The organism is Pseudomonas sp. FSL R10-0399 (assembly GCF_009600165.1).
GTDB classification, from domain to species: domain Bacteria; phylum Pseudomonadota; class Gammaproteobacteria; order Pseudomonadales; family Pseudomonadaceae; genus Aquipseudomonas; species Aquipseudomonas helleri.
In genome coordinates this window covers 1-56,669 of record NZ_WIWK01000029.1, presented here as the reverse complement: position 1 = coordinate 56,669, position 56,669 = coordinate 1, and the positions used below count along the sequence as shown (strand labels likewise).

Below are 56,669 nucleotides of genomic sequence, written 5' to 3'. Positions count from 1 at the left end.
GCGTCGCCGATCAGCACCAGCACGTGATGCGTGTCCGCAGGCAGCCCGGCAGGCAAAACCGCGCCCTCGGCGCTGCTCACAGGCACGGCTGGGGGCACCTCTTCTGGCAATTGCACGGCGTGGTCTACCGCGAAAAAGGCCAGCGGTTTGGCCTGGTGAGCCTCGACAACGTGCGCCAGTGACACGCGCTGTACCCCCAGACTCAGCGGGCCACGGTTGTTCACGTCGTACGCTTCGCTGTCCGGGCCACGAAACACCGGCGCGCCACGGTTTTCTGGGCCATCGACGCCGATGCCGTAGATGTGCAGGTGAACGGCCAGCTCATCGCCGTCGACCTGAATGGTGTGGTAATCGCCTGCGGGCATGTACAGCACATCGCCCGCCACGATCGAGTGCTCGCCGCGCTTGCGCAGTTTGCCTTTGCCCGGCTCCGAGCCATCGTCGATGCGCTCAAACAGCACGTTGTGTTCGTTGCCGGAGACCCCGGCAATCAGCGCCCACGACGGGTGCCGATGCGGTGCATTGCTGGCGCGTGCTTTGCCCACCAGCACGTACAAGGCGTTGCGCCGGTCGGCGTCTTCGCCCAAGCGGTAGAAGCCGCTGGCCAGCTCGCTGCGAAACGGATACTGCTCAGTCGGGAACAATTCGGGCTGTGCGGCGAGATTGCGCAACGCCTCGCGGGCGGCGTCGATCTGCTCAGCGGCGTTGTGCTCGGCGCCCAGGCCTGCGGCCCTTACAGCGTCGAGGGTGTGGCGAACGGCGGTGGCACGTTGATGAATCAAAGACATTACTCAGGCTCCATGCATCACCGTCCGATCTGCTCGGACGGCGCATTGAAAAGGGGGCGTCAGAACTTCACGTTGAGGTTGGCGTAGTAATAAGCGCCTTCGTATCCGCCGGGTGACAGCAGCGAGTAGACGGTCCGGCTGTTGGTGTTCAGCCGCTGTTTGTTGACCTTGTCCGGGAAGCTGTCAAAGATGTTGTTGCCGCCCACATCCACCCGTACGTTCTTGGTCACCTGGTAGCTGACGCTGGCGTCGGTCACCCATTGGGCGCCGAACGTCTGGTCGTATCCGGGGCGTGGCGGCTTCTGCGAATCGGCCGATTTGAACTCGCCAAAACGTGTTTCCGAGATACGCAGGCCCCAGTCGCCGTAGCTGTAATGCGCGGTCAGGTTGAGCTTGGAGCTGGGCGCGGCGTCGGTGATCAAGTACTCCGTCTCGCGGTTGACCAACACCGCGTTGGGGTTGATGGCCAGCAACTGCGAAGGCGTTTGCGGCAGCTTGAGAATCTCGGTGTCGTTCCAGTTGTAACCGCCGCTGAAGGCCAACCGGCCGTATTGCTTGAGGTCGAACACGTAGTTACCCACCACGTCGACGCCCTTGGTCTTGGTGTCCAGGCCGTTGGTGTAGAAGCTCGCCGCGCTCACGTCATAGCCCAGTGGGTTGAGGAAACCGCCCAGGTTGGTCTGGTTCTCGGACAGGGTGACGCGGTCACGCAACTTGATCTGGTAAACATCCACAGTCAGCGATGCATTGGGCAACGGGGTGAACACCGCACCCAAGGAGAAGTTGGTCGACTTCTCGGGCTTGAGGTCCTGGGCGCCAAGCAGACGCGCAACCGGGTGGTCGACCGGGAAGGTACGGCTGTCGTACATCACGCTACCGTTCCAGGTGCTCTGGGTGTAGGAGTGGCCGATCTGCCCAAGGCTGGGGGCACGGAAACCCGTGTTGGCGGTGGCGCGCAACGCAAACATCGGGTTGAACTCATAGCGCGCCGACACCTTGCCGGTGCGGGTCGAACCGAAGTCGGAATATTTTTCGTAGCGCGCCGCTACGCCCATTTGCAGCTTTTCGGTCAGGTTGTTTTCCAGGCTGACATATAGCGCCTTGACGTTGCGGTCGTAGCTGCCGGCATCCCCGGGCTGGTAGCCGGGGAAGCTCTGCGAGCCGACACCCGCCCGCACGTCATAACCCGGCGCCGCAGGGCCAAAGCCTGCATTGGGGTTAGGCCCCGGGTCTACACCAGGACCACGGCGCGGCACGTCGGTGAACTCGTAAGGCCCACGGGCCCACGACTGATACTCACCGGCGTTAACGTCATAGTTTTCCTTGCGCCAGGCCGCCCCCGCAGCGAGGGTCACGGGGAAGTCCGTGAGTGACCATTGCAGATCCTTGACGTAGTCGAGGGTCAGGCTGGTCTGGTCGGAGGTATACCCGCCAGCGTGAAAACGGCGCTGGCTGTCGGGGCCAAATGAAGGGTTGATGGAGTTGTTGAGGATGTATTCGATGTCGCTGCGCCCGTAGCTGGCGGCCAAATCGAACTTGCCGATGTCGTCGTCGCCAAAGCGCGAACCGAAGGTGGCCTCGTAGTCTTCGCTTTTGAGGTCCAGCCACGGCTGGAAGCCTTCCGGGTACACCGACAGCCAGTTACGGCCTTGCTGGTCATACGGGTAGCGATAGGCGTTTTGCGAATGGCTGATGCGGTGCCCGTAAGTGGCGAAGCCATAGAGCTGCACCTGGTCGGTCACACTGCTTTCGGCGTTGAGCGCCAAATTGTAATCATCCAGCGCGGGCGAGCCGGTGGCGTATTCGCGGTTGGCCGTGGCTTCGCGCGGGTCGTTGGCATTCCAGAAGTACACGCTGTCATCGGTCTTGCCGCTGGGGTAGGTGCGCTTCTTGTTGCTCCAGTCGCCGCTCAAGGTGAGGAAACCATCGCCCGGCAAGGTGAAGCCTTTCCAGGTCTCGACGTTTTTGCTGAAGCCATCGCCTTTGGTGAACTTGCCCATCGTCGTGTTGACTTCGCCGCCGCTGTCGCGCTCCTTGAGCACGACGTTGATCACCCCCGCAATCGCGTCCGAACCGTATTGCGCCGACGCACCGTCACGCAGTACTTCGACGCGCTCGATGGCGCTGATCGGGATGGTGTTGAGGTCGGCGGCGTTCGAGCCGCGACCAAAAAACGGTTTGTTGTTCACGAAGGCCGAGACGTGCCGGCGCTTGCCGTTGATCAGCACCAGCGTCTGGTCAGGCGACAACCCGCGCAAGGCGGCAGCCCGGAAGCTCGACAGACCATCCACACCGTTGACCAGCGGGTAGTTGAACGACGGCACCAGCGCTTGCAGGGCTTGGCTCAAGTTGGTGAAGCCGGTCTCCTGAATCGCATTGGCGCTGATGGTGTCGACTGGCGAAGAACTTTGCAGCGCGGTCAGGTCAGTGCGTCGGGTCCCCACCACCACGACCTGATCCAGCTGCGGTGGCACCTGCGCTGCCGAAGGCGCCAGGGCATAAATCACAAAGCTGCCTTGGGCGGTCTGGCGTGCGGCCAGGCCCGAGCCTTCGAGTAACTTGTTCAGCGCTTGCTCCACCGACAGGCTACCCCGCACCGAACGGCCCTGCTTGCCCGCCACCAATGCCTGGGGCGCCAGCACGTTGGTGCCGGTTTGTTCCGCCAGTTGGTTGAGTGCTTGTTGCAGAGGTTGTGCGGGCAGGTCGATGCTCTGCGCCACGGTGACAGCATCACCGGCTTGCGGCGCGGCGTAGGTGACGCTCCCGAACAGAAGACCACCAGACAGAATCGCAGTACTTAACAGCGTTAATTGAGGTTGAAACATTTATGAGCTCCCTGGCCATCATTTGTGGTCCTCGAAACAAATGACGTCCAGGTTTCAAACAGCCTCAGGTTATAAAACAACAATCGATAAGATCATTTTGATCTTTATATATGCCCGTGGTCAGGGCGCTTGCCAACCGCGACGGGCCAACTCGGCAGCGCCTGCGGGCAATGCCTGGGCGCCACCCAGTTGTTCGGCGAGCAGTGCCAGGTGGGCGGCATCTTCCAGGGCGACCAGCAAACGCGCAGCCCCCAACACGCCCTTTTCACTCCAGGCGAACGGGCCGTGGTTGGCGAGCAATACCGCTGGCGCGGAGGTGTCGTCGCGCAGCAAATCGATCACCGGCTGAGAGGCATAACGCGGGCCCCACTCGCTCACCGGGATCTGCTGGTCTTCACGCAGCAGGCCCAACAGACCGGAGCTGTACGGGCGCAACGGGCGGCGGGCAATCGCATGGGCGGTGAGGTACAGCGAGTGGGTGTGGATAACTGACGTGGCCTGTGGACGCTCGCGCAAGATCGCCACGTGCAGCGCTGCGACTTCCTGAAGGTTGGCGGACAACGTGCCTTGGTGCGTGCGCAAATCGAAATCCAGCAGGACCGCCGTGCCCGCGTCAGGGCCAGCCAGAGAAGCAATCAACAGCTTCTCTTGATCCCCCACACGCAAGCTGATATTGCCCGCATGGGTCGGCGAAAGGGTTTGCGTATCGATCAGCAATTGGCGCGCTTGGGCGAAGGCTTGCTCAAATTGTTGCAACGCCAGCAAAGGGTCAGAGACAGGCCGGGATTCTTGAAGGGTCATAGCGGTTCCTGAAGGTTCAGGGGGGTGAAATTACCCCCCTTGATTCAGGGACGTTTAATCAGCGGATTGCCTCAGGTCGGCTGCGCAAACTCTAATCAAACACAAAATAAGCGATTGATTCCTAAACACTGTAGGAGCGAGCTTGTCTCGCGATCTTTTGATCTGGCTTTTGACCTAAGAGCCCCTCTCCCGAAGGAGAGGGAACCGATTGGGGAATGCTGAAGATACTCGCTGGCCTGTTTGCTGCGCGACAGCGCGGCGTCGAAGACGGGCCAGAGCTGTTAACGGGCGCGGATATCCACACTCTGGTCTGGATTGATAACCAGATTCAGCGCAAACAACTCCGGCAGCAAATGCAGCAGCTCATCGGGCTTGGCCAGTGAGAAAGACCCACTAATGCGCAACGCCCCCAGCTTGCTGTCATGAATACGGATACGCCCGCTGCGGTAGCGTTGCAGTTCGGCCACCGCTTCGGCCAGGGTCTCGCCAGAAAACACCAGACGCCCGTCACGCCAGCTCACCGCCTGGGTGGCGTCTACATCGCGGATGCCATCGACAAACAACCCATGCCGCGTGCGCAACTGCTGGCCACGGGTGATTTGCAACGCATCGGCTTCGTGGTCCGGCGTCACCTGAACCCGCCCTTCAAGCACAGTGACCTGGTTACCCTCCTGCCACTGACGCACGTTGAACACCGTGCCGAGCACCCGCACCCGCGTGTCCAAAGACGTGACTTCGAAGGGAATGTTGGCCTGGTGAGTGACTTCGAACAGCGCCTCACCCTGGACCAGTTGCACCTCTCGCGAGCGCAGCCTGCGCACGAAATCCAGATGGGTATTGGTATTGAGCTGCACCCGGCTGCCGTCGCTGAGAGACACCTCACGGTGCTCGCCCAAACCGGTCACGTATTCGCCCTGGGACAACACCGGGTTGACCCACCACAAGGTCAGGCCAACCCCGAGCAGCAGCACCAGCGCACTGCTCCATGTGGGCCAGGCCCAGCCACGACGGGGGTTGCGAACGGCCGGGGCCTGCGCAGCAGACGCCGGGGCCAGGTGGCGCGGGTAGCGCTGGCGCAAACTGTCGAGTGAGGCATCCAGCGCGATAACGGTTTGTCGCTGGGCTTCATAGCAGCGCCGATTGTCGTCACTCACGGCCACCCACTGCTCTAATTCCAGGCGAGCGTCCGCTTCGCGTTGTGGGTCGCCGCAACGGCTGCGCGCCAATAAGCGATTAACGTAATCCGAGTCATTTAAAGGCAAGTTCATCGCCTGATTAGAGTGCTAGCAAAGCAGCAATGAAAGACAAGTAACCCACCTCGGTACGCGCATTAATCCATAAACTCCCGGCAAATTTTTAAACCCAACGCCACATGCTTCTCTACCATGCTGGGCGAAATGCCCATGCTGGCGCCAACCTCGTTATGCGCCAGACCGTGGATGCGCGAGAGGATAAACGCCTCGCGGCAGCGCGCCGGCATGCTATCAATGGCTTTGGACAATAGCTCCACCCGCTCCTGCCCCAAGGCAATGCGCTCCGGGTCGATGTCGTGGGACAGCGCCGGCAACGACTCGGCATCCACCCGCGACTCCAAAGATTCCATAGGCAGGCGCCGACGATGCCGCGCAAGGTCGATTTTCAAATTACGGGCGATTTGCCGAAGCAACCCCGCAGGTGATCGAACCTCTTGCTCAGCGGGCAGCTTAAGCAACCGCTCAACACTGGCCTGCGCAATATCCCCGGCATCCTGGCGAGAGCTGCTGTCACGGTCCATGGATTTATAAAAGTCGGTGTAAATCGGATTTATATTTTTTAAGAGTTTATTGCTCATTAATCACGGCATCGTCAGTGCGATGCGGCTCCTGCTGGAGCAGGCAGAACCGGCCATCGGAAAATGAAAAGTACATATCCGGCGGCCCGGTTTTTATAGCCTAACGAGCATTTTTTTAGATATGAAATAACTGTTTGGCCTAGACGTGTTGATTTAGCTCATAACGCTTCAAGCATGCAGCTCCACGTAGCTCGACTCCCCGCCCCCGGTCGCACCCGATAACCAGCCCCAGACAAATTCCAGTGTGGTGCGCCCGGCGTGATCCACACCGACCGTGCCCCGCGACCAACCGGCCAGCAACTCGCCCTCTGCGGTCAGGCATTGGTACAGCAACTCGATAGTGTCGGGGCCGGTGGCGCGACCGACCAAATGCCCCGTGCGGATATGCCCGCCCTGGTAAGTCCCGGTGATCGCATTGCCATCGACGTGGTAGTGGAACACCGTGCTGGCGTCGGATAACCCGCTGGCGTTACTCGCCACGGCAAACCGGCGATTGTTCATGCGTTGGCTGATGTTTTTAAAGGTGCTGTCCATCGATTTTCGAGCTCCTGATTGCCTGCGATCTGCATAAAGTGGGTCGAAGGGTTTGAACGTAGAGAGTTGGGTAAAACAACCAAAAAACCGTAGCCATCCCTCGAAAAGCGGCTTTGGATTCGGCTTTACAGGCGTCATGCCATAAAATGGCCGGTTGCCGAAGAACCGTCATGACTCTGGCCATGAAGGGCTTCCATCCTTAACAAATAAGTGTGGTCAAGATGAACAAGCCTTTCATTTCGCTGTGCCCTGAAATTACTCGGGCGCACGCGCTGACGTTGATGGATTGGTTGGAGGATGAACGTGTCACCTGCTACCTGAGCGATTCTCGTCATGTTTCGCGCTCCATTGGGCACGCCATTGATCGGACACAACTGCCGATCCTGACTCATCTATTCAACCAGGGCGGCCGGTTCTTCATGGCCTTTGACAGGCATGACGCCCCGGTCGGCTTTGTCCGTCTGATCAAAACCGGCCCGGATTGCGAGATAGTCCTGGTCATCGGAGACAGCGACAAATGGGGCCGCAACCTTGGCGCCCGCACGATCCAGGAAGGCATGAAACTGGCCTTCCTCGACATGCGGGCCAAGAAGCTCATCGCCAAGATCCATCCGGACAACACGCGCTCGCTCAAAGCCTTTGTGCGCAGCGGCTTTGTGCTTGAGAGCGAAACGCCGACATTGAAGTCATTTTCCATGGCGGCGGGACGCTATCTCCAGCTCTTGCGCGAAGGGGCCGTGAGTAACGCCACCAAAATCTTCATTACTGAAATCGACAAGGCCAGGCTCGAACAACTGATCGCACTCGAGACAGGCCCCGCCGTCGTTGAGCTCGAACATGAGCTTGAGCGTGCCATTGTCGTCAAGCCGCAGCAGGTGCCATCCAATGTCGTCACGATGAACTCCAGAGCCTTGCTGCAGTTGGACGACGAAGAGATCGAAGTGGCCTTGGTCTACCCCGAAGACGCCGACAGCAACAGCGGAAAACATTCCGTTTATTCCGACATCGGTGCCGCCATCCTGGGTTATCAGGAAGGGGACGCCATTGACTGGCGAATATCAGACAAGACCCGCCGGATAGAAATCAGGAAAGTGCTTTACCAGCCGGAGGCTGCGGGTCACTTCCACCTTTAATTGGGGCTTTTACTGCGTGTTGATCCATCAGGCGCGAAGGCTTTCGCACGCTTCGTGTCTGGCAGGTTTGTGGAAGTTTCACTGCTCAACATTCAACCCGCTGGGAGCGGGTTGAATGTGTTCACCCAATGCCGTGGAAATACTTATTCCACAGTCACCGATTTAGCCAAGTTGCGCGGCTGGTCCACGTCGGTGCCTTTGAGCACGGCCACGTAGTAAGACAGCAGTTGCAGCGGGATGGTGTAGAGGATCGGCGCCAGCACGTCGTGGATGTGCGGCATGTTGATCACGTGGGTGCCTTCGCCGTTGCTCATGCCGGCTTGTTCGTCGGCAAACACCACCAACTCACCACCACGTGCGCGAACTTCTTGCAGGTTGGATTTCAGTTTTTCCAACAGTTCGTTGTTCGGCGCAACGGTGACCACCGGCATGTCGTTGTCCACCAGTGCCAACGGGCCATGTTTCAGTTCGCCCGCCGGGTACGCTTCAGCGTGGATGTACGAGATTTCTTTGAGCTTGAGCGCGCCTTCCATCGCCACCGGGTACTGCGCCCCACGGCCCAGGAACAGGGTGTGGTGTTTGTCGGCGAACAGTTCAGCGACTTTCTCAACGGTAGCGTCCATCGCCAGGGCTTCACCCAGACGTGTCGGCAGGCGGCGCAGTTCTTCAACCAGTTGCGCTTCAACACCGGCTTCGAGGGTGCCGCGCACTTGGCCCAGGGACAAGGTGAGCAGCAGCAGGCCGACCAATTGAGTGGTAAAGGCTTTGGTCGAGGCCACGCCAATTTCACGACCGGCTTGGGTCAGCAGGGTCAGGTCAGACTCACGAACCAGCGAGCTGATGCCGACGTTGCAAATCGCCAGGCTGCCGAGGAAGCCCAGTTCTTTGGCGTTGCGCAGCGCTGCCAGGGTGTCAGCGGTTTCGCCCGATTGTGAGATCGACACGAACAGGGTGTCTGGCTGTACCACCACTTTGCGGTAGCGGAACTCGCTGGCCACTTCGACCTGGCACGGGATGCCCGCCAGGCTTTCCAGCCAGTAACGGGCAACCATACCGGCGTGGTAGCTGGTACCGCAGGCCACGATCTGGACGTTGCGCACTTTGGCGAACAGTTCTTTGGCGTTTTGGCCAAAGGCCTGAACCAGAACGTGGTCCTGACCCAGACGGTTTTCCAGGGTGCGCTGGACAACGCTTGGCTGCTCGTGAATTTCTTTGAGCATGTAGTGACGGAACTCGCCCTTATCGGCCGCTTCGGCACCGTCGCGGTATTGCACGGTTTCGCGCTGAACGGTCTGGCCGTCCACATCCCAGATTTGCACGCTGTCACGACGGATTTCAGCGATGTCGCCTTCTTCCAGGTACATAAAGCGGTCAGTCACTTGGCGCAGGGCCAATTGGTCGGACGCAAGGAAGTTTTCGCCCAGGCCCAGACCAATCACCAGCGGGCTACCACTGCGGGCAGCCACCAGGCGATCAGGTTGTTTGGCGCTGATAACGGCCAGGCCGTATGCACCGTGCAGCTCTTTAACCGTGGCCTTCAGGGCTTCGGTCAGGTCGGTTTGTTCTTTGAGTTTGTGCTGCAACAGGTGGGCAATGACTTCGGTGTCGGTGTCCGAGGTGAACACGTAACCCAGGCCTTTGAGCTGTTCGCGCAGGGCTTCGTGGTTTTCGATAATGCCGTTGTGCACAACGGCCAGATCCGAGCCCGAAAAATGCGGATGCGCATTGCGCTCGCACGGCGCACCGTGGGTGGCCCAACGGGTGTGAGCGATGCCCAGACGGCCCACCAGCGGTTCACCGGCCAGGGCTTGTTCCAGTTCAGACACCTTACCGTTACGGCGCGTGCGCTCCAGCGTACCGTTGTTGGTAAACACGGCAACACCGGCGCTGTCATAGCCACGGTACTCAAGACGCTTCAGGCCTTCGAGCAGAATGGCCGTGATATTACGTTCGGCGACTGCGCCAACGATTCCACACATAAATTTCTCCTAATCGAGGGCGGCGCATAACAGTGTTATGCCCCGGGCCTGAATCTGTTCGCGTGCCTCTTTTGGCAGGCGATCATCTGTAATAAGGGTATGGACGCTGCCCCAAGGCAGTTCCAGATTGGGTATTTTGCGGCCGATCTTGTCCGACTCGACCATCACAATCACTTCACGCGCGACATCGGCCATGACCCGGCTCAGACCCAACAACTCGTTAAAAGTTGTCGTGCCACGCTGCAAGTCGATCCCGTCAGCACCGATAAACAATTGGTCGAAGTCGTAAGAGCGCAACACCTGCTCCGCCACCTGTCCCTGAAAGGACTCGGAGTGCGGATCCCACGTGCCACCAGTCATCAACAGCACAGGTTCGTGCTCCAGTTCACTGAGCGCGTTGGCCACGTGCAAGGAGTTGGTCATCACCACCAGGCCCGGTTGCAGGCCCAGCTGCGGAATCATCGACGCCGTGGTGCTGCCGCTGTCGATGATGATCCGCGCGTGTTCTTTAATCAGGCCGACGGCCACACGGGCGATGGCTTGCTTATAGAGGGAGACAGGCTGAGGGACGTCATTCACCAGTTCTTGCGGCATGGTGATGGCGCCGCCATAACGACGCAGTAACAAGCCATTACTTTCGAGCGCCGCCAGATCCTTGCGAATCGTGACCTCGGAGGTTTCGAAGCGCTTGGCCAATTCATCCACACTGACTTCGCCCTGCTCGGTGAGCAAGGCCATGATGTTGTGTCTGCGTTGGGGCGTGTTGCGCTTGGACATGTGGGCTCTAAGTTTCGATTCGAAAGATAACGAAAGCAATGAAACCCGATCTCGAAATTCACGTCAAGAATTTGTTGCAGATTATTTTGTGAATAACTCACTTTCGCCCCCACCAGGCGGGGGTTTGGCGGGCAATAAAGAGCAGATAAAACAAAGCCTTATCCACAGGTGATGGATAAGGCTTTGTGTAAGTTATTGATTTAAAACAGTTATACGATGACTTAAATGTGTAACAAAACAACCATTTCGAGCTGTGGATAACTGTTCTGTAGGAGGGGCCGAAGGCTGCGATCTTTCGATTGTTCAAAAGATCGCGAAGCAAGCTCGTTCCTTCAGTGGGAAGTTAACTTACGGCTTCGGTTGTTTCACCGGGCGTTTCCAGCCATCGATATTGCGCTGGCGGGCACGGCCCACAGCCAATTGCTCGGCTTCAACGTTTTGATTGATGGTCGAACCGGCCGCAGTGGTGGCTCCATCAGAGATATCCACAGGCGCTACCAATGAGTTATTGGAACCGATGAACACATCCGCACCCAACACGGTTTTCCACTTGTTGGCACCGTCGTAGTTGCAGGTGATGGTGCCCGCACCGATGTTGGTGCGCGGGCCCACTTCGGCATCGCCCAAATAGGTCAGGTGACCGCACTTGGCTTCTTCACCCAGGTGGGTGTTTTTCAATTCAACAAAGTTACCCACATGGGCGCGGGCATCGAGCACGCTGCCCGGACGCAAGCGTGCGAAAGGACCGGCATCGCTGCCCTCGCCCAGTACCGCGCCATCAAGGTGGCTGTTGGCTTTGACCACCGCACCTTTGCGCAAGGTGCTGTCTTTGATCACGCAGTTCGGACCAATCACCACGTCATCTTCGATCACCACGCGACCTTCAAGAATCACGTTAATGTCGATCAGCACGTCGCGACCGACGGTCACTTCACCGCGCACATCAAAACGGGCCGGGTCACGCAGGGTCACGCCCAATGCCATCAGTCGACGGCCTTCACGCAACTGGTAATGACGTTCCAGCTCGCTGAGCTGTTTACGGTCATTGGCGCCCTGCACTTCCATCGGGTCATGGGCGTGTTCAGTGGCCACGACCAAACCATCGTTAACCGCCATGGCGATCACGTCAGTCAGGTAATACTCGCCCTGGGCATTGTTGTTTGACAAACGGCTCATCCAGTCAGCCAGGCGTGCGGTCGGCAAAGCCAGAATACCGGTGTTGCCTTCGGTGATGGCACGTTGCTCATCGGTGGCATCTTTATGCTCAACGATGGCGCAGACCTTGCCGGTGGTATCACGCACGATACGGCCATAGCCAGTCGGGTCCGCCAGGTTCACGGTCAGCAGGCCCAATTGCTCCGGGTTCACTTGCTTGAGCAGGCGCTGCAAGGTGTCGACTTCGATCAACGGTACATCGCCGTACAGCACCAGCACATTTTCGGCGGTCAAAAATGGCAAGGCTTGCGCCACGGCGTGGCCGGTACCCAGTTGCTTGTCTTGCAGCACAAAGTTCAGGTCATCAGCAGCCAGACGCTCGCGGACCAATTCGGCACCATGGCCGATAACCACGTGAATACCGGTCGGCTTAAGTTGGCGGGCGCTGTGGATAACATGCCCAAGCATGGAGTTGCCGGCCACAGGGTGAAGGACCTTGGGCAGGGACGAACGCATGCGGGTGCCCTGGCCTGCGGCGAGAATAACGATATCGAGAGACATGACTGGCTACCAATCCTGGGTGGTCAGCGAATGCGACCAAAAGTAGTTCGCGGAAATGAAAAAAGGGTAGCCGAGGCTACCCTTTTTAATCAATCACACAATCAGTAACGGCTTAATTGCCGAACTTCTTGCGGATTTGCTGGACGGTGCGCAGCTGAGCTGCAGCCTCGGCCAGACGTGCGGCAGCAGATCCGTAATCGAAATCTGCGCCTTTTTCGTTCAGGGCCTTCTCAGCAGCCTTAACAGCTTCCTGAGCAGAGGCTTCATCCAGGTCGGCAGCACGTTGCACGGTGTCGGCAAGCACCTTGACCATGTTCGGCTGAACCTCGAGGAAACCACCAGAGATGTAAAACACCTCGGCTTCGCCACCCTGTTTGATCAGGCGGATCGGACCTGGGTTCAGACTGGTGATCAGCGGAGCGTGACCCAGAGCGATACCAAGATCACCCAGTGCACCGTGCGCAATCACCATCTCAACCAGACCGGAAAAGATTTCTCCTTCCGCGCTGACGATATCGCAATGGACTGTCATATTAGCCATCTGATTGCCTCAACCTGATTAGCGCCCGTTTCCGGGCGCCCGAATTACAGTTTCTTGGCTTTCTCGATCGCTTCTTCGATGCCGCCAACCATGTAGAACGCTTGTTCTGGCAGGTGGTCGTAGTCACCGTTGAGGATGCCTTTGAAGCCAGCAATGGTGTCTTTCAGGGAAACGTATTTACCCGAAGCACCGGTGAAGACTTCAGCCACGAAGAACGGCTGCGACAAGAAGCGCTGGATCTTACGAGCACGGTTTACCAACTGCTTGTCGGCTTCCGACAGCTCGTCCATACCCAGGATCGCAATGATGTCCTTCAGTTCTTTGTAACGCTGCAGCACGTACTGAACGCCGCGAGCGGTGTCGTAGTGCTCCTGGCCGATCACGTTCGGGTCCAGCTGGCGCGAAGTCGAGTCGAGTGGATCGACCGCTGGGTAGATACCCAGGGAAGCGATGTCACGGGACAGTACGACGGTGGCGTCCAAGTGGGCGAAGGTGGTCGCTGGCGACGGGTCGGTCAAGTCATCCGCAGGTACGTATACCGCTTGGATCGAAGTGATCGAACCTTCCTTGGTCGAAGTGATACGTTCTTGCAGAACGCCCATCTCTTCAGCCAGGGTCGGCTGGTAACCTACTGCCGAAGGCATACGGCCCAGCAGTGCGGATACTTCAGTACCGGCCAGTGTGTAACGGTAGATGTTGTCGACGAACAACAGAACGTCGTTACCTTCGTCACGGAACTTCTCAGCCATGGTCAGGCCAGTCAGTGCTACGCGCAGACGGTTACCCGGCGGCTCGTTCATCTGACCGTAAACCAGCGCTACTTTGTCCAGTACGTTGGAATCCTTCATCTCGTGGTAGAAGTCGTTACCCTCACGAGTACGCTCACCCACACCGGCGAACACGGAATAACCGCTGTGCTCGATGGCGATGTTACGGATCAGTTCCATCATGTTTACGGTTTTGCCTACACCGGCACCACCGAACAGACCTACTTTACCGCCTTTGGCGAACGGGCAAACCAGGTCGATAACCTTGATGCCTGTTTCCAGCAGATCGTTGCCGCCAGCTTGTTCGGCGAACGAAGGTGCTGGACGGTGAATGCCCCAACGCTCTTCGGTGTCGATCGGGCCAGCTTCGTCAATCGGGTTACCCAGTACGTCCATGATCCGGCCCAGGGTCGCTTTACCGACCGGTACGGAGATGGCTGCGCCAGTGTCGACTACGTCCAGACCGCGCTTCAAGCCTTCGGTGGAACCCATCGCAATGGTACGAACTACGCCGTCGCCCAGCTGCTGCTGAACTTCCAGAGTAGTTTCCGCGCCTTGTACTTTCAGCGCGTTGTAGATGCTCGGTACGCTGTCGCGTGGAAATTCCACGTCGATAACGGCGCCGATGATTTGAACGATACGTCCGCTACTCATAGCTGGATCCTCTGAATATTTGAACCGTTAAACCGCGGCAGCGCCGCCGACGATTTCCGAGATCTCTTGGGTGATCGCAGCCTGACGCGCCTTGTTGTAGACCAGCTGCAAATCGCTGATCAGATCACCGGCGTTATCGGTAGCGTTTTTCATCGCGATCATCCGCGCCGCTTGTTCAGCTGCGTTGTTCTCGACCACCGCCTGGTACACCTGCGACTCCACGTAACGCACCATCAAGCCGTCAAGCAGCTCTTTGGCGTCTGGTTCGTAGAGGTAGTCCCAGTGGTGCTTGAGTTCCTGATCCGGGGTCGCCACCAGTGGAATCAATTGCTCCACGGTTGGCTGCTGGGTCATGGTGTTGATGAACTTGTTGGATACCACGGACAGGCGGTCAATCCGGCCTTCCAGGTACGCATCCAGCATCACCTTCACACTGCCGATCAGATCATTGATCGACGGCTCTTCACCCAGGTGGCTGATAGCTGCAACGACGTTACCGCCGAAGTTACGGAAAAAGGCCGCACCCTTGCTACCAACAACACACAGATCAATCTCGACGCCGTTATCGCGGTTTACCGCCATGTCCTTGACCAGGGCCTTGAACAGGTTGGTATTCAAACCACCGCACAAACCACGGTCACTGCTCACAACCACATAACCCACACGCTTAACTGCGCGGTCGATCATGAACGGGTGGCGGTATTCCGGGTTGGCGTTGGCCAAATGCCCAATAACCTGGCGGATGCGCTCCGCATAAGGACGGCTAGCAGCCATGCGCATTTGTGCCTTGCGCATTTTGCTGACCGCCACTTTTTCCATGGCGCTGGTAATTTTTTGCGTGCTTTTGATGCTCGCAATCTTACTGCGAATCTCTTTTGCGCCTGCCATGTAACACCTATCAGGTTAGCAAGCGGGAGCCTTGCGGCTCCCGCTGCGGCTTACCAGGTTTGGGTGGCCTTGAACTTCTCGATACCGGCTTTCAGGCCAGCGTCGATTTCGTCATTGAAGTCACCCTTCACGTTGATCTTGGCCAACAAGTCGGCATGATCGCGGTTGAAGTAAGCAATCAGCGCTTGTTCAAAGCTGCCGACCTTGGCGATTTCGACGTCAGTCAGGAACCCACGCTCAGCGGCATACAGCGACAACGCCATGTCAGCGATCGACATTGGGGCGTATTGCTTCTGCTTCATCAGCTCGGTAACGCGCTGACCATGCTCAAGTTGCTTACGGGTCGCTTCGTCCAGGTCAGAAGCGAACTGGGCGAATGCTGCCAGTTCACGGTACTGAGCCAGAGCGGTACGGATACCACCGGAGAGCTTCTTGATGATCTTGGTCTGAGCGGCACCACCCACACGGGATACCGAAACACCGGCGTTCACTGCAGGGCGGATGCCCGAGTTGAACATGGCCGATTCCAGGAAGATCTGACCGTCGGTGATGGAAATCACGTTGGTCGGAACGAACGCGGAAACGTCGCCAGCTTGAGTTTCGATGATCGGCAATGCGGTCAGGGAACCGGTTTTGCCGGTCACTGCGCCATTGGTGAACTTCTCTACGTAATCTTCCGAAACGCGGGATGCGCGCTCCAGCAGACGGGAGTGGAGATAGAACACGTCGCCTGGGTAAGCTTCACGGCCTGGTGGACGGCGCAGCAGCAGGGAAATCTGGCGGTAAGCCACTGCTTGCTTGGACAGATCGTCATAAACGATCAGCGCGTCTTCACCGCGGTCGCGGAAGAACTCACCCATGGTGCAACCGGCGTAAGGAGCCAGGTATTGCAGCGCAGGCGATTCAGAAGCACTGGCAGCCACGATGATCGTGTTTTTCAGTGCGCCGTTTTCTTCCAGCTTGCGAACCACGTTAGCGATGGTCGATTGCTTCTGACCGATAGCTACGTAGACGCAGAAAATGCCGCTGTCTTTCTGGTTGATGATCGCGTCGATCGCCAGAGCGGTTTTACCGATCTGACGGTCACCGATGATCAGCTCACGCTGGCCACGGCCGACAGGGATCATGGCATCGACAGCCTTGTAGCCAGTCTGTACAGGCTGGTCTACCGACTTACGCCAGATCACGCCTGGAGCAACTTTCTCGACCGCGTCGGTCTCGGTGTTGCCCAGAGGACCTTTGCCGTCAACTGGGTTACCCAGTGCGTCGACTACGCGACCCAGCAGTTCCTTACCAACAGGAACTTCCAGGATGCGGCCGGTGCACTTGGCGCTCATGCCTTCAGCCAGAGACTGGTAAGCGCCCAAAATTACGGCACCTACGGAGTCTTGCTCCAGGTTGAGGGCCATACCGAAGACGCCGCCCGGAAACTCGATCATCTCGCCGGACATTACGTCGGCCAGACCGTGAATCCGCACGATACCGTCAGATACGCTGACGACAGTGCCTTCGTTACGGGCTTGGGAGGTCACATCGAGCTTGTCGATGCGGCCCTTGATAATTTCACTTATTTCGGAAGGATTGAGTTGCTGCATTGCTCTGCTGCCCCTTCAAACTCAAGATTTCAATGCTTCGGCAAGATTCGCGAGTTTGCCGCGAATCGAGCCATCGATAACCAGGTCGCCGGCGCGAATGACAATGCCCCCAATGAGGGACTTGTCTTCCGCAACTTGCAGGCGCACTTCCCGGTCGAGTCGTGCACTGAGAACCTTGGCGAGTTTGTCTTGCTGTTCTTGGTTCAATGCGAAAGCACTGGTCACTTCAACATCTACCGACTTCTCTTGCTCGGCCTTGTACAGGTCAAACAGAGCGGCGATCTCCGGCAAAAGCAGGAGACGGTCGTTTTCTGCAACGACGTGGATGAAGTTCTGCACTTTCACATCAAACTTGTCGCCGCACACGTCAATAAACGTGGCGGCCTTTTCTGCGCTCGTCAGTCGCGGGGCCTTGAGCACGCGCTGCATCGTGTCGTCTTGCGACACCGCTGCAGCCAGGCCGAGCATGGCTGACCAAGAGGCCAGTTGCTGGTGGGCCTGGGCGTGCTCGAAGGCTGCCTTAGCGTAAGGTCGGGCCAACGTGGTCAATTCTGCCATGATCGCCCTCGCTTAAATTTCAGCAGCCAGTTTATTAACCAGCTCCGCGTGCGCGTTTTGATCGATTGTGGCACCCAGGATCTTCTCTGCGCCTTCAACAGCCAAGCCACCCAATTGGGCGCGCAGGGCGTCTTTGACGCTGTTCAGTTCCTGTTCGATCTCGGCCTGAGCCTGAGCCTTCACACGGTCAGCTTCAACGCGAGCCTGTTCACGGGCTTCGTCTACGATCTGAGTACCGCGTTTCTTGGCTTGCTCAATGATTTCAGCTGCTTGAGCCTTAGCTTCGCGCAGTTGTTGACCCGCTTTATCTTGGGCCAACTCCAGGTCACGAGCTGCTCGGTTAGCAGCGTCCAGTCCAGCCGCAATCTTCTTCTGACGTTCTTGCAATGCCGCGATGACCGGAGGCCACACGAACTTCATGCAAAACAGTACAAAAATGAAGAACGCAACGGACTGGCCAATCAGGGTTGCATTAATGTTCACGCCAACACCTCGCTCGTTCGTTGTCCATCACTCTAATCAACTCGAAAATTCGAGTGATTAGCCAGCGAGTTGACCAACGAAAGGGTTCGCGAAAGTGAAGAACAGTGCGATACCAACACCGATCATGGTTACGGCGTCGAGCAGACCGGCAACGATGAACATTTTAACTTGCAGCATTGGAACCATTTCTGGTTGACGCGCAGCGCCTTCCAGGAACTTGCCGCCCAACAGGCCGAAACCAATTGCGGTACCCAGTGCACCCAGGCCGATCAACAGTGCAACAGCGATAGCGGTTAGACCAACTACAGTTTCCATCTTTCCTCCCGACTTTTACGTCGTATGGTTTAGGTTTTTAGATTAAAGCGGTAAAACAAAATCAATTTGCTACACCCTCCCGCCGGAACGGGAGGGGCACCAGACTCGCCGAAACGGGTCTTAGTGGTTCTCTTCGTGCGCCATCGACAAGTAAACGATGGTCAACATCATGAAGATGAACGCTTGCAAGGTGATGATCAGGATGTGGAATACAGCCCACGCCCATTGCAGCACCACGCCCAGACCGCTAAGCCAAAGCAGGCCGCTGCCGAACATTACGGCGATCAGGATAAATACCAGTTCGCCAGCGTACATGTTGCCGAACAGACGCAGTGCCAGCGAGATTGGCTTGGCAACCAGCGTCACGAATTCGAGCAGGAAGTTCACCGGAATCAGCAGCGCTTGAACCAGGATGTTCTTGCTGCCGAACGGGTGCAGGGTCAGTTCGCCGATAAAACCGCCGATGCCCTTGATTTTGATGCTGTAGAAGATGATCAACGCGAATACCGACAGGGCCATGCCCAGGGTAGCGTTAGGATCGGTCGTCGGTACGGCACGGAACGGGAAGTGCTCATCGCCAGTGATCAGGATGGCCAACTGAGGAATCCAGTCAACCGGGATCAGGTCGATGACGTTCATCAGGAATACCCAGACGAAAATGGTCAGCGCCAGCGGAGCAATCACGGCGCTACGGCCATGGAAGCTGTCTTTTACGCTGCCATCAACGAATTCCACCAGCACTTCAACGAAGTTCTGCAGTGCGCCTGGTTGACCGGAAGTTGCCTTCTTGGCCGCCATGCGGAAAATGAAGATAAACAGCAAGCCTACGAATACAGACCAGCCGAGGGTATCGACGTGGAATGACCAAAAGCCCATTGCTTTAGCTTCTGCAACGGTGTGAGCAAAGCCCCAGCCGCCATCAGGTAGCTGCCCGAAGGTCAGGTTCTGTAAGTGGTGCTGGATATAGCCCGAAGCGGTTGTTTCTGCCATGGTTGCCTCAAACGCCCTAAGGTCTCGAAAGTGTTGTTCTCATTAGCAGGGGAGCGAACCAGCTGACCAATTGGGTCAACACGAAGACGCCGAATACAGCTAGCGGCGCCAATGGCTTCACACCTGCAAACGTCAGCGCGAACAGCACTGCCGTCAAAATTAATTTGCCCGCCTCGCCAGCGTAAAACGACCGGACGATGGCTTGCGCTGCTCGAGCGCCGGTAAACCGGAAAGCTCTGTGAGCAAAGTACACATTGGGTAGCAAAGCGATCAGGCCTCCGCAGAGTCCTGAGTATCCGGCTACAACTCCATGCCATTGCCAGAGCCCCAGAGCAGCCAGCAATAAAACGACAAATTGAGCCAGCAAAACCGGGAAAACCGCCAAGCGATGGAATGGCAAGCGGTTTGGCGTGCGTGTCTCCATCACAACTGCTCCTCAATGGTCGGCTGCCAAAAGCTAAAACTTGGCATAATTTGTGCCGACAAAATGCGCGCAGAGTATAGGGGCGCTGAAGCCCCTATTCAACTGTCAGGTAGTGATTTCCGACTGCGCGCTACAAAGGAAATGTTTCAGCGGATGTGAGCAAGCACTCCCTGAAGCTCATCAAGGGAGTTGTAACCAATCACTAATTGGCCTTTTCCCTTCTTTCCGTGGCGGATCTGCACCGCAGAGCCTAGGCGCTCGGCCAGACGCTGCTCGAGGCGAGTGATATCGGGATCGGCTTTAACCGGTTCAGCAGGCTCTTGTTTACCGCTCAACCACTGACGAACCAAGGCTTCGGTCTGGCGTACGGTCAGACCACGTGCGACAACGTGTCGCGCCCCCTCAACCTGCTTGTTGTCCGGCAAACCGAGCAATGCCCGTGCGTGCCCCATTTCTAGGTCACCGTGGGACAGCATGGTTTTGATCACTTCGGGCAATGAAATCAACCGCAACAAGTTAGCCACAGACACGCGGGACTTACCCACAGCGTCGGCCACTTGTTGTTGAGTCAGCTGAAACTCTTGCTGTAAGCGTTGCAAGGCAATCGCTTCTTCGATCGGATTAAGGTCTTCACGCTGAATGTTTTCAATCAGCGCCATCGCGATAGCGGTTTCATCCGGCACATCACGCACCATCGCCGGAATGGTGTCTTTACCGGCCTGTTGGCTGGCGCGCCAGCGACGTTCACCGGCAATGATCTCAAAACGGTCACCGGCGATCGGACGCACCACGATCGGCTGCATCACGCCCTGGGTCTTGATGGAGTTCGCCAGTTCTTCGAGCGCTTGCGGGTCCATGTCGCGACGAGGCTGATATTTGCCGCGCTGGATCAGGTCCAGGGGCAAATGCTGCAGTTCGCTTTGATCGACCTTGACGGCCTGCTCTTCCAGCGAGCTGACCGTAGGACCACTCAGGAGTGCATCCAGTCCACGTCCTAGACCTCGTTTCTTGACGGCCATGGAATATCCTTAAGTTGGCTGAGCAGTGCGGGAGGTGCGACGTTGACGACGAACCAGCTCGCCGGCCAGGGCAAGGTAAGCAATCGCGCCACGGGAGTTTTTATCATAGGCCAATGCAGGCATGCCGTAACTCGGCGCCTCGGCAAGACGAATGTTTCGCGGAATCACCGTGTCGTACAGCTGCTCGCCAAAGTGTTCCTTGAGCTGGGCCGACACATCGTTCATCAGGCTCAGGCGCGGGTCGTACATAGTCCGCAGCAGGCCTTCGATTTTCAGGTTCGGATTGAGCAATTCGGCGATACGCTTGATGTTATCCACAAGGTCGCTCAAGCCTTCGAGGGCGAAGTACTCGCACTGCATGGGGATAATTACCCCGTCGGCAGCCACCAGGGCGTTCAAGGTCAGCATCGACAACGACGGCGGGCAGTCGATCAGGATGTAATCGTAGCTTTCACGCACCGGCGCCAGCGCTGTACGCAGACGGCTTTCTTTCATCTGCATTTCGAGCAGTACGACTTCGGCTGCCGTCAGGTCACGGTTGGCCGGCAACAGCTGGTAACCACCGTGTTCGGAGATGTGCATGGCCTGGGCCAGGTCGCATTCACCGATCAACAGGTCGTAGACCGAATTCTCAAGACCATGTTTATCCACACCGCTGCCCATGGTGGCGTTGCCTTGTGGATCTAGATCGATCAACAGGACGCGCCGCTTGGTCGCGACCAGCGATGCTGCGAGGTTGATACAGGTGGTGGTTTTACCCACACCACCTTTTTGGTTCGCTATTGCGAATACCTTAGCCATTCTTGCTTGCGTTCCCAATCATGCCGTTCGGCGCAGTATCAGCAGATGGCGTTGGCCTTGGCAACCCGGTACGGTCAAGGCGTGTTCGCTATCTAGACGAAAATCAGACGGCAATGCTACCAGCTCATCGGCCGGATGAACGCCCTTCATTGCCAACCAGCGTGTTTCGCTGTTGCCCAGGTGCCGCGTCCAGTTGGTGAAGTTCTCCATGCTGCTGAAAGCCCTGGAAACAATTCCATTGAACGCCTGCTCAGGCCGGAACTCTTCAACACGGCTGTGGATAACTTGCAGGTTGTCCAGCTTGAGCTCCAGTTTGACCTGGGTCAGAAAGCGGGTTTTCTTGCCGTTGCTGTCCAGGCAAGTCACTTGCGACTCAGGAAACAGGATCGCTAACGGGATACCCGGCATCCCGCCGCCGCTGCCCACGTCCAGCCAACGGCCGTTTTCGATAAACGGCATCACGCTCAGGCTGTCGAGCAAATGACGCGAAACCATCTCGTCCGGGTTACGCACAGCCGTGAGGTTGTAGGCCTTGTTCCATTTTATCAACAGGGCCAGATAGCCCAGCAGCAGGTCATGCTGGGTTTGGGTCAAAGCGACGCCCAGTTGGCGTGCACCTGTTGATAACTCTTCAGCGTGTTGTGCGGTCACCAGCGAACTCAAGCGTTTTGCTCCAACTTGCGGCCAGCGCCGCGTTTTTTCAGGTGAATCATCAACAGGGAAATCGCCGCCGGCGTCACACCGGGTACCCGCGATGCCTGGCCCAGCGTCTCGGGGCGTGTTGCACCGAGCTTGCTCTGGATCTCTTTGGACAACCCGGAAATGGTCGTGTAATCGATATCCACAGGCAGTTTGATATTTTCACTGGCGCGAAGACGCGCAATCTCGTCATGTTGACGGTCGATGTAGCCCGCGTACTTGGTTTTGATCTCAACCTGTTCAGCGACCAGCGGGTCGCTTGCCCCTTCACCGGTCACTTCGACCAGACCGGCGTAGTCGATTTCCGGACGAGTCAGCAAACTGAGCAAATTGTATTCATGGGTCAACGGTGTGCCAAATTTGGCCGCAATCGCTTCACCTTGCTCAGTCCCCGGGCGTACCCAGGTGCTTTTCAGTCGTTGTTCTTCCAGGGCAATGCTTTCGCGCTTGGTGCAGAACGCCGCCCAACGGGCGTCATCGACCAAACCGAGCTCGCGACCTTTTTCGGTCAGGCGCATATCGGCGTTGTCTTCACGCAGGATGAGGCGGTATTCGGCGCGGGAAGTAAACATTCGGTACGGTTCTTGAGTCCCCAGGGTAATCAGGTCATCAACCAATACACCGATGTAGGCTTCATCGCGACGCGGGCACCAGGTCTCTTTGCCCTGTGCGAGCAAGGCTGCGTTGGTTCCGGCGAGCAAACCTTGTGCCCCCGCTTCTTCGTAACCGGTGGTGCCGTTGATTTGCCCGGCAAAGAACAAACCGCCGATCACCTTGGTTTCGAGGCTGTATTTCAGGTCGCGCGGGTCGAAATAATCATATTCGATGGCATAGCCAGGTCGCACGATGTGGGCATTTTCCATACCGCGGATGGACTGCACGAGTTGCAACTGAACATCAAAAGGCAACGAGGTCGAAATACCGTTCGGATACAGCTCATGGGTGTTCAAACCTTCCGGTTCGATAAACACCTGATGGCTTTCCTTGTCAGCAAAACGATGAATCTTGTCTTCAATCGACGGGCAGTAACGCGGGCCAATCCCTTCAATCACACCTGAGTACATCGGCGAACGATCGAGGTTAGACGCAATGATTTCGTGGGTACGTGCATTGGTATGGGTGATCCAGCAGCTGACTTGAGTCGGGTGCTGTTCTTTGTTGCCCATGAACGACATGACCGGGATCGGCGTATCACCCGGTTGTTCCGTCATCACCGAGAAATCAACCGAACGGCCATCAATGCGTGGCGGGGTGCCGGTTTTCAGGCGACCGACACGCAAAGGCAGTTCACGCAGACGGTGTGCCAGGGCAATCGAAGGTGGATCACCGGCGCGTCCGCCCGAGTAATTCTGCAAACCGATGTGGATAAGTCCACCCAGGAACGTACCGGTGGTCAAAACCACCGAGTCAGCCAGAAAACGCAGGCCCATCTGGGTAACAACACCGCGTACCTGATCGTTTTCAACAATCAGGTCATCCGCCGCTTGTTGAAATATCCACAGGTTCGGTTGGTTTTCCAGAATTTCGCGTACCACCGACTTGTAAATAGCGCGGTCGGCCTGTGCGCGGGTTGCCCGCACGGCCGGGCCTTTACGGCCATTGAGTACGCGGAACTGGATACCGCTTTTATCCGTTGCGGTCGCCATCGCGCCGCCGAGGGCATCGATTTCTTTAACCAGATGGCTTTTACCAATCCCGCCGATCGCAGGGTTGCAGCTCATATGCCCGAGGGTTTCCACGTTGTGGGTCAACAGCAGGGTTTTTACACCCATGCGTGCTGAAGCAAGTGCAGCCTCGGTTCCGGCGTGACCGCCACCGATGACGATCACTGCAAAACGGGAAGGGAAATTCACCACGCACCTCGTGCCTGTTACTAGGGGTTTTTTGGATAGACCGCGAAGTATAGGGACTTCGCCTTCCTTAAAGAACCCTTTGCACAAAATTTAACCAGCTTGTGGATAAGGCAAGATAGAAAAATAAATAAAGAAGAAATTTATTAAAGCTTTGTTTTTATGTTTATTTCTATAGCGGCACCTTTCTGTGGATAGATTGCTAATAGCCTTATTTTACGTACTGTACAGAGATTCAAAAGTCTGTGGTCATGTGGCCATGAGGGGCGTGAATAAGTGCGTTAAGCCTGTGGGTAAATGATAACGTTATCCACAGGGGGGTTTATCTTCAGTTTTCGAGCCCACTTACCCACTGAGCTAAGGGCCAGTTATACACAGAGCTTATCCGACGAAATTCCCCCTTCAAGGCCAACAAAAAGGCGGCCGAAAGCCGTCTGGATGAACACGTCATCCAGCGGCCAGCAGATTCAACAGGGATAAAGGTGATGAACGGCGGCTTATCGGCTATTCAAACAGGGGTGCTCAACCAGCCGTTGGCACTCGCGATGAGCCTGTGGGTTATTCCAATAGCGTCGAGAAACCTTTGGTCGTGTGAGGTCACAACCAACGTGCCGGTGTACTGATTGAGCATGCTTTCCAGCACCAGCAAGGACACCAGATCGAGGTGATTGGCGGGCTCATCGAGCAACAACAGCTGCGCAGGTTGCTCGGCATAGAACACACAGGCCATTGCCGCCTTCAGCCGTTCACCCCCACTGAGTTGTCCACAAGGGCGATTCACCTGCTCGGCGCCGACCCCTAATTGCGCCAGCCGGGTACGCAATTCACTCTCTGTGAGTTGCCGATTGAGTGCCTGCAATTGCTCCAGCACCGAACATTCAAGGTTAAGCAACGCCAGGTGTTGATCAAGATAAGCTGTTTTCACATGGACATCCGCCTGCCCAGCCAGAGTCTGCACTTGGCCAGCCAACACCTTAAGTACCGTTGATTTACCGCAGCCATTGGGGCCGAGCAAGGCCACCCGCTGGCCCCGACTGAGCGTAAGGCTGAGTGTGCGCAACGGTTCGAAGCCATACGGCAAGCGTGCATCGACCAGCTCGGCGATGTGGGCAGCGCTGTGCTGGCTTGTTGTGGGGGCATAGACAAACACGGCCTGCTGCTTTTCAACCTGGCTGGCAGTTTGACTGACGCGCACCGACAACGCCTCGCGCGCGGTTTGCTGATGTTGCTGGAATTTGCCGCTGCTGTTTTGGCTGCGCTCCTTTTGGCGGCCCAGCAAAATCTTCGCCTGATTACGGGTGCTGGCAGACTTGTTACCCCGCGCCTGCCTGCGTTCAAGCTGTTCAGCCTGCTCGCGCAACCGTTGTTCTTGTCTGTTTCGTTCCAGTTTGGCGTGGGCCAGTTGCTGTTCGGCGGCCGATTGCTGCTGGGCTTTGGCCTGTGCATAAAACGAATAACCCCCGCCGTAGCTGGCCAGCCCCAGGGCTGAGAGTTCGAGGATGCGCGTCATCGTCTCCAGCAACTCGCGGTCATGGCTGATCACCAGCAACGCCTTGGGCCAATGGCTGAGTTGCGCCTGCAGTGCCCAACGTTGCTCACGGTCCAGATGATTGGTCGGCTCATCCAGAATCAGCAGCTCGGCTTCTGACATAAACGCCCCCATCAGCGCGGCACGCATGGCTTCGCCGCCACTGAGCCGTGAGGTCGGGGTTGAAGGCGTGAGGTGCTCGAGGTTGTTGTGGGCCAGTTGGTCGAGTAACTGCTGGCGAATGTTCCACTGCTCGCCCACCGCGTCAAAGTCGGCTGGTGCGGTACTGCCCTGCTCGATGCGTTCCAGCGCGTTGATGATGAGTTGCACACCGGCCAGATCAGCGACCGTCTGCCCGGGGGCATGGGTGATGTGCTGCGCCAGGTAATACACCTTCCTGGTGCGCAGACAGCGCCCAGCGGTAGGAGCAATATCCCCGGCAATCAGACGGGCCAATACACTTTTACCCACACCATTACGCCCCACCAGGCCGGTGTGGCGTTGATCGAGATGCAGGTTGAGATCAGAAAACAGCGGGCTGCCATCGGGCAGCTGATAAGAAACGCCTTCCAGCGTTACACAGGTCGCGTGGGTCATACGCACTCCAGAGATGCACAGATCTACCCCCTGTTGCAGGGGAATCAAGAACTGGCCGCACTATTCGCGGCGGCATCAATGGCGCATTGGACTAATACCTCGGAGGGAATGCGACTAACTGTAGCAAAATGATTGATCTGTGTAGCCGCTGACGAGGTACGAGGCTGCGATGGGTTGCGAAGCAGCCCCGGCAATCTAAAGGCCCTTCGGTCCTTTTCGCAGCCTCGCTACGCTCCTCAGCGGCTACAGAGCTAAATTATTTCCCGATACAGAAGCTGGAGAAGATCCGCCCCAGCAGATCATCCGAGCTGAATGCCCCGGTAATCTCGCCCAGCGATTGCTGCGCCATGCGCAAATCTTCGGCCAGCAATTCACCGGCGCCCGCCAGCGTCAGCTGTGCCCGGCCATGCTCAAGGGCATCGCTGGCGTGCTGCAACGCCTCCAGGTGACGACGACGTGCGCTGAAGCTGCTTTCAGAGGTTTGCTCGTAGCCCATGCAGGCCTTGAGGTGCTCACGCAGCAAATCCAGACCGTCCGTCGATCGGGCGCTGAGGCTGATCGTGACATGGCCATCGGCGCTCACTTCAAGGCTCACCGCTTCACCGCTGATGTCCGCCTTGTTACGAATCAAGGTGACTTTGGCCGGGTCCGGGCGCTGCTCCAAAAACTCGGGCCACAACGCGAAGGGGTCATCCGCTTCCGGTGCCGTCGCATCCACCACCAGCAACACGCGATCCGCCTCACCAATGGCTTTGAGGGCCCGCTGCACGCCGATTTTCTCGACCTGATCTTCGGTATCCCGCAGCCCTGCTGTATCCACCACATGCAGGGGCATGCCGTCGATGTGGATATGTTCACGCAGCACGTCGCGGGTGGTGCCGGCGATCTCTGTCACAATGGCTGCTTCACGGCCGGCCAGCGCGTTGAGCAAACTGGACTTGCCCGCATTGGGTCGACCGGCAATCACCACCGTCATGCCATCGCGCAGCAAGGCGCCCTGGCCGGCTTCGCGCTTAACGGTGGATAACTCTTCGCGGACTTTATCGAGCATGCGCAATACGTGGCCATCGGCCAGAAAGTCGATTTCTTCCTCCGGGAAGTCAATCGCTGCCTCGACGTAGATGCGCAAACTGATGAGCTGCTCAGTCAAGTTATGCACACGGTGTGAGAAAGCACCCTGCAAAGACCGTAATGCGTTGCGCGCAGCCTGTGCAGAACTTGCTTCAATGAGGTCGGCTATGGCCTCGGCCTGAGCCAGATCGAGCTTGTCGTTTAAAAACGCGCGCTCACTGAATTCGCCTGGTCGTGCCAAACGGCAGCCCAGCTCGATGCAGCGTTGCAGCAGCATATCGAGCACGATCGGTCCGCCGTGACCTTGCAACTCCAGCACATCTTCGCCGGTGAACGAGTTCGGGCCCGGGAAATACAGCGCAATGCCTTCATCCAAAACTTCACCGTTTTCACCATAAAACGGTCCGTAATGGGCGTAGCGCGGTTTCAGTTCGCGCTCAGTGAACGCTTGCGCCGCCGCCCGGGCGAGTGGCCCGGAAACACGCACGATCCCCACACCACCTCGGCCTTGGGCGGTTGCCACAGCAGCAATGGTTTGTGCCGGAACACTCATAAAAACAGGCCTCAAAAACAAAAGTGACAGATAGCAAAACGCCCCACTAGGGGGCGTTTTGAGTGGTGATCAACAGAGTAAGTTAAGCAGCTGCTTTTTTGGTAGCGGCTTCGATCTTACGTGTGATGTACCACTGTTGAGCGATGGACAGGCAGTTGTTCACAACCCAGTACAGCACCAGACCAGCCGGGAACCACAGGAAGAAGAAGGTGAAGATGATTGGCATCAGCTTCATCACCTTGGCCTGCATCGGATCCGGAGGTGTCGGGTTCAGACGCTGCTGGATGAACATGGTTGCGCCCATGATGATCGGCAGAATGAAGAACGGGTCTTTAATCGACAAGTCGGTAATCCAGAGCATGAAAGGCGCTTGACGCATTTCAACACTTTCCAGAAGTACCCAGTACAAGGACAGGAACACCGGCATCTGCACCAGAATCGGCAAGCAGCCGCCCAGTGGATTGATCTTCTCTTTCTTGTACAGCTCCATCATTGCTTGCGACATTTTCTGGCGATCATCACCGAACTGCTCTTTCAGAGCGGCCAGTTTTGGTGCCACAGCGCGCATGCGAGCCATCGATTTGTAGCTGGCGGCCGACAGCGGGAAGAAGATCCCTTTGATCAGCATGGTCAGGAAGATAATCGACCAACCCCAGTTACCCACCAGGCTGTGGATATGTTGCAGCAACCAGAAGATTGGCTGGGCAATGAACCACAGAATGCCGTAGTCGACAGTCAGCTCCAGGCCTGGGGACAACTCTTTGAGTACACCCTGGCTCTTTGGACCTGCGTACAAGGTAGCGCTGGTTTCACCTGTTTTACCCGGCTCAACCGTCAAGGTAGGGCCAGTGAAACCGATGATGTAGTTGCCTTGATTGTCTTTGCGGGTCTGAACGACGTTGTTATCGCCTTTCTGCGGGATCCACGCGGTTACAAAGTAGTGCTGCAGCCATGCAACCCAGCCACCTTGAACGGTTTCTTTCAGCGAACCCTTGTCGATATCTTTCATCGACACTTTTTTGTACGGTTCTGCACTTGTCCACAGGGCAGCGCCCAGGTAAGTGGCAGTACCGGTGGCGGTGCTGGAAGAAGGATCAGAGCTGGCGTCGCGTTTCAATTGCGCGAACAGGTTGCCGGTCCACGGCTTGCCACTCTCGTTATCAATCAAATAACTGACTTGAACATCGTACAGGCCACGTTTGAACGTGAAACGCTTGATGTAGTTAACGCCGTCTTCGCTGAATTTCAGGTCAACAACCAATTGATCCTGGCCAGGAGCCAGTTCATAGGTCTTTTTATCCACACTGAAAACCGGACGACCGGCGGCACGTGCATCCGGGCCGTCAACGCCAGTCAGGCCACTTTGTGCCAGATAAGTACGCTCACCGCCGTTATCGAACAGCTGGAAAGGCACATCCGGGTGGTCCTGGCGACGTGGATAAAGCGGCAGACGCAGTTGGGCAACGTCACCACCCTGTGGATCAATTGCAATATCCAGTACGTCGGTTTTGACGTGAATCAGGTCTTTGCTTGCAGCCACCGGCGTTTCTGTTGGTGTGCTGGTGTCGGCATTGGCACTGGGTACATCGGCACTGTTCGAAGCGTTGTTACCTGGCACCGAGTCAGGCAAACCCTGCGCGGTATTACTGCTGGCGGCAACATTCTGAGTCGGCAGGGCAGCTTGGCCGTAATCCTGGTTCCATTTCAGAACCATAACGTAGGACACGACTGCGAGAGCGACGATCAGGATCGTGCGTTTAATATCCATGATTACTCGGCCATCAAGAAGAACGGGAGGTAGGGATAGGTGGAACCGGGTCGTAACCACCGGGATTCCACGGGTGACAGCGACCTAAACGACGAAAGGTCAGCCAGCCGCCGCGAAGAACGCCATGAGTTTCGATGGCTTCCAACGCGTAGCAGGAACAACTGGGGTAGAAACGGCAGTGATTTGCCATCAAAGGACTAATGGCATAACGGTAAAACTGGATCGGAACGAGCGCCAGTTTACGCATCAGGACTGCCTACCCCTACAGTTTCGGTTTTAACAGATGGAGCTGGCGTGTTACGGGCCAGACGTTTCCACAGTTTGCCGAAATGCTGAATCAATTCGGGGTTCTCTACGTCACCCAAACCTTTGCGCGCGACGATAACGATATCCCAACCAACCAGTAGATCCTGGTGGAGACGAAACGATTCACGCATCAAACGCTTAAGGCGATTGCGCTGAACGGAGAGCTTTACGCTCTTTTTCCCGATCACTAACCCCAAACGGGGGTGATCAAGATCGTTGCTGCGCGCAAGGAGCAGGAGATTTTTCCCCGGAACCTTGCCGGTGGGGGAGTCAAAGACTGCCTTGAAGTGTCGGGGAGTGAGTAACCGCTTTTCCCGACTGAAGTCCTGACTCACCACCATTGTCTGATTATCAAACTGCCAGACGCGCACGGCCTTTGGCGCGGCGACGCGACAGGACTGCACGGCCGTTTTTAGTAGCCATGCGAGCACGGAAACCGTGAGTGCGGGCGCGTTTGATAGTGCTTGGTTGGAAAGTACGTTTCATGTCGTGCTACCTGGTTCGTCCACAACGGGCCGGAATGGCCCCCGTTTTAAGAGACCGGCGATTCTAGTGAATGCAGGCCCATAGGTCAATTTCCAACCAACGTTGACGGCTAAATAGATACCAACGGTTGTGCACACGCATTTGTTCAGCCAGTCATAAAAATAAAAAGACAGCGTATTTAAAGCTTTTTTAAAGAACTTATTAACTTTAGTGAACCACTTATCTGTGGATAACTCGATGCAGCCCTTAAAAATCATGGCCTACAGAGAATGACAACACTGTCGAGAAGCCGTGCTCTGCCTGTGCTGCGACCTCGGATAAGCTGTGTACGAAAGGCCTCTTTATCCACAGGCCAGTTATGCACAGTGTTTCACCCCCACTTGTGCAACGAGCTTAGACCCGCTTATCCACAGACCTTATGCACATACCATTGGTCGCTTTGTTAACAGTAAAAAGACCTCGTTCTCCTTATAGGCAGGCAACCTACATGTGGATAAGTGGGCGAGTGGTCGCTACAATGGCGCCTGTTTTTGCCTCACCGGCTTTCAACTTAGGGGATATCCGTGTCAGTGGAACTTTGGCAGCAGTGCGTAGAGCTTTTGCGCGATGAGCTGCCTGCCCAGCAATTCAACACCTGGATCCGTCCACTACAGGTCGAAGCCGAAGGCGACGAGTTGCGCGTGTATGCGCCTAATCGTTTTGTGCTCGACTGGGTTAACGAGAAGTACCTGAGCCGTTTGCTTGAACTGCTGAACGAGCACAGCAATGGCATGGCGCCTGCGCTGTCCTTATTAATAGGCAGCAAACGCAGCTCGGCACCTCGTGCTGCGCCGAATGCGCCATTGGCCGCAGCGGCTTCGCAACAGCAATCCGCGCCTGCGCCAGCACCCAGCGCACCGGCAAGTGCCACGCCCGCACCGGCGCCAGCGCCTAAACAGGCGGACCAAGCGAGCGAAGAGCCTTCGCGTGACAGCTTCGACCCGATGGCGGGTGCCAGTTCGCAACAGGCGCCAGCCCGTGCCGAACAGCGCACCGTCCAGGTTGAGGGCGCGCTCAAGCACACCAGCTACCTGAACCGCACGTTCACCTTCGAAAACTTCGTCGAGGGCAAGTCCAACCAACTGGCCCGTGCGGCGGCGTGGCAAGTGGCCGACAACCCCAAGCATGGCTACAACCCGCTCTTCCTTTATGGCGGCGTTGGTCTGGGTAAAACGCACTTGATGCACGCGGTGGGCAACCACCTGCTGAAGAAGAACCCGAATGCCAAGGTGGTGTACCTGCATTCCGAGCGTTTTGTAGCCGACATGGTCAAGGCCCTGCAGCTCAACGCTATCAATGAGTTCAAGCGCTTCTACCGTTCGGTCGACGCCCTGCTCATCGATGACATTCAATTCTTTGCACGCAAAGAGCGTTCTCAGGAAGAGTTCTTCCACACCTTCAACGCCTTGCTTGAAGGCGGTCAGCAAGTGATTCTGACCAGCGACCGCTACCCTAAAGAGATCGAAGGGCTCGAAGAGCGTCTCAAATCCCGCTTCGGCTGGGGTTTGACCGTGGCCGTTGAGCCACCAGAGCTTGAAACGCGCGTCGCGATCTTGATGAAAAAGGCAGACCAGGCCAAGGTCGACCTGCCTCACGATGCCGCCTTCTTTATTGCCCAACGCATTCGTTCCAACGTGCGTGAGCTCGAAGGCGCGCTCAAGCGGGTTATTGCCCACTCGCACTTTATGGGCCGCGACATCACCATCGAGCTGATTCGCGAGTCCCTCAAAGACTTGCTGGCGCTGCAAGACAAACTGGTCTCTGTGGATAACATTCAGCGTACTGTGGCTGAGTACTACAAGATCAAAATTTCGGACTTGCTGTCCAAGCGTCGTTCACGCTCGGTGGCCCGCCCTCGCCAAGTGGCCATGGCACTGTCCAAAGAGCTGACTAACCACAGCCTGCCGGAAATCGGCGATGTGTTTGGTGGCCGCGACCACACCACGGTCTTGCACGCATGCCGCAAGATCAACGAACTCAAGGAATCCGACGCGGACATCCGCGAGGACTACAAGAACCTGCTGCGAACCCTGACAACCTGATGACACCAACGCAGCTTATTAAGGCAAGGGACTAGACCATGCATTTCACCATTCAACGCGAAGCCTTGTTGAAACCCCTGCAACTGGTCGCGGGCGTTGTAGAACGCCGCCAGACCTTGCCGGTATTGTCCAACGTGCTGTTGGTTGTCGAAGGCCAGCAATTGTCGCTGACCGGTACCGACCTTGAGGTCGAACTGGTCGGTCGCGTTCAGCTCGAAGAGCCGGCTGAACCCGGCGAGATCACCGTGCCTGCGCGCAAGCTGATGGACATCTGCAAAAGCTTGCCCAACGACGCCCTGATCGACATCAAGCTCGACGATCAAAAACTGGTGGTTAAAGCGGGCCGTAGCCGTTTTACCCTGTCCACCTTGCCTGCCAATGACTTCCCGACCGTTGAAGAAGGCCCGGGCTCGCTGACTTGCAGCCTGCAGCAAAGCAAGCTGCGCCGCCTGATCGAGCGCACCAGCTTTGCCATGGCCCAGCAGGACGTTCGTTACTACCTCAACGGCATGTTGCTGGAAGTTTCGGCCGGCATCATTCGCGCAGTGGCTACCGACGGTCACCGTCTGGCCATGTGCTCGATGAAAGCCGACATTGGCCAGCCAGACCGCCATCAAGTGATCGTGCCGCGTAAAGGCATCCTCGAAATGGCTCGTTTGCTGACCGAACCGGACGGCGAAGTCAGCATCGTGTTGGGCGCACACCACATCCGTGCGACCACCGGCGAGTTCACCTTCACCTCTAAGCTGGTAGATGGCAAGTTCCCGGATTACGAGCGTGTACTGCCTAAAGGCGGTGACAAGGTGGTGATCGGTGACCGTCAGGCCCTGCGTGAAGCGTTCAGCCGTACCGCCATTCTGTCCAACGAGAAGTACCGCGGTATTCGTCTGCAACTGGCTAATGGCCAATTGAAGATCCAGGCCAACAACCCGGAGCAGGAAGAAGCGGAAGAAGAAGTGGGCGTTGATTACAACGGCGGCTCGCTCGAAATCGGTTTCAACGTGAGCTACCTGCTGGACGTGCTGGGCGTGATGACCACTGAACAAGTGCGTTTGATCCTGTCGGACTCCAACAGCAGCGCCCTGGTGCAAGAGTCGGACAACGACGACTCGGCCTACGTTGTTATGCCGATGCGCCTGTAACTTATGCACAGCCCACGCTAGATGTCCCTTAGTCGCGTCTCTGTCACCGGTGTGCGTAACCTGCACCCGGTGACCTTCTCCCCCTCCCCCCGCATCAATATCCTGTATGGCGCCAACGGCAGCGGAAAAACCAGCGTGCTGGAAGCAGTCCATTTACTGGGGCTTGCCCGTTCGTTTCGCAGTACCCGGCTAACGCCGGTCATTCAGCATGAACTGCAAAGCTGCACCGTGTTTGGCCAGGTCGAACTGGCCGAAGGCGGGCACAGTGCGTTGGGTATTTCGCGGGACCGAAATGGGGAGTTCCAGATTCGGATCGACGGTCAAAATGCGCGCAGTGCCGCGCAGCTGGCCGAGATCCTGCCCCTGCAATTGATCAACCCTGACAGCTTCCGTCTACTGGAAGGCGCCCCAAAGATCCGTAGGCAGTTTCTCGACTGGGGGGTGTTCCATGTGGAGCCGCGCTTTATGTCGACCTGGCAGCGGCTACAGAAGGCCCTGCGGCAGCGGAACTCATGGCTGCGGCATGGTACACTCGACGCCGTTTCACAAGCGGCCTGGGACCGGGAACTGTGTCTGGCCAGTGCTGAAATTGATGAATACCGCCGCGCTTACATCAAGGCCTTGAAACCTGTCTTTGAGCAGACCTTAAGTGAGTTGCTTGAACTCGAAGGCTTAACGCTGAGTTATTACCGTGGCTGGGACAAAGACCGAGAGCTGAGTGCTGTACTCGCTGCGTCTGTCCACCGGGACCAGCAAATGGGGCATACCCAGGCCGGACCACAACGAGCTGACTTGCGCCTCAAGCTAGGTGCCAATAACGCGGCAGACATCCTGTCACGTGGTCAGCAGAAGTTAGTGGTCTGTGCATTGCGCATTGCCCAAGGGCATTTGGTGAGCCAGGCCCGGCGTGGCCAATGTATTTATCTGGTGGATGACTTGCCGTCCGAACTGGATGAGCAGCATCGCAACGCACTGTGTCGCTTGTTGGAAGACTTACGCTGCCAGGTTTTTATCACCTGTGTAGACCACGAATTTATGAGGGAAGGCTGGCAGACGGAAACGCCAGTTGCCCTGTTCCACGTGGAACAGGGCTGTATCACCCAGACCCACGACCATCGGGAGTGAAGGCATTGAGCGAAGAAAATACGTACGACTCAACGAGCATTAAAGTGCTGAAAGGCCTGGATGCCGTACGCAAACGTCCCGGTATGTACATTGGTGATACTGACGATGGCAGCGGCCTGCACCACATGGTGTTCGAAGTCGTCGACAACTCCATCGACGAAGCGCTGGCTGGCCATTGCGACGACATCACCATTACCATCCACCCGGATGAGTCCATTACCGTGCGCGATAACGGCCGCGGCATCCCGGTTGATGTGCACAAAGAAGAAGGCGTATCAGCGGCCGAGGTCATCATGACCGTGCTGCACGCCGGCGGTAAGTTCGATGACAACTCCTACAAAGTATCCGGCGGCTTGCACGGTGTAGGTGTGTCGGTAGTAAACGCCCTGTCCGAATTGCTGGTACTGACAGTACGTCGCAGCGGCAAGATTTGGGAACAGACCTACGTCCACGGCGTGCCTCAGGCACCTATGGCCATCGTTGGCGAAAGCGACACCACCGGTACTCAGATTCACTTCAAACCGTCTGCCGAGACCTTCAAGAACATTCACTTCAGCTGGGACATCCTGGCCAAGCGTATTCGTGAACTGTCCTTCCTGAACTCTGGCGTGGGTATCGTCCTCAAGGACGAGCGCTCCGGCAAAGAAGAGCTGTTCAAGTACGAAGGCGGTCTGCGTGCGTTTGTTGACTACCTGAACACCAACAAAACCACGGTTAACCAGGTCTTCCACTTCAATGTCCAGCGTGAAGATGGCATTGGTGTAGAAGTCGCCTTGCAGTGGAACGACAGCTTCAACGAGAACCTGTTGTGCTTCACCAACAACATTCCGCAGCGCGATGGCGGTACGCACCTGGTGGGCTTCCGCTCTGCCCTGACGCGTAACCTCAACACCTACATCGAAGCTGAAGGCCTGGCCAAGAAGCACAAGGTCGCCACCACCGGTGATGACGCCCGTGAAGGCCTGACCGCGATTATCTCGGTGAAGGTTCCGGACCCCAAGTTCAGCTCCCAGACCAAAGACAAGCTGGTGTCTTCTGAAGTGAAGACCGCAGTTGAACAGGAAATGGGCAAGTTCTTCTCCGACTTCCTGCTGGAAAACCCGAACGAAGCCAAGCTGATCGTCGGCAAAATGATCGACGCAGCGCGTGCCCGTGAAGCCGCGCGTAAAGCCCGTGAGATGACCCGCCGCAAAGGCGCGCTGGACATCGCAGGCTTGCCGGGCAAACTGGCCGACTGCCAGGAAAAAGACCCGGCATTGTCCGAGCTGTACCTCGTGGAAGGTGACTCTGCTGGCGGCTCCGCCAAGCAGGGACGTAACCGCCGCACCCAAGCCATCCTGCCGTTGAAGGGTAAAATCCTCAACGTTGAGAAAGCCCGTTTTGACAAGATGATCTCTTCGCAAGAAGTCGGCACCTTGATCACCGCACTGGGCTGCGGCATTGGTCGTGAAGAGTACAACATCGACAAACTGCGCTATCACAACATCATCATCATGACCGATGCTGACGTCGACGGTTCGCACATCCGTACCCTGCTGCTGACCTTCTTCTTCCGTCAGTTGCCGGAGCTGATCGAGCGTGGCTACATCTACATCGCCCAGCCGCCGTTGTACAAAGTGAAAAAGGGCAAGCAAGAGCAGTACATCAAAGACGACGACGCCATGGAAGAATACATGACCCAGTCGGCCCTTGAAGACGCCAGCCTGCACCTCAACGAAGACGCCCCAGGCATCTCCGGTGAAGCGCTGGAGCGTCTGGTGTACGACTTCCGCATGGTTATGAAGACCCTCAAGCGTCTGTCGCGCCTGTACCCACAGGAGCTGACCGAGCACTTCATCTACCTGCCGGCCGTCACCCTTGAGCAGTTGGGCGACCATGCTGCCATGCAAGCCTGGATGGCCAAGTTCGAAGAGCGTCTGCGTCTGGTTGAGAAGTCTGGCCTGGTGTACAAAGCCAGCCTGCGTGAAGACCGCGAGCGCAATGTCTGGTTGCCAGAAGTCGAGCTGATCTCCCACGGCCACTCGACCTTCATCACCTTCAACCGCGACTTCTTCGGCAGCAACGACTACAAAACCGTTGTGACCCTGGGCGCCCAATTGAGCACCCTGCTCGACGACGGTGCTTACATCCAGCGTGGCGAGCGTCGTAAACAAGTCACCGAGTTCAAAGAAGCCCTGGACTGGCTGATGGCCGAAAGCACCAAGCGCCACACCATCCAGCGCTACAAAGGGCTGGGCGAAATGAACCCGGACCAACTCTGGGAAACCACCATGGACCCAAGCGTGCGCCGCATGCTGAAAGTCACCATTGAAGACGCGATCGGCGCCGATCAGATCTTCAACACCTTGATGGGCGACGCGGTAGAACCCCGCCGAGACTTCATCGAGAGCAACGCACTGGCCGTGTCCAACCTGGACTTCTGATGCGTGATGGCAGGGGATAGAGACTTATCCCCAAGGCCAATAAAAAAGCCCGCCCTGTTGAGAAACAGGGCGGGCTTTTTGTTATTTGTATTTAAGGGTGGATGTCCAAGGCTGAGCTACACCGCAATGGTATGTTTAGCCGCAACTTTTTCAGCAACAACGCTATAGATATCAGTATCAACTCCCGGAACTTTGACCGAAATAATCAGCGCATAACGTGCAGTACTGTCATACCGTTCCAAAGCCCCTCTGGTCTTCCACCAGCCTAATGACGGGTAAACGGCAAGATAACCGCGACTGGCCAACTCAGCGGCAGTACCTGTCCAACTGTCTTGATGAAGCGATCCCCGGTGGCGTTTCTGTGTACCTAACGTCCATGCGGGGTCATAGTCGTGGCTTGATATTCCATTGTTATCTTCACGCGCTGCGGCATTTACCCTGGCTCTGAAGCGCGGAACATCTTCTGTAGGGCGTTTAACGTCAAAACGTAAACCATGGGACTCATATCGATAGCGAGACCGCCCACGGGCCGATGGATTGGGTTCAATGAAGTAAGACAACGTAACGGTCATTTCAACGTCAGTCGCGCCCAATGCTTCAAGTTCATCTTTGGGCCAAGGTAATTCGTGTAAATGCATTTCTCGTGGAGAAAGACCTTCCCCTTTCCGCTTCTGAAAGGGCTGGAGCGTGTCTTCAACGATGAGTGTGAGCGAATTGGATGCGCTCCACTTGGCCCGCTCAAAGTTGGGCACGCCGAAGCCACAGTGCCTGATCAACCGTTCGTAATCTTGTTTAGTTGGATTTCGATGTTGTGGAAGAAACATGTGCTTCATCGCATCAGTCCACTCTGCTGAGTGAACAATCAAGGCCCGAATACTTTCAGGCCATCGCTGTGGGTATGTGGCCATTAACTGAGCCGCCATCCTCGAGCAAAGTGAGGTCGCAGCGCTGGTGGCTGTCGCCAATGTCAGGCTGCGATCAATGGGATGATTATGAGTTGTCAGTAATGACAACTCCCCAGCAGTGGCTGGTCCCATGAGCTCATCATGGAGAAGATTCCCTCCCTCAAAGAGTACATCTGGTTTTAGGGGGTAATGACTAATCCAGTTCTGCGATGTTGTACTGAATGGACTCAGGCCTCCCTGAGCGGCAACCGTTCTAAGGCCCGGCGCAAGCGCTACCAAGTCTGTATACGCTCCGACCGTTAGTGAGTTCCAAGCCTGAGCAGGATCGCAAATCCCTATAACGGTATTGCTGCTTGGATAGTTAACCCATTCACTCGGGCCTCGAATATTGCCTGCCGAGACTACAAACAGACGTGGGCTGGCTCCTTGGCCATCTGCATCAGCGGCTAGTCGATCAAGTGTTGAAGACCATGATGACGGGCGGCCTCTGTCACGGCCATCAAGAGTGGTTACGGCCATACTGAAGAGTCGGGCCCGCAGAGGAGCCGTAATTTCTGGTCGACTGACAGCCTCAATGGTATTGAAGCCAAAATTGTTCGGGTCTCCGGCGTTGGTTCCGTCACTTGGTAGCAGTTTTACAGATTCAAGACGATGTTCAATCGAGAGAGGTTCTGCTGAGCTCAAGGTAGTAGTCAAATCGCCGTACAACGATAGCCCTGCCATGCTGGTTCCATGTCCATGGTGATCATCCACCCCCCAATCGGGTTCAATAGTGTGGAGGTCTGAATCTGCAAGTGCTGGAGTAAGCAGGGGGTGACCATGGTTTATGCCTGTATCAAGGATGCAAATGTGTGGAGCATTGTCGGAGGTGGAGAAGGTTGTCCTTTCCAGCAACTCTTCAGTCCATTCGTGCTGATCGTTAGGTGTTAACGAATCAAAAAAAGCTGCCGTTTCTTTTGCCCTGCGCAGTTCAGCAATGCTGTTAAGGGCAAGAACCGACTGCTGCAGAACGACCTTGCAGCTTTGAATGATCAGTACTGTTCGCTCTGGGAAGTAAAGCCTTCCACTCAGCACTCGAATACCCAGGCGTTCAGCGATATGCACAAAGCCTTCAACGACGGCTTCGCGGTTGTCTCTGACGGGCAACCATACCTCCCACCAAATTACCTCGTTTGCATCTGTTGGAAAGAGGGAGGGCTCGTCTGTCCAAATTGCTTGAAGCTGAGCCACGTGGATAGACTGAATTGTATGAATAAGGGCTTTATGGTCCAGGCTTTGCCCTTTCTTTCCCCGACGATCAGTCAAGTATTCAATGATGATATTTTCAAAAAAATCGAGCTTTCCGTCTGGAACGAAAACTGTCGCAAAGCCTTTATCGTCTTGCTCTTTGTAATTGAGCAGCTCAATTCCTTTTCGGCTATTGGCCAAACTCTCAAAAGCCAATTTGACATCAGTAAAGCTTTCAAATTGAATTCGAAGCCCTATGCCGTCCTTGATACCTAGCGCTATTTGAGCTTCTTTTGCCTCTAAAGCAACAGGTTGAATTTGCTTAAGCTGTTCTCGAAGGGAGCTGCCATGTTGGATTCGTTCGCGAGTAGGCAGAGGCGAGCGCTTGATTTTAATGTTATGTGACTTGTAGGGTTCAGATGTTGAGGTATTTTTAGGAAACAAGTGCGGAAGGTTTTCTTTGCGTTGATCCATCATCGCGTACCGCTCTTTGAATTAAGTATCCATTAGTAGTTTTTTATTGATGAGCCTGCGCTCTTCCAGCATCCGGAAAATATCAGAATCAGTTATCGATGCCCGGTCATGAATAATGGCATCTTTGATGGTGTCATCCGCTGCGCGCGCAACATCGGCATAACTCAAACCCATGGCTTTCTCTGCCAGCTTCGACCACGATAACCGTTTGGGTTTGAAGATGGCCAAGCGGTTTTTCAGCACCGCAACAATTTGCTCTGCTTCGGGTAGCCCGTATTGGACCATGTCATCAAACCGGCGGAACAAGGCGTAATCCAGAATCTCAGGGTGATTAGTAGCCGCAATCACCAGGCTGTGAGATTGATCCTGTTCAAGCATTTGCAAAAAGCTGTTAAGCACACGACGTATTTCGCCGACGTCGTTGGCCAAGCCACGTTGTGAGCCAATGGCATCGAATTCGTCGAAAAAATATACGCCACGAACGTCTGCGATTGCATCGAAGACTTGACGCAGTTTAGCGGCGGTCTCGCCCATGTACTTAGTGATCAGGGCGTCAAGGCGAACGACAAATAGCGGGATGCCTAACTCGCCTGCCAACGCTGAGGCTGTTAGGGTTTTGCCCGTACCGGGTGGCCCAACAAGCAGCAATTTACGCCTTGGCGACAAGCCATGGGCACGGATTTTGGTATGGTTTTGTTGTTCTTTGATTATCCGATGCAGGCGCATGGCTACCTGCTCGTCCAGAATCATGTCAGATAGTCGAGCTTGCGGGTAATACGCTTGCAGCAACTCGGACAACTCTCCCCTTGGTTGGCTGATGGGGGTAGTCTTGCTAGCCATTTTGGAGGACGGCCGGCTCTTAGCTGCGTCAATGAGCGCTTTGAGTTCCACGGCAAGTTTTCCATGGCCCAGCTTTGCCTCATGGGCTGCAACCTGCATTGCGACAGAGAAAAAGTGGCTGTCGTCACCGGTGATATGTGATTTCAGAAGGGCTTTGAGCTGATCTGCACTTGCCATAGGGTGTGACCTCATTCTAGCCCGGCATTATAGGCTTCATTGGGGGAGGCTTACAGAAAACGGTTTTCCTTTTAGCTAGCCGGTAGGCTAGAGATTTCAGGTTTTTTGCTGGGTGGTAACCGTTTAGGGTGTTTACATGAATATATTAAAAGTTTGTATGGTGTTTATGTAGTAGATGAACCTTGATAAATACGAATAACCTAACGTTAGCAGCTTTTTATGTTTTATCACTCAATATATATCAGGGTAATTCCGATGTAGATGTAAGCTTGTTATTTAAAATGTGTAGGCAATATCTTGGTGTGTTTGTATGAATTATACAGTCCGTGTTGAAAAGTTTATGCTGAAAAATATTAAAGGTGTCTTGTCTCTGAGCGGTGACAAGTGCCATTCTAGTAAGAGGAATTTTTTAAGGCTGTTTTAAATGACCAGATTTAGAGTTAACGTATTCCCATGAATATAATTGATTGATGCCTAGATATTTTCATATACGTGTGTTTGCAAAGAGGTCTCATGACGGGTTCTGATTACCTCGCGCAGCTGCAAGCTGAAAATGCTCGATTGGTCGCTCTATTAGAGGCACACCATATTGAATGGCGACAGACTGAAGTCTTGTCCCCGATTCTTTTATCCGTCACTGAAATACCTGCTCAGTACCTGCGAACTCAAGACAAGCTAGAACTATTTAAGCGTTTGTTTCGAGGTCGCACTGATGTCTTCCCTCTGCGTTGGGAAAGTAAAACCGGGAAGACCGGATTTTCGCCAGCCTGTGCTAATGAATGGCGTCCAGGTGTTTGTCAGAAACCGAAAATCAAGTGTGCTGAGTGCAACCATCGCCAATTAGTTCCTGTGGATGACCACGTACTTTATCGGCATCTGGCAGGCGAGATAGTCGCAGGCGTATACCCATTGCTCGCAGATGACACATGTTTTTTCTTGGCTGTGGATTTTGACGAAGCTGACTGGCGTGAAGACTTACTGAGCTTCGTTCAATCGTGTCGAGAACTGGGCGTGCCGGTGGCTTTGGAGATATCTCGCTCCGGTAATGGTGCTCATGCCTGGATATTTTTTGCGCGGGCTGTCACCGCTCAAGATGCCCGGCGACTGGGGACGGCGATCATTAGTCATACCTGTGTTCGAACGCGACAGCTAAAGCTGAGTTCGTATGACCGGCTTTTCCCTAATCAAGACAGGATGCCAAAGGGTGGTTTTGGCAACCTGATTGCACTGCCGCTGCAGAAGAATGCACGTCAACACGGCTGCACCGTCTTTGTGGATGATGAGTTGAGAGCGTATCCCGATCAATGGGCGTTTCTGGCCAGTATCCAGCCAATGGACATAGAAGATATCGAGCCAGCCATCGTATGCGCGACGGGGCATACCCACCCTCTGGATGTCACATTTGTTGCGCTGGAAGACGAGCAACAGCCTTGGAAGAATCTCGGCCAACAAAGATTGTCTTGCTCAATGCCGATATCCTTGACAGTCACGCTGGCAAACCAGGTTTACTTTGACAAGTCTGAACTTCCGCAAGCATTGGCCAATCGTTTGATTCGATTGGCTGCGTTTCAAAATCCAGAGTTCTACAAGGCGCAGGCGATGCGCATGTCCGTTTGGAACAAACCTCGGATCATTGGTTGTGCAGATAACTACCCCAAGCACATCGCACTACCTCGGGGCTGCTTGGACGCCGCAATCGAGCTCCTGAAGAATAACGGGGTTACGGTCGTAATCCAGGATGAGCGTTTTGCTGGGGAAACCGTCAATTTTAGTTTCGCTGGCTCATTGCGTGAGGATCAGGAGGCAGCAGTAACGGCAATACTGGAGCACGATACGGGCATCCTGTGTGCCCCAACAGCATTCGGCAAAACCGTAGCCGCAGCCGCATTGATTGCACGCCGTGGGGTGAATACGCTCGTGCTTGTGCATCGAACTGATCTGCTACGCCAATGGCAGGAGCGATTGCAGATGTTCCTTGGTCTGGGTAAAGGGGTCGTAGGCAGCATCGGCGGCGGTAAAGTGAAACCGACGGGTGTTATTGATATCGCCGTGATGCAGTCGCTATCCAGGCTGGGGCAAGTTAGCGATCAGGTGAAATCCTATGGGCAGGTCATCGTTGATGAATGCCATCACCTGTCGGCATTTTCGTTTGAGACGATCTTGAAACATGTTCGGGCAAAATATGTGCTTGGACTAACAGCCACACCAGAACGTCGTGATGGTCAGCATCCCATCATATTTATGCAGTGCGGGCCGATTCGACATACCGCGAGCAGGGCAACGAGTGCGCCTGATGATTTGATGGTTGAAACCCGACTGTTGCCCGCTCAAATCAATCTGCCTGAGGGGGCTGGTATTCAAGATGTATTCCGGCACCTGGCTGAGAATATTGAGCGTACAGAGCTGATTGCGCTTGAAGTCGATAAAGCGTTCAACCAAGGCCGTAAGGTGTTGGTGCTGACAGAACGAACCGATCACCTGAGCGCCATAGAGGCAGCGTTGGCGGGTCGTATACAGAACCTGTTTACCTTACATGGGCGTATCTCGAAAAAGCAGCGTATCGCGCTGACAGATGAATTAGCCGCCCTGCCACCGGATGTCCCTCGCGTGCTATTGGCCACTGGCAAACTCATAGGTGAAGGATTTGACCATCCACCCTTGGATACCTTGGTGCTAGCAATGCCTATTTCTTGGAAAGGCACATTACAGCAATACGCCGGGCGTTTGCATCGGGAGCATGCGAGCAAATCAGACGTGCGCATCATCGAATTTATCGATGCAGGGCATCCTGCGCTGTTGCGGATGTGGGATAAGCGCCAACGTGGGTATCGGGCGATGGGGTATCGGGTCGCAGATACCTCAAGTTCGATGGAGTTATTTCGAACCTCTCGGGGGTGATCTGGTACTGGGTCATCACTCTGGCTTGTGCGCAGTTGCCTAATTGCGAGGTTAATCCGCCAACAAAACCCCCTGCTCTTCCCTGCACAGCTCCAGCAAAAAATCCCACACCACCCGCAGCCTCACTGATTTGTGCAATTCGCGCCGGGTGCTGATCCAGTAGCTGCGTTGCACTGACTCTTCGGGCAGTACACGCACCAATTCAGGGTCTTGGCTGGCCATGTAGTTGGGCAGTACGGCGATGCCCAGCCCGGCGCGGGCGGCTTGTTGTTGGGCGATGACGCTGGTGCTGCGGAAGGTCACGGTCGGGTTGCGGCAGAAGTGGTTGATAAACAGCAGTTCTTCGCTGAACAGCAGGTCGTCGACGTAGCCGATCCAGAAGTGGTTGGCCAGGTCGTCGCGGTGGTTCAGGGCTGGCGCTTTGTCGAGGTAGTCGCGGCTGGCGTACAGCGCCAGGCGGTAGTCGGTGAGTTTGCGGGTGATCAACAGGTCGGCGTGGGGCCGGTCGAGGTGCACGCTGATTTCCGCTTCGCGGTTGAGGATGCTGACAAAGCGCGGCACCGCGACCAGTTCAACTTCCAGCCCGGGGTAGCGTTCGAACAGCCCGCGCAAGCGTGAGGTGAGGAACATGATGCCGATGCCTTCGGTCACGCCCAGGCGGATTTTGCCCAATGGGATGATGGCCTGGGTAATTTCTTCCTGGGCCAGCAGGGCGACGTTTTCCATCGCCTCGGCATGTTTGAGCAGCGCCTGCCCGGCCGGGGTCAGTTGGTAGCCTTGGGCATGCTGCACAAACAGCGCCGTGCCCAGGTGCTGCTCAATGTGCTCAATGTGCCGCGCCACGGTGCTGTGGGTGGTGTTGAGGCGCTTGGCAGCCGTGAGCAGGCGCCCGCTGCGCTGTAGCTCCAGAAAATACCGCATGTCATTCCAGTCGAACATCGTCGTCCCTCGTGCCCGGTCATTTGAGCTGTGCAAAAACGCACAAGCCATGGGTGAAATCACGCGTTTTCAACTCGAAATTAATCAATAGGATGGAGAACGACAAGAACAAAAAATAATCAGGCGAGGTGCGACATGCCATCAGCCAATCAGATCTACGACTACATTGTGGTGGGCGCCGGGCCTGCGGGGTCAGTGTTGGCGAATCGGCTGTCTGCCGATCCCAAGCACAACGTGTTGCTGCTCGAAGCGGGTGGGCAAGACAACTACCCGTGGATCCATATCCCTGTGGGTTACCTTTATTGCATTGGTAACCCGCGCACCGACTGGTGTTTTAAAACCGAAGCCCAGCCCGGGCTGCAAGGCCGCAGCCTGAGTTACCCGCGCGGTAAGGTGTTGGGCGGCAGTTCTTCGATCAACGGCATGATCTACATGCGTGGTCAGGCCGGTGATTACGACCGCTGGGCAGCCATGGGCAATAAGGGCTGGACCTGGCAAGACGTGCTGCCGCTGTTCAAACGCAGTGAAAAACACTATGCCGGGAACTCCGCGCTGCACGGCGCCGAGGGCGAGTGGCGGGTTGAGCAGCAGCGTTATTCCTGGACGATTCTGGATGCCTTCCGCGATGCGGCTGCGCAAAACGGCATCGCCAGCGTCAATGACTTCAACGGCGGCGACAATCAGGGCTGTGGATACTTTCAAGTGAACCAGCGCGCCGGTGTGCGCTGGAATGCCTCCAAAGCGTTTATCCGCCCCGTGCTCAAGCGTCCCAACCTGACGGTGCTGACCGGAGTGCAGGTCGATAAAGTGCTGCTGGAGAACCACCGCGCCACGCAGGTGAAGGCCCGCTGGCAAGGCGCGGATCACACTTTTAGCGCACGCCGCGAAATCATCTTGAGCGCGGGCTCGATTGGCTCGCCGGGGATTTTGCAGCGCTCGGGCATCGGCCCGCGTCCATTGCTGGAGAGCCTGGGGATAACCGTGCAGCACGAGCTGCCGGGTGTCGGCGGCAACCTGCAAGACCACCTGCAACTGCGCCTGATTTTCAAACTGAGCAACGCCCGCACCCTCAACCAAGTGGCCAACAGCCTGTGGGGCAAAGTCGGCATGGGCCTGCGTTATGCCTACGACCGCAGTGGTCCGTTGGCCATGGCACCGAGTCAGTTGGGCGCCTTCGTTAAGTCCGATCCGGATCAACCCTCAGCTAACTTGCAGTACCACGTCCAGCCGCTGTCGCTGGAGCGCTTTGGTGAGCCGCTGCACACCTTCCCGGCGTTTACCGCGTCGGTGTGCAACCTGCGGCCTAAAAGCCGTGGCCGGGTCGATATCCGCTCGGCCAACCCGGACGACGCACCCTTGATCGATCCCAATTACCTGAGCCATCCCGACGACCTGAAAGTCGCCGCCGATGCGATCCGTCTCACCCGGCGCATCGTCGCCAGCTCCGCCCTGCACACGTTTAGCCCCGAGGAATACCTGCCCGGCGCCGCCCTGCAAACCGAACAGGAACTGCACGAAGCAGCCGCCAAAATCGGCACGACGATCTTTCACCCGGTCGGCACCTGCCGCATGGGGCAAGACGCCGAAGCCGTGGTCGATGCCGAACTGCGGGTGCATGGCATCGCCGGCTTGCGGGTCGCAGACGCGTCCATCATGCCGACGATTGTCTCGGGTAATACCTGTTCGCCTACGCTGATGATTGGCGAAAAGGCCGCGCAATTGATTCTCGCAACCCCCTCTAACGCACTGGAGATAGACGCAGGTATCAGCCGTACTGCAGCAGTACCGGTCGCCTGACAGCGATCGTGGTTTCGGTCGCAGTCATCCGAAACCGACAGTGGACAACAACAATAATCACTGTGGCCCACAGGGCCGAGGACATTGAATATGTCGGACTCAATTGCACAATCGGCAGCAGCCCCCGCCAAGGGGACGACTGGCCGTGAAGAACGAAAGATCATCTTCGCGTCATCCCTCGGGACGGTGTTCGAGTGGTATGACTTTTTCTTGTATGGCGCGCTGGCGACCGTCCTGAGCAAGCAGTTCTTTTCAGGTGTTAACGACACCACCGCGTTTATCTTTGCCTTGATGGCCTTCGCCGCCGGCTTCTTGGTGAGACCGTTCGGGGCCTTAGTGTTTGGCCGCTTGGGCGACATGATCGGGCGAAAATACACCTTCCTCATGACCATCGTTCTGATGGGCCTGTCGACCTTTGCGGTCGGCCTGCTACCCACCTACACCAGCATCGGCATTGCTGCGCCGATCATGCTGGTGCTGTTGCGCATGCTTCAGGGCCTGGCGCTGGGTGGCGAATATGGCGGTGCGGCGACCTATGTGGCCGAACACGCCGCTCCCGGCAAGCGTGGTTTTAACACCAGCTGGATTCAGTCCACCGCCACCTTGGGCCTGTTGCTGTCGCTGCTGGTGGTGTTGAGCTGCCGCTACCTCACCGGCGATCAGTTTGAAGTGTGGGGCTGGCGCTTGCCGTTCCTGCTGTCCATCGTGCTGCTGGGCATCTCGACCTGGATCCGCATGAGCATGCATGAGTCGCCTGCCTTCGCAAAAATGAAGGCCGAAGGTAAAACCAGCAAATCGCCGATCCGTGAATCATTCGGCAAATGGGAAAACCTGAAAATCGTCCTCATCGCCCTGTTCGGTATCAACGCAGGCCAGGCGGTGACCTTCTACGCGGCGCAGTTCTACGTGCTGTTCTTCCTCACGCAAATGCTCAAAATGGACCCGGCCCAGGCCAACATGCTGCTGATTATCAGCGTGGTCATCGGCGCGCCGTTCTTCATCTTCTTTGGTTGGCTGTCGGATAAAGTCGGGCGCAAGCCGATTTTGATGCTCGGCCTGTTGCTGGCCACGCTGCTGTACTTCCCGCTGTTCAAAGCCCTGAGCCATTACGCGAACCCGCAGATCGACACCGCCAGTCGCCAGTCACCGATTGTGGTCACGGCTGACCCTGCCACCTGCACCTTCCAGTTCGATCCTGTGGGTAAAGCGCGTTTTGACAGCCCGTGCGACAAGGTCAAAACCTTCCTGGTCAAACAAGGCCTGCCTTACGTCTCGCAGTCTGCCCCGACCGGTGCCGACGTACTGGTAACCGTGGGTGAGCAAAAGATCATCGGCTTTAACGAAGCTGCCCTGCGCGAAAGCGTGGCAGCTGCGGGCTACCCGGCCAAGGCCGACCCAAGCACTGTTAACCAGCCAATGGTGGTGTTGATCATGGTGGTGCTGACGCTCATCGCCACCATGACCTACGGCCCGCTCGCGGCGGTGATGGTTGAGCTGTTCCCGACGCGGATCCGCTACACCTCGATGTCCCTGCCCTACCACATCGGTAACGGCTGGTTTGGCGGGTTCCTGCCGACCGTGTCGTTTGCGCTGGTGGTGTACACCGGGGATATCTTCTACGGGCTGTGGTACCCGATCGTCATCACCGGCGTCAGCTTCGTGGTGGGGATGCTGTTCCTCAAAGAAACCCGGCACGTGAATATCGATAAGGTTTAAAGCCGGGCGGATCAAACGCACAAAAAAACCGACCAACAGGTCGGTTTTTTTAGGCGTTAGAAAAACTTATGCACGTTTTCTGTTCAAAAGTCATACCGAGAAATAAGCATGTAAATCATCGAGTTACGACTGTATTTCAAAAGAAATCCAAAACTTGTGCACACGTTATCCACAATTCGCTCAGTTCACCGCTGTTTCGGTTTGCACCGCCACCGGTGGCAAGGAGCCCATGGCCCGCTGAGCGTCTTCATTCCATGTTTGTACCCGCTCATTGAGCTCGGCAATCGCCCGCGGGCCGCTGCCGTTGGCGTACATCGGCTCACCAATGACCACTTCAATGGTGCCGGGGCGCTTGGCCCAACCAGTCTTAGGCCAGAACTTGCCCGCGTTGTGGGCAATCGGCAGAACCGGCAACTCGGCGTTCACCGCCAGCGCTGTACCGCCGCGGGAGAACTTGCCGACCTGACCGTAAGGCACACGCGTGCCCTCAGGAAAAATCAGCACCCAGATGTTGTCCTTGAGCAGCTCATCACCTTTTTTGGCGATGTCTTTGAGCGCCGCTTTCGGGTTGTCCCGGTCAATCGCAATCGGGCGCAGCATCGCCATCGCCCAGCCAAAAAACGGCACGTACAACAGTTCACGCTTGAGCACCTGGCTCAACGGCTGAAAGTAGGCCGAGAGAAAAAACGTCTCCCAGGTACTTTGGTGGTTGGCCAGAATCACGCACGGGCGCTCAGGGATGTGCTCTGCACCGGTGACCTTGACGTTGATGCCCAGAAACACCCGCGTCAGCCACAACGCGCAGCGGCACCAGTACACGTTGATAAAGCGATAACGCGCAGGAAACGACAAAAAGGGCGCGACAAAAAAACTCAGTGAGCACCACAGCAGAGAACTGGTGCCCAGCAGCAGGTAAAAGAAGAAAGTTCTGATGGCCTGCAGTATCGACATAGCGGCTTTTACCGTTGCGGATAAGGCATGACTGAACAGGCCTGTGCACAGAATGCCGGCGCGTGTTCAAACCTGCCCTATTTGTGGATAAGTTCGGCGGCAACTGCCACCAGATCGTCAAATATTAGAGTACTGTCCGGTAATTCTTTGGCCAAAGTTTGTAGGCCTTTTCCGGTTTTTACCAAAACGGGCGTTGAACCGACGGCCTCAGCAGCCTGTAAGTCACTCAAGCTGTCACCCACAAACCAGCATTCGGTCAGATCTGCACCGTAATGCTCAGCAATTGTGTGCAACATGCCCGGCTTTGGCTTGCGGCATGTGCAGCCTTCATCGGGCCCGTGAGGGCAATACACCACCAGCCCAAGCTCGCCACCCTGTTCGGCCACCAACGCGCGCAGGCGTGCGTGCATGGCGTCCAGCGTGGCGAGGTCGTAATAGCCGCGGGCAATGCCGGACTGGTTGGTTGCCACGGCAACCGTCCAGCCCGCTTTGCTCAACTGCGCAATCGCCTCAATCGCGCCGGGGAGCGGGATCCACTCCTCGACAGACTTGATGTAAGCGTCGGAGTCCTGGTTGATGACACCGTCCCGATCGAGAATCAGCAGCTTCATCAGTTCCTCAGCTCAGCAACGAAATATCAGCGACGCCCAGGAACAGGCTGCGCAGACGGGCCAGCAAGGCGTAGCGGTTAGCCCGCACGCTGGCGTCATCGGCGTTGATCATCACCGCTTCAAAGAACGCGTCCACCGGCTCGCGCAGCGAGGCCAGACGGGTCAGCGCTTCGTTGTACTGACGGGCAGCGGCCATCGGTTGTACCGCTTCGTCCGCCTTTTGAATGGCCGAGTACAGCGAGAACTCGCTGGCGTTGTCGAAGAACTTGGCTTCGACATTCGTCGAAATCTTGCCTTCCACTTTGCTCAACAGGTTCGATACACGCTTGTTCACAGCGGCCAGAGCTTCGGCTTCCGGCAACTGACGGAACGCCTGAACGGCTTGCACACGCTGATCGAAGTCCAGCGCCGAACGCGGCTGCAACGCACGCACCGACAGGTACGTCGCCACGTCCACGCCTTCGTCTTCATAACGCGCACGCAGGCGGTCGAAGATGAACTCCAGCACCTGGTCAGCCAGACCGGCCGACTTGACCTTGGCACCGAACGCGCTAACCGCGAAATTCACCGCTTCGGTCAGGTCGAGGTCGAGCTTTTTGTCGATCAGAATCCGCAAGATGCCCAGCGCTGCGCGACGCAGTGCGTACGGGTCTTTGCTACCGGTCGGGAGCATGCCGATGCCGAAAATACCCACCAGGGTATCGAGCTTGTCAGCGATGGCCACCGCTGCACCGGTCAGGGTTTCTGGCAGTTCAGCGCCCGCACCGCGCGGCATGTACTGCTCGTTCAGCGCCAGGGCGACATCTTCTGGCTCGCCATCATTGAGGGCGTAGTAGTAACCGGCAATGCCTTGCATTTCCGGGAACTCGCCGACCATTTCGGTGGCCAGGTCGCACTTGGACAGCAAGCCTGCACGGGCTGCGCGCTGAGCGTCGCCGCCAATGCGCGGGGCGATGAACGCGGCGAGCTTAGATACGCGCTCGGCCTTGTCGTAAACGCTGCCCAGTTGCGCCTGGAACACCACGTTTTGCAGGCGCTGGTTGAAGCTTTCCAGCGGCTGCTTTTTGTCTTGCTTGAAGAAGAACTCAGCATCGGTCAGACGTGGGCGGACCACTTTCTCGTTACCCGAGATGATCTGCTTCGGATCTTTGCTCTCGACGTTGGCCACGGTGATGAAACGCGGCAGCAGCTTGCCATCGACGTCCAGCAGGCAGAAATACTTCTGGTTGTCCTGCATGGTGGTGATGAGGGCTTCTTGCGGCACGTCGAGGAAGCGCTCTTCGAACGAACACACCAGCGGCACCGGCCATTCCACCAGCGCGGTCACTTCATCAAGCAGGCTTGGCGGTACGATCGCAGTGCCTTCCTGCATCGTGGCCAGTTCGGCCACACGCTTGGAGATCAGCTCGCGACGCTCATTGAAGTCTGCCAGCACGTAGGCCTTGCGCAGGTCTTCGAGGTAGTTGGCAGGCGAGGTGATGCGCACGTTTTCCGGGTGGTGGAAACGGTGACCACGGGAATCACGGCCAGCCTTTTGCGCGAGGATGGTGCAGTCGATGACCTCATCGCCCAGCAGCATCACCAACCATTGGGTTGGACGCACGAATTCTTCTTTGCGTGCACCCCAGCGCATGCGCTTGGGGATCGGCAAATCGTTCAGCGAGTCTTCAACGATGGTCGGCAGCAGGCTGGCGGTCGGCTTGCCGATGATCACCTGGCTGAAACGCAGTTTTGGACCGCTCTGATCGATTTCGCTCAGCTCAACGCCGCATTTTTTGGCAAAACCCAGGGCTGCCTGGGTCGGGTTGCCTTCAGCGTCGAACGCGGCCTGGCGAGGCGGGCCGTCGATGTTGATGCTGCGATCAGGCTGTTGCGTGTCGAGCTGGGTCAGCAGCACGGCCAGACGGCGCGGCGCGGCATAGACTTTTTTCGCCTTGAAGTTCAGACCGGCGCTTTGCAGGCCTTTTTCGATACCGGCCAGAAACGCGTCGGCCAAGGTACTGAGGGCTTTTGGCGGCAGTTCTTCAGTGCCCAGTTCAACCAGAAAATCTTGAGCACTCATTGTGCAGCCTCCAACTTAGCCAACACTTCATCACGCAAATCGGGTGGAGCCATCGGGAAGCCCAGCTTGGCGCGCGCTTCGAGATACGCCTGAGCCACCGAACGCGCCAAGGTACGCACCCGCAGAATGTACTGCTGACGTGCGGTCACCGAAATGGCCCGGCGCGCGTCCAGCAGGTTGAAGGTGTGGGATGCCTTGAGCACCATTTCGTAGCTTGGCAGCGGCAGCGGCTGGTCGAGTTCGATCAGGCGCTTGGCTTCGCTTTCATAGAAATCGAACAGTTCAAACAGCTTGTCGACGTTGGCGTGTTCGAAGTTGTAAGTCGACTGCTCGACTTCGTTCTGATGGAACACGTCGCCGTAGGTCACTTTGCCGAACGGGCCGTCAGTCCAGACCAGGTCGTAGACAGAATCCACGCCTTGCAGGTACATCGCCAGACGCTCAAGGCCGTAGGTGATTTCGCCGGTCACCGGGTAGCACTCAATGCCGCCTACTTGCTGGAAGTAAGTGAATTGGGTGACTTCCATACCGTTGAGCCAGATTTCCCAGCCCAGACCCCAGGCGCCCAGGGTCGGCGATTCCCAGTTGTCTTCGACAAAACGGATATCGTGAACCAGCGGGTCCAGGCCGATGTGCTTCAGCGAGCCCAGGTACAGCTCCTGGAAGTTAGGCGGGTTTGGCTTCAATACCACCTGGAACTGGTAGTAGTGCTGCAGACGGTTAGGGTTTTCGCCGTAGCGGCCGTCAGTCGGGCGACGACTGGGCTGCACATAAGCGGCGTTCCAGGTTTCTGGGCCCAGAGAGCGCAAAAACGTGGCGGTATGGAAAGTGCCGGCGCCCACTTCCATATCGTAGGGCTGAAGCACCACACAACCTTGCTCGGCCCAGTATTGCTGGAGGGCGAGGATCAAGTCTTGGAAGGTACGCACTGCTGGCGTAGGCTGGCTCACAAATTCACCTGTTTCTTGGGCTGCGATTTAAAGAGCGGGAGTATACCCGATTCGGTCGCGCCTCCACCTCTTGGAGCCTCTATGCCACGTTGTTTCTGGTGCCCTGACGACCCGCTATATGCGGCCTATCACGATCAAGAGTGGGGCGTGCCGTTGCGCGATGCGCATGCGCTCTTCGAGTTGTTATTGCTCGAAGGGTTCCAGGCGGGTTTATCGTGGATCACGGTTTTGCGCAAACGCGAGCATTATCGCAAGGTCATGTTTGGCTTTGATGTGCAGCGCCTGGCGGTCATGACAGACGCCGAGATAGAGGCCTTGCTGCTCGATCCGGGCATTGTGCGCAACCGCTTGAAAGTCACCGGCGCCCGGCGCAACGCCCAGGCCTGGCTGGCGCTCAAAGACCCGGTTGAGTTTTTGTGGTCGTTCGTTGGCGGCAAGCCCAAGATCAACCACTTCACCGAACGGCATGAGTTCCCGGCCGTTACTCCTGAGGCCGAAGCCATGAGCAAAGGTTTGAAAAAAGCCGGTTTTACCTTCGTCGGCCCGACCATTTGTTACGCCTTCATGCAGGCCAGCGGCATGGTCATGGACCACGCCACCACCTGCGACCGCTACGCTGAGCTGTCCAACGCCGGTTAGAATGCCTTTTTATACACCGGCCCTGTGGGAGCGGGCTTGCTCGCGATGGCCTCTACGCGGTGATCCAGATGCACCTCGTTGCCTGAATCGCGAGCAAGCCCGCTCCCACAAGGGTTGTCGATGCACTATGAAGACGGGAAAGACCCTGTGGAAAAGTTTAAAGGCGCCTTGCTGGTCGGGGCTTTACGGTTGTTTGCCATGCTCCCTTGGGGCGCGGTGCAACACGTGGGCTCGGCCATCGGCTGGCTGATGTGGAAACTGCCCAATCGCTCGCGCGACGTGGTGCGGATCAACTTGGCCAAGTGCTTCCCCCAAATGGACCCGGTTGCCCGTGAACAATTGGTCGGCCAAAGCCTCAAAGACATCGGCAAAAGCCTGACCGAGAGCGCCTGCGCGTGGATCTGGCCCGCCCAGCGCTCCATTGACCTGGTGCGCGAAGTCGAAGGCCTGGACGTGCTCAAAGACGCCCTCGCTTCCGGCAAAGGCGTGGTCGGCATCACCAGCCACCTGGGTAACTGGGAAGTGCTTAACCACTTCTATTGCAGCCAGTGCAAACCGATCATTTTTTATCGCCCGCCCAAGCTCAAGGCCGTAGACGAACTGCTGCGCAAACAGCGCGTACAGTTGGGCAACCGCGTGGCCGCGTCGACCAAAGAAGGCATTTTGAGTGTCATCAAAGAGGTGCGCAAAGGCGGCCAGGTCGGCATCCCGGCAGACCCGGAGCCGGCAGAATCAGCGGGTATTTTTGTACCGTTCCTCGGCACCACGGCCCTGACCAGCAAATTTGTGCCCAACATGCTGGCGGGTGGCAAAGCGGTGGGTGTGTTCCTGCACGCGGTGCGTTTGCCGGACGGTTCGGGGTTCAAAGTGATATTGGAAGCGGCGCCCGAAGCCATGTACAGCACCGACACCGAAACCGCCTGCGCGGCCATGAGCCAAGTGGTGGAGAAATACGTGCGGGCTTACCCGAGCCAATACATGTGGAGCATGAAACGCTTCAAAAAACGCCCGCCGGGCGAGGCGCGCTGGTACTGAGCTAGCTGAATGCACAACCTGTGGGAGCGGGCTTGCTCGCGATACAAACGACGCGGTTTAACCTTGAAACTGCGTAGATGCCATCGCGAGCAAGCCCGCTCCCACAGGAAATCTGAGGCGTTAAGCCTGCTGCTTCTCCAGCTTCTTCAAAAACACGGTCATTTCTTTCTCGGCCTGTTTGTCGCCATGGCCTTGTGCCGCGATGATCCCCTGCTCCCACGCTTCACGCGCCGCTGCACGGTCGCCTGCCGCCAATCGGGCCTTGCCCAGCAGCTTCCAGGCCGCTGAGTACTTGGGGTCAAATTCAACACAGCGCTGCAAATGTTCCGCCGCCTTGAGGTTATCCCCAAGGTCGAGATAACCCTTGCCCAGCCCGAAGCGCAGCAGCGAGTTATCCACACCCTTGGCCAACATCTTTTCCAATGACTCCAGCATCCCTGACTCCTTAGAAAAAACTCAAACCCACGTGGAACAGCTTCTCTACGTCGCGAATATGCTTTTTATCCACAAGGAACAAAATCACATGGTCACCGGCATTGATCACTGTGGCGTCGTGGGCAATCAGCACTTCGTCGTCGCGAATGATCGCGCCAATGGTGGTGCCCGGCGGCAGGTTGATTTCACCAATGCGCTTGCCAATCACCTTGCTCGACTTCGAATCACCGTGGGCAATGGCTTCGATGGCCTCCGCCGCACCCCGGCGCAGCGAGTGCACACTGACAATGTCGCCACGGCGCACGTGGGCCAGCAAGGTGCCAATGGTGGCCAACTGCGGACTGATGGCGATGTCGATTTCGCCGCCCTGGATCAAGTCCACATACGCCGGATTGTTGATGATGCTCATGACCTTTTTTGCGCCCAGACGTTTGGCCAGCAACGAGGACATGATGTTGGCCTCATCGTCGTTGGTCAGCGCCAGAAACAGGTCGGCATCGGCGATGTTCTCTTCGAGCATCAGGTCGCGGTCTGACGCGCTGCCTTGCAGCACCACGGTGCTGTCCAGGGTGTCAGACAAATAGCGGCAGCGGGCCGGGCTCATCTCGATGATCTTGACCTGATAACGGCTTTCGATGGCCTCGGCCAGGCGCTCGCCAATCTGCCCGCCCCCGGCGATCACAATGCGTTTATAGCTTTCGTCGAGACGGCGCATTTCGCTCATCACGGCGCGAATGTTGGCCTTGGCGGCGATGAAAAACACCTCATCGTCGGCCTCAATCACCGTGTCGCCACGGGGCGTAATCGGCCGGTCACGTCGGAAAATCGCCGCAACCCGGGTGTCCACATTCGGCATGTGCTCACGCAACTGGCGCAATTGCTGGCCAATCAACGGGCCGCCGTAGTACGCCTTGACCGCCACCAACTGCGCCTTGCCACCGGCAAAGTCGATCACCTGCAAGGCGCCGGGGTGTTCAACCAGACGCTTGATGTAGTTGGTCACAACCTGCTCGGGGCTGATCAAGACGTCGACCGGAATTGCGTCGTTATCAAACAGCTCTTCGCCGCGGGTCAGGTAGGCCGATTCGCGTACCCGGGCGATTTTGGTCGGGGTGTGAAACAGCGTGTAGGCCACTTGGCACGCGACCATGTTGGTCTCGTCGCTGTTGGTCACCGCCACCAGCATGTCTGCATCGTCAGCGCCCGCCTGGCGCAGCACATTGGGCAGCGAAGCACGGCCCTGCACGGTACGGATATCCAGACGATCACCCAAATCGCGGAGGCGATCGCCATCGGTGTCGACCACGGTGATGTCATTGGCTTCACTGGCCAAATGCTCGGCCAGCGTACCGCCGACCTGCCCTGCGCCGAGGATGATGATTTTCATGCCGTGATTCCCTGTTCCCGTCGTTAGCCGCGTGCGGCAGCGATCTTGATCAGTTTGGCGTAATAGAAACCGTCATGCCCACCCTCTTGCGCCAGCAATTGGCGCCCGTGAGGTTGCTTGATGCCGAACTGCCCGGCGATGTCCAGCTCGCGCGCACCGGGCGTGCGGGCCAAAAAGGCTTCAATCACTTCGGTGTTTTCGGTCGGTAAGGTCGAACAGGTGGCGTACAGCAGGATGCCGCCGACTTCGAGGGTCTGCCACATGGCGTCCAGCAACTCGCCTTGCAGGCTGGCGAGGGCGGAGATGTCGTCCGGCTGGCGGGTCAGCTTGATGTCCGGATGGCGGCGGATCACGCCCGTTGCCGAACATGGGGCATCGAGCAGGATGCGCTGGAACGGCTTGCCGTCCCACCAGGTCGCGGTGTCGCGGCCATCGGCAGCAATCAGCTCGGCGCTCAGGCCCAGGCGTTCTAGGTTCTCACGCACGCGCACCAGGCGCTTGGCCTCAAGGTCGACCGCCACCACGCCCGCAAGCTGGGGCTCGGCTTCCAAAATGTGGCACGTCTTGCCGCCCGGCTG

At 56.7% G+C, this 56,669-nt stretch carries 47 protein-coding genes and 1 pseudogene; 10 read left to right on the top strand and 38 right to left on the bottom strand.

The annotated features are described in order from the left end of the window. From GHO41_RS11020 to GHO41_RS10995, 6 genes are all read right to left on the bottom strand, one after another. The coding region (locus tag GHO41_RS11020; protein ID WP_218580252.1) for a hypothetical protein at positions 1-788 on the bottom strand (788 nt) is incomplete at its 3' end. Positions 789-847: 59 nt separating this feature from the next. Then, positions 848-3,613: a TonB-dependent receptor gene (locus GHO41_RS11015; RefSeq protein ID WP_153433558.1), complete on the bottom strand. Its 2,766-nt coding sequence runs from the start codon at positions 3,611-3,613 to the stop codon at positions 848-850. 120 nt (positions 3,614-3,733) lie between these two features. Next, positions 3,734-4,414: a class II aldolase/adducin family protein gene (locus tag GHO41_RS11010; protein ID WP_153390799.1), complete on the bottom strand. Its 681-nt coding sequence runs from the start codon at positions 4,412-4,414 to the stop codon at positions 3,734-3,736. Positions 4,415-4,695: 281 nt separating this feature from the next. Then, positions 4,696-5,676 carry a FecR family protein gene (locus tag GHO41_RS11005; protein ID WP_162208458.1) on the bottom strand — a complete coding sequence of 327 codons (981 nt, stop codon included), beginning with the start codon at positions 5,674-5,676 and terminating at the stop codon, positions 4,696-4,698. A gap of 68 nt (positions 5,677-5,744) precedes the next feature. Then, on the bottom strand, positions 5,745-6,245 hold the full coding sequence (locus GHO41_RS11000) for an RNA polymerase sigma factor (protein WP_053225304.1): 501 nt from the start codon (positions 6,243-6,245) through the stop codon (positions 5,745-5,747). Between the two features lie 168 nt (positions 6,246-6,413). Beyond that, complete coding sequence (locus GHO41_RS10995; protein ID WP_153433557.1) at positions 6,414-6,779, bottom strand: hypothetical protein; 366 nt, start codon at positions 6,777-6,779, stop codon at positions 6,414-6,416. Positions 6,780-7,000: 221 nt separating this feature from the next. Between GHO41_RS10995 and GHO41_RS10990 the strand changes: the two genes are divergently transcribed. After that, positions 7,001-7,912: a bifunctional GNAT family N-acetyltransferase/nucleoside diphosphate kinase regulator gene (locus tag GHO41_RS10990; protein WP_153433556.1), complete on the top strand. Its 912-nt coding sequence runs from the start codon at positions 7,001-7,003 to the stop codon at positions 7,910-7,912. Positions 7,913-8,055: 143 nt separating this feature from the next. Here GHO41_RS10990 and glmS read toward each other — a convergent pair whose 3' ends face one another. From glmS to rpmH, 22 genes are all read right to left on the bottom strand, one after another. Continuing rightward, positions 8,056-9,891, bottom strand: coding sequence for a glutamine--fructose-6-phosphate transaminase (isomerizing) (glmS, locus tag GHO41_RS10985; protein ID WP_153433555.1), 1,836 nt, complete (start codon positions 9,889-9,891; stop codon positions 8,056-8,058). A gap of 9 nt (positions 9,892-9,900) precedes the next feature. Next, positions 9,901-10,668: a DeoR/GlpR family DNA-binding transcription regulator gene (locus tag GHO41_RS10980; RefSeq protein WP_153328710.1), complete on the bottom strand. Its 768-nt coding sequence runs from the start codon at positions 10,666-10,668 to the stop codon at positions 9,901-9,903. A 348-nt stretch (positions 10,669-11,016) separates the two neighbouring features. Continuing rightward, a complete protein-coding gene (gene glmU, locus GHO41_RS10975) occupies positions 11,017-12,384 on the bottom strand; it encodes a bifunctional UDP-N-acetylglucosamine diphosphorylase/glucosamine-1-phosphate N-acetyltransferase GlmU (protein WP_153390802.1) in 1,368 nt (455 codons plus the stop codon). Between the two features lie 112 nt (positions 12,385-12,496). Then, a complete protein-coding gene (locus GHO41_RS10970) occupies positions 12,497-12,916 on the bottom strand; it encodes a F0F1 ATP synthase subunit epsilon (protein WP_371928897.1) in 420 nt (139 codons plus the stop codon). Positions 12,917-12,969: 53 nt separating this feature from the next. Further along, a complete protein-coding gene (gene atpD / locus GHO41_RS10965) occupies positions 12,970-14,346 on the bottom strand; it encodes a F0F1 ATP synthase subunit beta (protein WP_017135118.1) in 1,377 nt (458 codons plus the stop codon). A 27-nt stretch (positions 14,347-14,373) separates the two neighbouring features. Further along, on the bottom strand, positions 14,374-15,234 hold the full coding sequence (gene atpG, locus GHO41_RS10960; protein WP_048373555.1) for a F0F1 ATP synthase subunit gamma: 861 nt from the start codon (positions 15,232-15,234) through the stop codon (positions 14,374-14,376). 50 nt (positions 15,235-15,284) lie between these two features. Further along, complete coding sequence (atpA, locus tag GHO41_RS10955) at positions 15,285-16,829, bottom strand: F0F1 ATP synthase subunit alpha (RefSeq protein WP_048373556.1); 1,545 nt, start codon at positions 16,827-16,829, stop codon at positions 15,285-15,287. Positions 16,830-16,850: 21 nt separating this feature from the next. After that, entirely contained in the window at positions 16,851-17,387 is a 537-nt protein-coding gene (locus GHO41_RS10950) for a F0F1 ATP synthase subunit delta (protein ID WP_048373558.1), read from the bottom strand. Positions 17,388-17,399: 12 nt separating this feature from the next. Continuing rightward, positions 17,400-17,870 carry a F0F1 ATP synthase subunit B gene (locus GHO41_RS10945; RefSeq protein WP_048373561.1) on the bottom strand — a complete coding sequence of 157 codons (471 nt, stop codon included), beginning with the start codon at positions 17,868-17,870 and terminating at the stop codon, positions 17,400-17,402. A 57-nt stretch (positions 17,871-17,927) separates the two neighbouring features. Next, positions 17,928-18,185 (bottom strand): F0F1 ATP synthase subunit C, encoded by a 258-nt coding sequence (atpE, locus tag GHO41_RS10940; RefSeq protein ID WP_002555987.1) that lies wholly within the window; start codon positions 18,183-18,185, stop codon positions 17,928-17,930. 120 nt (positions 18,186-18,305) lie between these two features. Beyond that, positions 18,306-19,175, bottom strand: coding sequence for a F0F1 ATP synthase subunit A (gene atpB / locus GHO41_RS10935; RefSeq protein WP_048373563.1), 870 nt, complete (start codon positions 19,173-19,175; stop codon positions 18,306-18,308). 16 nt (positions 19,176-19,191) lie between these two features. Next, the gene (locus GHO41_RS10930; RefSeq protein WP_048373565.1) at positions 19,192-19,599 is read right to left on the bottom strand and encodes a F0F1 ATP synthase subunit I; all 408 of its coding nucleotides are present in this window, start codon (positions 19,597-19,599) and stop codon (positions 19,192-19,194) included. A 146-nt stretch (positions 19,600-19,745) separates the two neighbouring features. Further along, positions 19,746-20,618 carry a ParB/RepB/Spo0J family partition protein gene (locus GHO41_RS10925; RefSeq protein ID WP_048373567.1) on the bottom strand — a complete coding sequence of 291 codons (873 nt, stop codon included), beginning with the start codon at positions 20,616-20,618 and terminating at the stop codon, positions 19,746-19,748. 9 nt (positions 20,619-20,627) lie between these two features. After that, positions 20,628-21,419, bottom strand: a complete 792-nt coding sequence (locus GHO41_RS10920) for a ParA family protein (RefSeq protein ID WP_048373569.1) — start codon at positions 21,417-21,419, stop codon at positions 20,628-20,630. Positions 21,420-21,437: 18 nt separating this feature from the next. After that, positions 21,438-22,082, bottom strand: coding sequence for a 16S rRNA (guanine(527)-N(7))-methyltransferase RsmG (gene rsmG, locus GHO41_RS10915; RefSeq protein WP_153328704.1), 645 nt, complete (start codon positions 22,080-22,082; stop codon positions 21,438-21,440). After that, positions 22,079-23,971 carry a tRNA uridine-5-carboxymethylaminomethyl(34) synthesis enzyme MnmG gene (mnmG, locus tag GHO41_RS10910; RefSeq protein WP_323368869.1) on the bottom strand — a complete coding sequence of 631 codons (1,893 nt, stop codon included), beginning with the start codon at positions 23,969-23,971 and terminating at the stop codon, positions 22,079-22,081. The genes rsmG and mnmG overlap by 4 nt, the downstream gene beginning before the upstream one ends. Positions 23,972-24,476: 505 nt before the next feature. Further along, positions 24,477-26,093 (bottom strand): ABC-F family ATP-binding cassette domain-containing protein, encoded by a 1,617-nt coding sequence (locus GHO41_RS10905; RefSeq protein ID WP_153433554.1) that lies wholly within the window; start codon positions 26,091-26,093, stop codon positions 24,477-24,479. A gap of 256 nt (positions 26,094-26,349) precedes the next feature. Then, positions 26,350-27,717 carry a tRNA uridine-5-carboxymethylaminomethyl(34) synthesis GTPase MnmE gene (gene mnmE / locus GHO41_RS10900; protein ID WP_153433553.1) on the bottom strand — a complete coding sequence of 456 codons (1,368 nt, stop codon included), beginning with the start codon at positions 27,715-27,717 and terminating at the stop codon, positions 26,350-26,352. A gap of 82 nt (positions 27,718-27,799) precedes the next feature. Further along, complete coding sequence (gene yidC, locus GHO41_RS10895) at positions 27,800-29,485, bottom strand: membrane protein insertase YidC (RefSeq protein WP_048388195.1); 1,686 nt, start codon at positions 29,483-29,485, stop codon at positions 27,800-27,802. Between the two features lie 13 nt (positions 29,486-29,498). Next, positions 29,499-29,732 carry a membrane protein insertion efficiency factor YidD gene (yidD, locus tag GHO41_RS10890; RefSeq protein ID WP_082148803.1) on the bottom strand — a complete coding sequence of 78 codons (234 nt, stop codon included), beginning with the start codon at positions 29,730-29,732 and terminating at the stop codon, positions 29,499-29,501. Then, positions 29,725-30,126, bottom strand: a complete 402-nt coding sequence (gene rnpA / locus GHO41_RS10885; RefSeq protein WP_206540848.1) for a ribonuclease P protein component — start codon at positions 30,124-30,126, stop codon at positions 29,725-29,727. The genes yidD and rnpA overlap by 8 nt, the downstream gene beginning before the upstream one ends. 16 nt (positions 30,127-30,142) lie before the next feature. Next, the gene (gene rpmH, locus GHO41_RS10880; protein ID WP_003213577.1) at positions 30,143-30,277 is read right to left on the bottom strand and encodes a 50S ribosomal protein L34; all 135 of its coding nucleotides are present in this window, start codon (positions 30,275-30,277) and stop codon (positions 30,143-30,145) included. A gap of 563 nt (positions 30,278-30,840) precedes the next feature. Here rpmH and dnaA point away from each other — a divergent pair. The 4 genes from dnaA to gyrB are packed head-to-tail and all read left to right on the top strand — an operon-like array spanning position 30,841 to position 37,048. Further along, a complete protein-coding gene (gene dnaA / locus GHO41_RS10875) occupies positions 30,841-32,358 on the top strand; it encodes a chromosomal replication initiator protein DnaA (RefSeq protein ID WP_178110064.1) in 1,518 nt (505 codons plus the stop codon). 38 nt (positions 32,359-32,396) lie between these two features. Further along, positions 32,397-33,500, top strand: coding sequence for a DNA polymerase III subunit beta (gene dnaN, locus GHO41_RS10870; protein ID WP_048373581.1), 1,104 nt, complete (start codon positions 32,397-32,399; stop codon positions 33,498-33,500). A 21-nt stretch (positions 33,501-33,521) separates the two neighbouring features. After that, positions 33,522-34,625 carry a DNA replication/repair protein RecF gene (gene recF, locus GHO41_RS10865; protein WP_048373583.1) on the top strand — a complete coding sequence of 368 codons (1,104 nt, stop codon included), beginning with the start codon at positions 33,522-33,524 and terminating at the stop codon, positions 34,623-34,625. A 5-nt stretch (positions 34,626-34,630) separates the two neighbouring features. Then, positions 34,631-37,048, top strand: a complete 2,418-nt coding sequence (gene gyrB, locus GHO41_RS10860) for a DNA topoisomerase (ATP-hydrolyzing) subunit B (protein WP_048373585.1) — start codon at positions 34,631-34,633, stop codon at positions 37,046-37,048. Positions 37,049-37,164: 116 nt separating this feature from the next. Here the strand turns inward: gyrB and GHO41_RS10855 are convergent, their stop codons facing one another. Together GHO41_RS10855 and GHO41_RS10850 are read right to left on the bottom strand one after the other, a co-directional pair. Beyond that, positions 37,165-39,657: a S8 family peptidase gene (locus GHO41_RS10855; protein WP_048373587.1), complete on the bottom strand. Its 2,493-nt coding sequence runs from the start codon at positions 39,655-39,657 to the stop codon at positions 37,165-37,167. Positions 39,658-39,675: 18 nt separating this feature from the next. Then, positions 39,676-40,671, bottom strand: a complete 996-nt coding sequence (locus tag GHO41_RS10850) for an AAA family ATPase (protein ID WP_048373589.1) — start codon at positions 40,669-40,671, stop codon at positions 39,676-39,678. A 513-nt stretch (positions 40,672-41,184) separates the two neighbouring features. On the opposite strand from GHO41_RS10850, the gene GHO41_RS10845 reads away from it, so the two are divergent. Next, on the top strand, positions 41,185-43,569 hold the full coding sequence (locus GHO41_RS10845) for a DEAD/DEAH box helicase family protein (protein WP_048373591.1): 2,385 nt from the start codon (positions 41,185-41,187) through the stop codon (positions 43,567-43,569). A 51-nt stretch (positions 43,570-43,620) separates the two neighbouring features. Here the strand turns inward: GHO41_RS10845 and GHO41_RS10840 are convergent, their stop codons facing one another. Beyond that, positions 43,621-44,508 (bottom strand): LysR family transcriptional regulator, encoded by an 888-nt coding sequence (locus tag GHO41_RS10840; protein ID WP_153433552.1) that lies wholly within the window; start codon positions 44,506-44,508, stop codon positions 43,621-43,623. Between the two features lie 135 nt (positions 44,509-44,643). Here GHO41_RS10840 and GHO41_RS10835 point away from each other — a divergent pair, with 135 nt between their 5' ends. Both GHO41_RS10835 and GHO41_RS10830 read left to right on the top strand, forming a co-directional pair. Beyond that, positions 44,644-46,305, top strand: coding sequence for a GMC family oxidoreductase (locus GHO41_RS10835; protein WP_153433551.1), 1,662 nt, complete (start codon positions 44,644-44,646; stop codon positions 46,303-46,305). A gap of 90 nt (positions 46,306-46,395) precedes the next feature. Next, the gene (locus tag GHO41_RS10830) at positions 46,396-48,021 is read left to right on the top strand and encodes an MFS transporter (RefSeq protein WP_048373597.1); all 1,626 of its coding nucleotides are present in this window, start codon (positions 46,396-46,398) and stop codon (positions 48,019-48,021) included. 180 nt (positions 48,022-48,201) lie between these two features. On the opposite strand, the gene GHO41_RS10825 is transcribed toward GHO41_RS10830, so the two are convergent. The 4 genes from GHO41_RS10825 to glyQ form a co-directional block, all read right to left on the bottom strand. Then, on the bottom strand, positions 48,202-48,972 hold the full coding sequence (locus tag GHO41_RS10825) for a 1-acyl-sn-glycerol-3-phosphate acyltransferase (protein ID WP_048373927.1): 771 nt from the start codon (positions 48,970-48,972) through the stop codon (positions 48,202-48,204). Between the two features lie 77 nt (positions 48,973-49,049). Further along, on the bottom strand, positions 49,050-49,583 hold the full coding sequence (gene gmhB, locus GHO41_RS10820; RefSeq protein WP_048373929.1) for a D-glycero-beta-D-manno-heptose 1,7-bisphosphate 7-phosphatase: 534 nt from the start codon (positions 49,581-49,583) through the stop codon (positions 49,050-49,052). 7 nt (positions 49,584-49,590) lie between these two features. Next, a complete protein-coding gene (gene glyS / locus GHO41_RS10815) occupies positions 49,591-51,645 on the bottom strand; it encodes a glycine--tRNA ligase subunit beta (RefSeq protein WP_048373931.1) in 2,055 nt (684 codons plus the stop codon). Further along, complete coding sequence (gene glyQ, locus GHO41_RS10810) at positions 51,642-52,595, bottom strand: glycine--tRNA ligase subunit alpha (protein ID WP_003437964.1); 954 nt, start codon at positions 52,593-52,595, stop codon at positions 51,642-51,644. The genes glyS and glyQ overlap by 4 nt, the downstream gene beginning before the upstream one ends. A gap of 81 nt (positions 52,596-52,676) precedes the next feature. On the opposite strand from glyQ, the gene GHO41_RS10805 reads away from it, so the two are divergent. Then, on the top strand, positions 52,677-53,234 hold the full coding sequence (locus GHO41_RS10805) for a DNA-3-methyladenine glycosylase I (protein ID WP_153390810.1): 558 nt from the start codon (positions 52,677-52,679) through the stop codon (positions 53,232-53,234). Between the two features lie 147 nt (positions 53,235-53,381). Then, complete coding sequence (locus GHO41_RS10800) at positions 53,382-54,269, top strand: lysophospholipid acyltransferase (protein WP_048373948.1); 888 nt, start codon at positions 53,382-53,384, stop codon at positions 54,267-54,269. Positions 54,270-54,389: 120 nt separating this feature from the next. Here GHO41_RS10800 and GHO41_RS10795 read toward each other — a convergent pair whose 3' ends face one another. The 3 genes and pseudogenes from GHO41_RS10795 to GHO41_RS10785 form a co-directional block, all read right to left on the bottom strand. Then, positions 54,390-54,704 (bottom strand): hypothetical protein, encoded by a 315-nt coding sequence (locus tag GHO41_RS10795; protein WP_048373935.1) that lies wholly within the window; start codon positions 54,702-54,704, stop codon positions 54,390-54,392. 10 nt (positions 54,705-54,714) lie between these two features. Further along, positions 54,715-56,091 (bottom strand): Trk system potassium transporter TrkA, encoded by a 1,377-nt coding sequence (trkA, locus tag GHO41_RS10790; protein WP_048373936.1) that lies wholly within the window; start codon positions 56,089-56,091, stop codon positions 54,715-54,717. A 23-nt stretch (positions 56,092-56,114) separates the two neighbouring features. After that, a pseudogene (locus GHO41_RS10785) lies at positions 56,115-56,669 on the bottom strand (16S rRNA (cytosine(967)-C(5))-methyltransferase); the annotation flags it as partial.

What these genes read in the sequence shown, in the direction of transcription:
- GHO41_RS11015 (WP_153433558.1), bottom strand. Translation starts at nt 3,613, where the DNA reads ATGTTTCAACCTCAATTAACGCTGTTAAGTACTGCGATTCTGTCTGGT.
- GHO41_RS11010 (WP_153390799.1), bottom strand. Translation starts at nt 4,414, where the DNA reads ATGACCCTTCAAGAATCCCGGCCTGTCTCTGACCCTTTGCTGGCGTTG.
- GHO41_RS11000 (WP_053225304.1), bottom strand. Translation starts at nt 6,245, where the DNA reads ATGAGCAATAAACTCTTAAAAAATATAAATCCGATTTACACCGACTTT.
- GHO41_RS10995 (WP_153433557.1), bottom strand. Translation starts at nt 6,779, where the DNA reads ATGGACAGCACCTTTAAAAACATCAGCCAACGCATGAACAATCGCCGG.
- GHO41_RS10990 (WP_153433556.1), top strand. Translation starts at nt 7,001, where the DNA reads ATGAACAAGCCTTTCATTTCGCTGTGCCCTGAAATTACTCGGGCGCAC.
- glmS (WP_153433555.1), bottom strand. Translation starts at nt 9,891, where the DNA reads ATGTGTGGAATCGTTGGCGCAGTCGCCGAACGTAATATCACGGCCATT.
- GHO41_RS10980 (WP_153328710.1), bottom strand. Translation starts at nt 10,668, where the DNA reads ATGTCCAAGCGCAACACGCCCCAACGCAGACACAACATCATGGCCTTG.
- glmU (WP_153390802.1), bottom strand. Translation starts at nt 12,384, where the DNA reads ATGTCTCTCGATATCGTTATTCTCGCCGCAGGCCAGGGCACCCGCATG.
- GHO41_RS10970 (WP_371928897.1), bottom strand. Translation starts at nt 12,916, where the DNA reads ATGACAGTCCATTGCGATATCGTCAGCGCGGAAGGAGAAATCTTTTCC.
- atpD (WP_017135118.1), bottom strand. Translation starts at nt 14,346, where the DNA reads ATGAGTAGCGGACGTATCGTTCAAATCATCGGCGCCGTTATCGACGTG.
- atpG (WP_048373555.1), bottom strand. Translation starts at nt 15,234, where the DNA reads ATGGCAGGCGCAAAAGAGATTCGCAGTAAGATTGCGAGCATCAAAAGC.
- atpA (WP_048373556.1), bottom strand. Translation starts at nt 16,829, where the DNA reads ATGCAGCAACTCAATCCTTCCGAAATAAGTGAAATTATCAAGGGCCGC.
- GHO41_RS10950 (WP_048373558.1), bottom strand. Translation starts at nt 17,387, where the DNA reads ATGGCAGAATTGACCACGTTGGCCCGACCTTACGCTAAGGCAGCCTTC.
- atpE (WP_002555987.1), bottom strand. Translation starts at nt 18,185, where the DNA reads ATGGAAACTGTAGTTGGTCTAACCGCTATCGCTGTTGCACTGTTGATC.
- atpB (WP_048373563.1), bottom strand. Translation starts at nt 19,175, where the DNA reads ATGGCAGAAACAACCGCTTCGGGCTATATCCAGCACCACTTACAGAAC.
- GHO41_RS10930 (WP_048373565.1), bottom strand. Translation starts at nt 19,599, where the DNA reads ATGGAGACACGCACGCCAAACCGCTTGCCATTCCATCGCTTGGCGGTT.
- GHO41_RS10925 (WP_048373567.1), bottom strand. Translation starts at nt 20,618, where the DNA reads ATGGCCGTCAAGAAACGAGGTCTAGGACGTGGACTGGATGCACTCCTG.
- GHO41_RS10920 (WP_048373569.1), bottom strand. Translation starts at nt 21,419, where the DNA reads ATGGCTAAGGTATTCGCAATAGCGAACCAAAAAGGTGGTGTGGGTAAA.
- GHO41_RS10905 (WP_153433554.1), bottom strand. Translation starts at nt 26,093, where the DNA reads ATGACCCACGCGACCTGTGTAACGCTGGAAGGCGTTTCTTATCAGCTG.
- mnmE (WP_153433553.1), bottom strand. Translation starts at nt 27,717, where the DNA reads ATGAGTGTTCCGGCACAAACCATTGCTGCTGTGGCAACCGCCCAAGGC.
- yidC (WP_048388195.1), bottom strand. Translation starts at nt 29,485, where the DNA reads ATGGATATTAAACGCACGATCCTGATCGTCGCTCTCGCAGTCGTGTCC.
- yidD (WP_082148803.1), bottom strand. Translation starts at nt 29,732, where the DNA reads ATGCGTAAACTGGCGCTCGTTCCGATCCAGTTTTACCGTTATGCCATT.
- rpmH (WP_003213577.1), bottom strand. Translation starts at nt 30,277, where the DNA reads ATGAAACGTACTTTCCAACCAAGCACTATCAAACGCGCCCGCACTCAC.
- dnaN (WP_048373581.1), top strand. Translation starts at nt 32,397, where the DNA reads ATGCATTTCACCATTCAACGCGAAGCCTTGTTGAAACCCCTGCAACTG.
- recF (WP_048373583.1), top strand. Translation starts at nt 33,522, where the DNA reads ATGTCCCTTAGTCGCGTCTCTGTCACCGGTGTGCGTAACCTGCACCCG.
- GHO41_RS10855 (WP_048373587.1), bottom strand. Translation starts at nt 39,657, where the DNA reads ATGATGGATCAACGCAAAGAAAACCTTCCGCACTTGTTTCCTAAAAAT.
- GHO41_RS10850 (WP_048373589.1), bottom strand. Translation starts at nt 40,671, where the DNA reads ATGGCAAGTGCAGATCAGCTCAAAGCCCTTCTGAAATCACATATCACC.
- GHO41_RS10845 (WP_048373591.1), top strand. Translation starts at nt 41,185, where the DNA reads ATGACGGGTTCTGATTACCTCGCGCAGCTGCAAGCTGAAAATGCTCGA.
- GHO41_RS10840 (WP_153433552.1), bottom strand. Translation starts at nt 44,508, where the DNA reads ATGTTCGACTGGAATGACATGCGGTATTTTCTGGAGCTACAGCGCAGC.
- GHO41_RS10835 (WP_153433551.1), top strand. Translation starts at nt 44,644, where the DNA reads ATGCCATCAGCCAATCAGATCTACGACTACATTGTGGTGGGCGCCGGG.
- GHO41_RS10830 (WP_048373597.1), top strand. Translation starts at nt 46,396, where the DNA reads ATGTCGGACTCAATTGCACAATCGGCAGCAGCCCCCGCCAAGGGGACG.
- GHO41_RS10825 (WP_048373927.1), bottom strand. Translation starts at nt 48,972, where the DNA reads ATGTCGATACTGCAGGCCATCAGAACTTTCTTCTTTTACCTGCTGCTG.
- gmhB (WP_048373929.1), bottom strand. Translation starts at nt 49,583, where the DNA reads ATGAAGCTGCTGATTCTCGATCGGGACGGTGTCATCAACCAGGACTCC.
- glyS (WP_048373931.1), bottom strand. Translation starts at nt 51,645, where the DNA reads ATGAGTGCTCAAGATTTTCTGGTTGAACTGGGCACTGAAGAACTGCCG.
- GHO41_RS10805 (WP_153390810.1), top strand. Translation starts at nt 52,677, where the DNA reads ATGCCACGTTGTTTCTGGTGCCCTGACGACCCGCTATATGCGGCCTAT.
- GHO41_RS10795 (WP_048373935.1), bottom strand. Translation starts at nt 54,704, where the DNA reads ATGCTGGAGTCATTGGAAAAGATGTTGGCCAAGGGTGTGGATAACTCG.
- trkA (WP_048373936.1), bottom strand. Translation starts at nt 56,091, where the DNA reads ATGAAAATCATCATCCTCGGCGCAGGGCAGGTCGGCGGTACGCTGGCC.